The sequence below is a fragment of the Corynebacterium sp. KPL3927 genome (assembly GCF_040225835.1).
Classification (GTDB): domain Bacteria; phylum Actinomycetota; class Actinomycetes; order Mycobacteriales; family Mycobacteriaceae; genus Corynebacterium.
Genome location: NZ_JBEHGD010000005.1, coordinates 1 through 57,258 on the forward strand (window position 1 = coordinate 1; position 57,258 = coordinate 57,258).

The window sequence follows — 57,258 nt, forward strand, 5'->3', positions numbered from 1 at the left end:
TCGAAGCCGCCGGATCAGCTACACTTACTATCGCATCTTGATTAAATCCCCGTGTCCACTTTCCGGGGTTCGGGCCCAAATGGCCGTGGCTTATCCCAATAGCTTTGACTGATACCTATAATCCCGATCTCCCTAATAAACTACTTGACACGCTCGTAGCGCATTCGTCATGGGCACCTGTTTTAGAAGGGTGGCCTAATCAATTTAAGGCAAACATAACCATCGTCACGCTGCGTGCTACTGTGATATATGCCTCACATTTTAGAGGTGGGATAGCTAAATGATATGTCACTATAGGTATACTCACTAACCGTGTCGAGCTGGAGTTCTCAGAGGCTAGACACCGCCTCCCCAGCAATCGTTGGGAAAACTCACAAGACTCATAAGAAGGGTTGAAGACATGAAATCGAATAATTTCCGCCGCGTTTCCATCGCAGCTGCAACCGCCGCTCTGGGCCTGACCCTGGCAGCCTGCAGCGATGATGGCAGCTCCGCTCCGGTGACCGTCACTGAGACTGCTGCACCAGCGGATCAGAGCAACCAGAACAATAAGGATGGTGGCAAGGAAACCGTCACCGTCACCTCTGGTGCTGACGCTAACGCGAATGGTGGCAACGCCGGTCAGGGCGGTGGCAACGCTGCCACCAACGACCTGCCCACCGAAATCATCGGTTACTCCGGTGAAGCAGAGCGTGACCTGAATGAAGAAGGTCTGACTAAGGATGAAGTGACTCAGGTTTTGCAGCGTGCCCACAATGGCGAAGGCAAGGTCAAGTGGGACAATGATGGCTACTGGGAAGTTGAAGTTGGTGGCGTTGACGTCGACATCGACAAGAACGGCCTAGTCCTTGACGTCGACCGCTAAATAGGTCATCCCGCTTCTGTATTGGCTTTGTGGCTATACAGGGCACTCAATAATTGGTTCTTTTGGGAACCCAGCGAGACCGTCCAATGCGCACGCGGCGCACTGGACGGTTTTCTTATGACCGGTTTCCCCTTAATCCTGGAGGGGATCTGCCCTTAAGGAGGGGGTAGCTCGGTGAATTTGAGAAAAGAGAAATGCTCTGGGTGTTTGGAATACACCCAGAGCATTGGTGGAATTGTGGAGATCGTTTGAGTTAGGCGAGCTTAGCGGAGATTTCGATGATCTTTTCAATGACCTTCAGCGCGTCTTGAATTTTGCTGAAGTCAATGTTCTTGATGAACTTTTCGGCCTTTTCGTTGAAGTCATCAGTTTTGCTGGAGAGCTCGTCGAGCTTGGCGTGGAAGTTTTCCTTGTGCTCTTCGTGCTTGCCGTCGAGATCCTGCTTGTTATCTTGGTGCTTGCTGGAGAGCTCGTCCAGCTTGTCGTGGATGTTCTCCTTGTTGAGCTTGGCGGAACCGTTGTCATCCTGCTCTGGGGTGGTCTCGGTGGTGGTTTCTACCGCTGCGGTGGTCTCGGCTGCAGTGGTTTCGGGAGTGGTGTCTTCAGCGAGTGCCGGTGCCACTGCGGTGGTGGTGGCAATGGCCAGGGTGGTAAGTCCGACGGATGCTTTGCGCAGCATGATTCCTCCTTGGTGGAATTTTGTTTTCAAAAGGTGGGTGTTTACACCGGAAACATACTAATGCTTATTTATAAAATATTCAGCTTTTGTGTCGGAACACACAGGAATGAGTCAGGTGTGTTTTAACTTTTCCTCTAAAACTTAGGGAGGTCAATCTCTGCGTATCTTGAGGATCTACAGGGGGGATAAATACGTGGAGGGATTGCATCGATGAGCCTGTGCAGGGCCTCTTTCCGCGGGTTGATCTATTGGTCCTGGGGAGAGGGAAGAATAAGCATTAATTTGCCACCGGTGAATGTGATCGCTAAAGACAGCGAGCCCTGAGATTAGTAGATTTTCGCGGTTGGGCGATTCTCTTGGTGACAGTTTTCTTTCTGAGACCGCGGCCTAAACGACAGGATGTGTTGGTGAAGTTATATGTTTAGCCCGTCTGGCCTGCTGGTATTAGGATTATTTCACTTATCCGGAGACATAACGCAGCCTCGGACCTGAAATACCGCCGGGGGCGTGCTGATGTGCTAAGCGCTGAGGTTCACGATGAATGGATGAGTAAGAATCATCCTCGATGCCCCGTCTGTAGCGAGGTGTGCACCAAAATACGGGACTACAAGCACCTATGCACCAGCGATGGCGATGGAACGCCTGTAAAGCCACTGTCACTCGCGCTAGAGGCCGACCCAGGAAAGTGGGCGAATCAGGGCGCAGACCCACGAGCCAAAGCACACACCCTAGCCAACCAAGAAACACAAGCCACCATCGGCCGTGAATACGGCCGACCAGCAACTTTCGACAGTTGCCTACAACCACTCTATGGGAATACGCAAAGGCCACATGCCCTAAACCACGCAGTCCACCAACACAAAATGTCGTTTACCCCGACACGCCAGAAAACAACACATTTTGTCGTTTAACCCGAGACCGCAGGAACGGGAAAACTAAAAAATCCCTCTCGCCGGCGTTTATGCCTTTAGAGAGGGCTGCGAAAATGTTTCCCCACCAGGACTCGAACCTAGAATGGCGGTACCAAAAACCGCAGTGTTGCCGATTACACCATGGGGAACCACAGCGATTGCTGTAGCTATAGCGTACCTGACGCCCCCGGGTAAATAACAAATTACTAGGTAGGGGTGGGCCAAAGGATATGGTAGAAGGCATGGTTCGACAGAGAATGACCGGACGCGAGCGCCGCGAGCAATTGATTTCCATTGGGCGCGCCGCCTTTGCGGAATTGGGGTTTGAAGGCACTAGCGTCGAAGAGATTGCGTCCCGCGCCGGCGTATCGAAGCCGGTGGTCTATGAGCATTTTGGGGGCAAAGAAGGCCTGTATGCGGTGGTCGTAGATCGGGAGATGCTGGCGCTAGAAAGAGTCATCAGGGATTCTTTAGAAGAAGGCAGCTGGCGCGAGCGCATTGAGCAGGCCGTGATGGCGCTGCTGAATTACGTCGAGGAAGAAACCGATGGTTTCATCATTCTGGTACGCGATTCGAAGCCGGGCGAGGAGCGCAGTTTTTCTACGCTGCTCAATGCCGCGGTGGGGCAGGTGGCCTATATCTTGGGCGAAGCTTTTGAGCACCGCGGTATTAATCCGGAGTTAGCCAATATTTATGGGCAGGCCCTCGTTGGCATGGTCTCTACCACGGCGCAGTGGTGGTTGGATGAGCGCAGCCCGGATAAACCGGATAAGGAAGTCGTCGCTACGCATATAGTCAATCTATGCTGGAATGGTTTGTCCGGTATGGAAATTAAGCCCAAGCTAGGAGGCAGGAAGTAAATGGCGACGCCAATGCTGGCAGGTCTGCTTAAGGTCGCGGCCACGGACCCGAAGCTCAAGGGGCTTGTGGCCAATGTGGGCCAGGACCTGCACATTACGGGTATTGATCAGGCGCGCCCTTGGGCTCTTGGCACCTTGGCCCACCACGCGCCGGTGCTGGCGGTCACGGCCACCAGCCGCGAGGCTGAGGATCTCACCGCGGAGCTTACCGCCATGATGGGCGACAAGGTCGCAATGTTTCCTTCTTGGGAGACGCTGCCGCACGAGCGGCTGAGCCCGGGCGTGGATATCATCGGCAAGCGCGCGCAGGTGCTGCACAACATTGATGACCTGCGCATTATCGTTACGGCCGCGCGCGGGCTCTCCCAGCCCATCCTGCAAGAAATCGAGGGCCGCGCCCCGGTGCACCTGGAAGAAGAACACGAGTACAACTTCGACGATGTGGTGCGCAGCCTGGAATTTAGGGCCTATAAGCACGTGGACATGGTGGCCAAGCGCGGTGAGTTTGCCACCCGCGGTGGCATTATCGATGTCTTTCCCACCACATTGGATTACCCGGTGCGCGTGGAATTTTGGGGCGATGAGGTCACCGATATTCGTCAGTTCTCTGTTGCTGACCAGCGCACCATCCCAGAAATCGAGGTCGGCCGCGTCGATATCTTCACCGCCCGCGAACTGCCGATTACGGATGCGGTAGCGCAGCGCGCGGCCACATTGGCGGCGACGCATACCGGAAACCCGGCGCTGGTAGAGCTTTTGACCAAGGTCAGCGAACACATTCCGGCCGAGGGCATGGAGGCGGTTTTGCCCGTGCTTTCCGATGCCCCACTGATCACCCTCTCCGAGTTCCTCCCCGCCACCACGCACGTGGTGATGGTGGCGCCGGAAAAGATCAGGCGCCGCGTGGAGGACCTGGAAAAGACCGACGCGGAATTCCTTGCCGCAGGCTGGGAGGCCGCCGCCATGGGCGCGGAAGGCCCCTTGTCCACGGAAGGGCTCGATACCGAAGGATCGAGCTACCGCTCCTTTGAGTCTTTGGAGGTCTCTATTCGCGAGGCCGGCCAGCCGCTGTGGACATTTTCCCCACCGGGCATGTTGGCCGGACCAGAGGAGGAAACCCTGCCGCTCGAGTTTGAGCCTGGGCCCACCCCGCGCGGCGATATCAAGGAAATCGACGCCATGATGGCCCAGCTGCTGGCACATACCAACGCTGGCGGGCGCGCGGCGTTTATCGCGCCTGCCCAGGGTGCCATCAAGCGCATGGTGGAGCGTTTTGCCGAGCAGGGCATTCGCACCAAGGTGGCCACCCCCGGCTGGGAACCCAGCGCGGGCGAGGTCACCTTGTATCAGGCACTCAGCCATGCGGGCTTGGTCTTTCCTAAGGTGCGCAAGCTCAAAGACGCCGAGGCGCTGCCGCTCGTCGTGGTCACGGAAACGGACCTGACTGGTAACCGCGTTGGCGATATTGCAGACGCCAAGCGGCGTCCGGCCAAGCGCCGCAATAAGGTGGACCCGCTGGCGCTCAAGCAGGGCGATTTTGTGGTGCATGAAACGCACGGCATCGGCAAGTTTTTGAAGATGGCCGAGCGCACCATCCAATCAGGCGATGAGACCAGCCGGCGCGAATACATCGTGCTGGAGTATGCGCCCTCCAAGCGCGGGCAGCCGGCGGACCAGCTGTGGGTGCCGATGGATTCGCTGGACCTGCTTAGCAAGTACACCGGCGGCGAATCGCCCCACCTATCCAAGATGGGCGGCTCGGACTGGAAGAACACCAAGAAGAAGGCGCGTGCCGCCGTACGCGAGATTGCCGGCGAATTGGTGGATCTCTACGCCAAGCGCCAGGCCGCACCGGGCCACCAGTTCGCGCCCGATAACCCCTGGCAGGCGGAGATGGAGGACAATTTCCCCTTCGTCGAAACCGAGGACCAGATGCTCGCCATCGACGCGGTGAAAGAGGATATGGAATCCACGGTGCCGATGGACCGTGTGGTCGTCGGCGATGTGGGCTATGGCAAGACCGAGGTCGCCATTCGCGCCGCCTTCAAGGCCGTCCAAGATGGCACCCAGGTCGCCGTACTGGTACCCACCACGCTGCTGGCGCAGCAGCACTACGATACCTTTAGCGAGCGCATGGCCGGTTTCCCCGTCAAGATGGCGGTCCTATCGCGCTTTACCTCAAAGAAGGAAGCCACGGAGATCTTTAAGGGGCTTGCCGATGGTTCGATTGACATCGTCGTCGGCACACACCGCCTGCTACAAACCGGCGTGCATTGGAAGAATCTGGGCCTTATCGTGGTAGATGAGGAGCAGCGCTTCGGCGTGGAACACAAGGAACACATCAAGGCGCTCAAAGCCAGCGTTGACGTGCTTACCATGTCCGCGACGCCGATTCCCCGCACGCTGGAGATGTCCATGGCGGGTATCCGCGAAATGTCGACCATCCTCACCCCGCCGGAGGACCGTCACCCGGTTCTGACTTACGTTGGTGCCTACGAGGACAAGCAGGTAGCGGCCGCCATTCGGCGCGAGCTTTTGCGCGATGGTCAGACCTTCTTTATCCACAATAAGGTCTCCGATATTGAAAAGAAGGCGCGCGAACTGCGCGACTTGGTGCCAGAAGCCCGCATCGTGGTTGCCCACGGTCAGATGAATGAGGACCTGCTGGAAAAGACCGTCCAAGGATTCTGGGACCGCGAGTATGACGTTTTGGTGTGTACCACCATCGTGGAAACCGGTCTGGATATCGCCAATGCCAATACGCTCATCGTGGAAAATGCCCACCACATGGGATTGTCGCAGCTACACCAGCTGCGCGGGCGCGTGGGCCGCTCCCGCGAGCGCGGTTACGCCTACTTCCTGTACCCCAAGGGCGCCACGCTGACTGAGACCTCTTATGACCGCCTGGCCACCATCGCCCAGAACAATGATCTGGGTGCCGGCATGGCCGTGGCCATGAAGGACTTGGAGATGCGCGGTGCCGGCAACGTGCTGGGCGCCCAGCAATCCGGCCATATCGCAGGCGTGGGTTTCGACCTCTACGTGCGCTTGGTCGGCGAGGCCGTGGAGGCCTTCAAGTCCCTGGCCCGCGGCGAGGCCCCCGCGGTGACGGACGAGGGCCCGAAGGAAATCCGCATCGATCTCCCCGTGGATGCCCACATTCCAGAGTCCTATATCGATTCCGAGCGCCTGCGCTTGGAGGTCTACCGCAAGCTCGCGGCCTCGCAGGATAATAAGGATCTCGCGGCGGCGCGGGAGGAAATGGAAGACCGCTTCGGCACCTTACCCAAGGAAGTCGAGCGCTTGCTCGCCGTGGCGCGCCTGCGCCACCAAGCCCGCCGCGCCGGGGTGGCAGACATTACGGTGCAGGGCACCCGCGTGAAATTCCACCCGGTCGAGCTGCCGGATTCCAAGCAGGTACGCTTGAAGCGCCTCTACCCGGGCTCGAGCTTCCGGGCCGCGGCCAAGGCCATCAACGTGCCCTTCCCCAAGGCTGGGCGCAATGTCACCTCGCCCAAGCTGCGCGATGAGGAGCTTATCCAGTGGGCGGCGGACTTTTTGAGCGCGCTTTTTGATGTCCAACCCATCAACGTCTCCGGCGAGGAAGCCGGCGCCGGGTCGGTCATCAGCGTAGGCGAGTAGCCGATGGGCGAGAAGCCGAAGGGCGCGTAGCCCCTCGGCGCTTAGGAGAAGTCCAAGCCGATATCCAGCACGCGCACCGAGTGGGTGAGGGCGCCGACGGCGATATAGTCCACGCCTGAGATGCCGTACTCGCCGGCGTTTTCAAGCTGCAACCCGCCGGAGGCTTCTAGCGCCGTGGTTGGGCTGAGCGCTTGGCGGCGGTGGACGGCGGTGTGGACATCGGCAAGCGCGAAGTTATCCAGCAGCACCATATCCGGGTGCAGCGGGAGGACCTCCTCGAGCTGGTCCAAGGTATCGACCTCGACCTCGCAGGGGATATCCGGGGCATGCTTGCGCACGCGGCGCAGGGCCGTGGACACGCTGCCGCCCACGGCGAGCACGTGATTGTCCTTAATCATGGCGGCATCGCCCAAGCCCATGCGGTGGTTTGCCCCGCCGCCGGCGCGCACGGCGTATTTCTGCAGCGCGCGCAGGCCAGGCAGGGTCTTGCGGGTATCGCGTACCTTTGCCTGCTTAATGCTATCCGGAGTCCCCGTTTCCTCCGCCGTTGCCGCGATGGCATCGACCCAACGCCGGGTCTGCGTCGCGATGGCGCTTGCGTGCGAGACCATATTGAGCATGGTGCGCTCAGCGGCGAGCACCAAGAGGGTAGGGGCCTGCACCGTGGCGATGACCTGGCCTGGGGCAACGCGGTCGCCGTCGGTGGAGCGGAGTGTGATGGTGGGGGTCGGGGCATCGGCAAGCGCGGCGCCTGTATCCACGCCCCACTGGCTTAAACGCTGGGCGGTCGCGTCAAAGACCTGCTCGATAAGGCCCAAGCCTGCGATGGTGCCGGCCTCGCGCGCGGTGAACTCCGCCGTGCAGCGGGCCTTACCCGGCACCGTGGCAAGCGAGGTGTAATCCGGCCCGTAAGCGAAATCCTCATCCAAGGCCGTGGCGATGAGCGCGGAGCAATCCGGCAGGCGCAGGTTTCCCATTTACTCGCCCCCGCCGGGGTTGCCAATGGAAATCATGGCCTCAAGGGACTTGCGCGCCGCATTCGCGATGTCCTCTGGCACCGTAACTTCATCGGTCTCTTCCATCAGGCAGCGCTCCAGGGCCTCTGGGGTGATCATCTTCATGTACTTGCACTCGGCGTGGTCATTGACGGCCTGGAAATCGACGTCTGGGGCGGCCTGGCGCAGCTGGTGCAGCATGCCGGTCTCGGTGGCAACGAGCACCTTGTTTTGGGGCTGCTTCTGGGACTGGGTGATCATCTGCCCGGTAGAGAGCATGTGCACGCGCTCTTGTGGCACCAAGCCCTCGTTGGCCAGGTACAACGCGGAATTGGAGCAGCCGCACTCCGGGTGGATATACAGGTCCGCGTCCGGGTTATCTTGGGTCTGTTGGGTCAGCTGCTGGGCACTGATGCCCGCGTGCACGTGGCACTCACCGGCCCAAATGCGGATATTTTCCCGGCCGGTCTCGCGCTTGACGTAGGCGCCCAAGAACTGGTCTGGGCAAAAGAGGATCTCTTTATCCGCCGGCAGCGAGTTGACCACGTCGACGGCATTGGAGGACGTGCAGCAGACATCGGTCAGCGCCTTGACCTCGGCGGTGGTATTGACGTAGCTGACCACGAGGGCAGCGGGGTGCTCGGCCTTCCATGCGCGCAGCTCATCGGCGGTGATGGAATCCGCCAGGGAACACCCAGCGCGCTCATCGGGGATGAGGACCTTCTTATTCGGCGAAAGAATCTTCGCGGATTCCGCCATGAAGTGCACGCCGCAAAAGACGATGATATCTGCATCGGTTTCCGCCGCCTTGCGGGACAGCGCCAGAGAATCGCCGGTGTGGTGGGCAACGTCTTGGATCTCCGGGATCTGGTAATTATGCGCCAGGATCACCGCATTGCGCTGCTCCGCCAACTCTTTAATCCGCTCCGCCCAAGCCTTGCCTGCCGCGGGGTCCGAACCAGCGGGAGTGGCAGAGGGCATGACGCTAACATTGCTTTGAGTCACAAGTGCTCCAAAAGTGATAGTCACAGGAATTAGTGGGGTGTTATAACCGTATTAAACTGTCTGTGGTCAAGACCACTTGCGATGGCGGGGTGAGGGTACCGACCTGGCCCGGCTGGCGGGGCAGGTGATTAGAGCTCCAGCGATCCTTGGGCGAGGCCGACCGCGGCGATGGTGGCGGCCACCAGCACCACGATGACGATTGACCACTCAAATCCATTAAAAAGCTTCTCGCGGCGCGATAGGCGGGTGAGCACGTACGGGATAATTCCCGGCACGACGGCGAGGGCGCCAAAGAGAATATAAACCGGGTCGGCGGCATAAATGAGCCACAGCGAGTACACAAAGGCCACCAGCGCGATGCCAAAGTGGCGCCGGTTTTCGCGTCTGGGAATATCCGGCCCAGAGAGATCGAACCGCGTTCCGGCGTGCGGGTGGGTCACGCCCTTGCCGCGTATCGCTAGCAGCAACAGATACAGCGAAGAGAAGATATAGGGTAGGAGGTACATGATGGTGGCCAGTTGCACCATTGCGGCATAGGACGCCTCGTTGACGTAGAAGACGACGATGAAGATCTGGATCGCGGAGGTGGAAATCAGCTGTGCTACCCACGGGGCGCCGGCCACATTGATGGTGCCGATGCGGCGGGGGATAAGGCCATCGATGGCCATCATGACGATGGGCTCAGCGCACAACATTTGCCAGGAAACGTAGGCACCGAGGACCGAGAGGCACAGGCCGATGGAAATCAGCGCGCCGCCCCAGGGACCGACTACCTCTGTGAGCACCGAGGCCATGGAATTATCCGGCAGTGCGGCCAGCTCCTCCTTCGTCATCACACCAAAGCTCAACGTGGAAACGGAGACCAAGAGCGCCAGCACGGAGAAGAAGCCAATGACGGTGGCGCGGCCAACATCGGTGCGCTTAGCGGCCTGCTTGGAATAGACGGAGGCGCCCTCTACACCGATAAAGACCCAGACCGTAAAGAGCATGATGCCCTGGACCTGCTCAAAGACGCTGGCATTGGAGTTTCGGCCCCAGAAGTCCAAGGTGACTTTATCCCAGCTGAAGCCGATGAACGCGACTAAGACGATGAAGGCCAAGATAGGGACGATCTTGGCAATCGTGGTCACCAGGTTCATGAATGCGGCTTGCTGCACCCCGCGGGCCAAAACGGCGAAGATGCCCCATGACAGCAGGGAGACGGCGATGGCAGACGGCCACTGGTGGTCGGCATCGAAAAGCGGCAGGTAATGCCCAATCGTATTGAAAAACAGCGTGGCATAACCCACCTGCGCCATCACCGAGCCCAACCAGTAGCCCCAGCCGGAGGTAAAGCCGATGAAATCACCCAAGCCAGCGCGCACGTAGGAATAGACGCCGGAATCCAGGTGGGGCTTGCGGTACGCCAAAATCTGGAAGACAAAGGCAACGGACAGCATGCCGATTCCCGCCACCAACCAACCGATGAGCATGGCACCGGGGCCCGCCACGGAGGAAATATTTTGGGGTAGCGAAAATATGCCCGCGCCGACGGTGGATCCGATGATCAGCGCGACAAGCGTCCACAATGACACCGAGTGGGACTTATTTTGGCTGGAGGTCATTGGCCTAAAGTACCGCGCCCGCCCCGTTAAAGGGAACTTGAGAAAACACACGGGATAGACTTTGTAGCTATGACAGTCCTGTTGCTCGATGAACGCTGGCCCACCATGATCCCCATGCGCGCCTATGGCAGGTTATATGGACCCGTTCAGTTCACCGGGGAAGTACCGGTACCAGTGCGGTGGAATTTTTCGGATCTCTTAAGCGGCGATGATGCCACCGGCACCTTGGTCACCACCGATGAACACGATCCAGAAACCCAGGCGCGCATTGCCACCGGGGAGCAGGTCATTAGGGCCGAGTCGCTCGAGGATCCCGTGATGCAGGCGCGCAGCGCTATGGCGACGGCCCGCCGCATCGGTGAATGGGAACGCGAGCAGACCCATGAATCCCTCCTGCCGTACTTAGAAGAGGAGGCAGGGGAATTTGCGGCGGCCGTGCGCCAGCGCGCGCCCGAGGAGGATTTGCTCAAAGAGCTAGGGGATATCTTCCTGCAGGTGCTTTTTCACGCCGAGATTTCCACTTTCTCGCTAGACGATGTCGCCGCCAGCTTCGTGCGCAAGATGCGCTCCCGCGCGCCGTACCTCTTTGACGGCACGGCGGAATTAGTAGGTGTAGAAGAACAAAACCGCCTCTGGGCGGAGGGGAAATCGCGAGAGTAAAAGCGGGACGAAAGGCTCAGCGACTTTTACGCGCGGCGGGCGCGTGTAGTTATCCGGCGGGGTGAAATTCACTTAGTAGGATGGCTACTCATGAACAGGCTGCTGCGAACAATCGGGGGCTGCGGGCTAGCCGTAGTGATCATCATTGCGCTGGTGATGGGGCTAATTGTATCCAATTCCACCGATGATTCTTCGGTCCCAGATGCCACCCCGCCCGTAGGTGGAAAAGAGGTGGCCAATATCGATGTCAACGCGCCGGGCCGCACGGCCGATAAGCTCACCCACTGGGCATCGGATCTGGCAGAAGCTACCGATATCCCTCCGCAGGCGCTGCGCGCCTATGGCAACGCCGAACTTATCGCCCGGCAGCAGCACCCAGGCTGCAATTTGCGGTGGAATACCCTGGCAGGCTTGGGCTTTGTAGAGACCCGGCACGGTACCTATAACGGCAATTGGTTTAAGTCCTCCAAGTTGGATGACAACGGCTACCCGCAGCCGCCGATCGTCGGCATCACCCTGGATGGTTCGAATAACACCGCGCACACCCCGGATACCGATAACGGCGAAATCGACGGCGATACGGAATTTGACCGCGCGGTAGGTCCATTGCAGTTCATCCCCACCTCGTGGGAGTCCGCCGGCGGCGATGCCAATGGCGATGGCAAGGCCGACCCGAACCAGATTGACGATGCCGCCCTGGGCGCGGCGAACCTCTTGTGCTTTGGTGATAGGGATCTCAATGACCCGGATCAGTGGGAAGAGGCCATCCTAAATTACAACCAGTCCAGGGAATATCTGGACAAGGTAGCCCATGCGGCCAATGCCTACTCGGTCCCGCAACCGGCTCGCTAGCCTCACGCGTGGCGGTTTTCTGGAACAATTGGGCATGTAACTGAACTAACTGGCTCAGCGACGAACATCATCTATAAGGAGTGAGTTACAGCATGGCTGGTATCATCCACGCATTTGGACGCGAAATCTTGGATTCCCGCGGTAACCCGACCGTAGAGGCCGAGGTCTTCTTGGAGGACGGCGCCCACGGCGTTGCCGGCGTTCCCTCCGGCGCATCTACCGGTGTGCACGAGGCACACGAGCTGCGCGACGGCGGTGACCGTTACCTAGGCAAGGGCGTGCAGAAGGCCGTAGAGAACATCAACGAGGAAATCGGCGATGAAATCGCTGGCCTCGAGGCTGATGACCAGCGCCTCATTGACCGGGCGCTCATCAAGCTGGACGGCACGGATAACAAGTCCCGCCTTGGCGCCAATGCCATTCTCGGTGTGTCCATCGCTACCGCTAAGGCTGCCGCCGAGTCCGCCGCGCTGCCGCTCTACCGCTACATTGGCGGCCCGAACGCTCACGTTCTTCCCGTTCCCATGATGAACATCCTGAACGGCGGTTCCCACGCTGACTCCGGCGTGGATGTGCAGGAGTTCATGATTGCCCCCATCGGCGCAGAGACCTTCACCGAGGCCCTCAGTATTGGCGCTGGCGTGTACCACTCCCTGAAGGCCGTCCTGAAGGACAAGGGCCTGTCCACCGGCCTGGGCGATGAGGGCGGCTTTGCTCCTTCCGTCGATTCCACCCGCGCTGCGCTCGACGTCATCGTTGAGGCCATCAAGAAGGCCGGCTTCGAGCCGGGCAAGGACGTCGCCTTGGCCCTCGACGTCGCTTCCTCCGAGTTCTACGAAGACGGCAAGTACCACTTCGAAGGCGGCGAGCACACCGCCGAGGAGATGTCCAAGGTCTACGAGGAACTCATCAACGAGTACCCCATCGTGTCCATCGAGGACCCACTGCAGGAAGACGACTGGGAAGGTTACACCACCCTGACCGCCGCCATTGGCGATAAGGTCCAGATCGTCGGCGATGACTTCTTCGTCACCAACCCGGCTCGCCTGCAGGAGGGCATCGACAAGAAGGCAGCCAACGCGCTGCTGGTGAAGGTCAACCAGATTGGTACCTTGACTGAGACCTTCGATGCCGTAGAGCTCGCGCACCGCAATGGCTACCGCACCATGATGTCCCACCGCTCCGGCGAGACCGAGGACACCACCATTGCGGACTTGGCCGTCGCCCTTAACTGCGGCCAGATCAAGACCGGTGCCCCGGCCCGCTCCGAGCGCGTGGCTAAGTACAACCAGCTGCTGCGCATTGAGCAGGAGCTTGGCGATGCCGCCGTCTACGCCGGCCGCTCCGCCTTCCCACGCTTCAATGCTTAAGGCCTAGCGGTCTAGTCTAGAAGCTAGACGCCGCTAGGAAATTCGGTCCCCGTTGCACCCCACAAAGGTGCGGCGGGGACTTCCTCTTTGTGTCCCTAGTTCTGCGCAGGGAGTCCGCGGAGGGCCCATTGGGCAGCACATGTTCTCGGGCGATGAGATCGCCCGAGAAAGTTGGTGAATTTCCGCGCGTGCCACGCCCTTGTTACTGGTGTGGCGGCGCTAGGATAGTAATCCTATGGCACGTGAGAAGAAGACGGAGCGCCGCCGGAGCCGCACTAGGGTTCCGGTGGCCTCGCGTGCTGCGGATATCCGCAAATCCCAGCGGGCGCAGGAAAAGAAGAACCGCAAGCCCGATCGCATGAGCATCGTTGGCATGACCGTCATCGTTGTTTTTGTGCTGGTGGTGCTCGTCATCATCGCGGTGCCGCTGCGCAATTATTACCACGGCCGCTCCGAAATCGCCCGGCTGAATGAATCGATTGCGGCGAAGCAGGATGAAAAAGATGCCCTGTTAGAAGAGATCGATAAATATAAATCAGAGGACTTTATCAAGCAGGAAGCCCGGCGGCGCTTCGGCGTGGTAGAGCAGGGCGAGACCGCGTACCGCATCCTCGATCCTAATATTCAGCCCGATAACCAGGTCACTACCGATAGTCAGGCACAGGAAGATTCGCGTCCATGGTTTGAGGTGCTGTGGGATTCGGTGGCGCAGCCGCCAGAAGAAGAGGCCCCAGCGCGCGAGTCGCAGCACCTGCCGATTGAGCCAGCGCCTGAGGAAAGCGGCGATGTGCGATAATTGTTCGCATGACCGTCACTGATGCAGATTCAGCCATCGTCTCCGAGCAATTGGGCCGCACCCCACGCGGCGTGCTGGAGGTATCTTTTCGCACGCCGGACGGCCAACCGGCCGTGATTAAAACTTCTCCTAAGTTGCCGGATGGCACCCCATTTCCCACGCTGTATTACCTCACCGATCCTCGCCTGACCGCGGAAGCCTCCCGGTTGGAGGTCGCCCATGTGATGAAGTGGATGGAGTCCCGCCTGGCCGAGGACAAGGAGCTTGCTGCGGACTATCACCAGGCCCACGAGCATTTCTTGGCCAAGCGCAACGAGATTGAAGACTTGGGCACGGACTTTTCCGGCGGCGGCATGCCGGAGCGAGTGAAGTGCCTGCACGTGCTCATTGCCTATGCGCTTGCCGAAGGCCCCCAGCACTTCCGCCTCGGCACCGAGGCTGTGGCCATGGCGGCCGACCACGGTAAGCTACGCGGTACGGCGATTCCGCAGGACTGGCCCACGGTGGAAGAGCTGGGCATTGACCTAGCAGAGTTCGATTTTTCCAACGCTGAATAGGAGTACGACATGACTCGCGTGGCAGCCATCGACTGCGGTACCAATTCCATTCGACTGTTAATTTCTGAAATCGATGAAGACGGCAAGGTGCGCGATATCACCCGCACCATGGAAATCATTCGCCTAGGCCAAGGCGTGGATGCAACGGGTGAAATCGCGCCCGATGCTTTAGAGCGCGCCCGCGTGGCCTTGGAGGGCTATGTGCGCCAGATGAAGTTCGAAAAGGTTACCCGCGTGCGCATGGTGGCAACCAGTGCCACCCGCGATGCGAAGAACCAGCAGGAATTTTTCGATATGACCGCCGAGCTTTTGGGCCAGATTGAATCCGGCGCAAAGGCGGAGGTTATCTCGGGTGAAGAAGAGGCGCTCTTGTCCTTCAACGGCGCGGTAGCCGATATGGAGCCCGATCGCGGCCCCTTCTGCGTCATTGACTTAGGCGGCGGTTCCACCGAATTCGTCGTGGGCACCGCCGATGAAGAGATTCTAGGTTCGCACTCTGCGTACATGGGCTGTGTGCGCCTGACAGAACGCATCATGCGCACTGACCCGCCCACGGAATCAGAAATAGAGATCGCTTCCGAATACGTGGCAGAGCGTATGGGCGAGGTGGAAAAGATCGTCCCCATGTCCAAGGCGCGCACCATTGTGGGTTGTGCAGGCACATTTACCACGCTATCCGCCTTGGCCCAGGGGCTAGAGCGCTATGACCCCGATGCGATCCACGGCTCGGAGCTGCGTTTTGATGCCCTGCGGGTGCTGCTCAAGCAACTCGTCAGCATTCCCTCGGAGGAACGCGCCCTGAATCCCGTCATTCACCCGGGTCGCGCCGATGTCATCGGCGGTGGGGCAGTAGCAGTTGAAGGAATCATGCAGCTCATCGAGCGCACTAGCGATGCACGCAGCTTCTTCATCAGTGAAAAAGACATCCTGGACGGCATCATTGCTGGTCTGGTTAGTGAATCGACCCCTCATTAACTCTTTTTAGGAATAGTGTCCTACACTATTCCTTGCGCCCGCCCCCATAGCCCAATCGGCAGAGGCAGTCGACTTAAAATCGATTCAGTGTGGGTTCGAGTCCCACTGGGGGCACGCTGTGAAGTCTCGAGACATCGTTCCTATGGTGTCTCGAGACTTTTAGTATGGCTGGGCCTAGCGTTTTAACTGGCTGGGAGGGCCCGGCCTAGTCGCGTGCCATTCGCCCACCACATCCGCGAGCCAAAGACGCGTGCGGCCCAATCCTCGCCGGTTCACGGCCCTTTGCCTGTATCTACGTCAGTGATTTTAGGCTGCACTGTTTTTCCGGTTGTTGCTGTCGATGGCAATTCCGACTGCAATGAATGCAGGGATGAAAAATGCGCTAGCTCCCGCCAGCGTCATGATGATTGCTGTGGCAGTGGAAATGAGTGTAAATCGCAAGATGTTCCTTAACTCTTGGCCGAATTATGACTGTCTAGGCACTTGAGGATCAGCTCATGAAGAAGGTACCTCTTCTAAGATTATATCGAAGCTACGGATAGCAAATCCTCGGCTCACCCGACAGGAGAGCAAGTTCCTAGCAGCATAGCTCGGGATACGTCAGCGGAGGCAACGGTCCAGTAATAAATTTCTTGGGATCTTGAGCAAATTATTCTAAATGAGGAACTTTATGGGGCGTGGTGACGTTGATCTACATGAGAAAGCTGATTTGTACATCACTGAGAAAGGACAACCGTGCGTTCAAGCAATCCGGTTATGACCTCGCTAACTGAAAGTAGCCAGCAGCAGAACCCCGGCTACGCGGGCGAAGCCCCTCGCCCTATGACCGTGGATGACGTCGTCACCAAGACGGGAATTACCCTCGGCATTATTATCGTGGTCGCTGCCATCAACTTCTACTTGGGCACCATGAACCCAGGCACAGCCATGATGCTTATGCTCGTCGGTGGCATTGGCGGATTCATCACCGTACTCGTGGCCTCCTTTGGCCGTAAGTGGGGCTCGCCGGCCGCGACCCTCACCTACGCAGTATTCGAGGGCCTTTTCGTTGGTGGCTTCTCCTTCGTATTCGCGAACAGTACCATCGGTGGTTCTAATGGCATGGCGCTGATTGGCCAGGCAATCGTCGGTACCATCGGCGTGTTCATCGGCATGCTTATTGTCTACAAGACCGGTGCAGTAAAGGTCACCCCAAAGTTCACCAAGATTTTGGTCGGCCTCATCGCAGGTGTTGCGGTCATGGCTCTCGCTAACTTCTTGGGTGCCATCTTCTTCGACTTCAACCCACTGCGGGATGGTGGCCCCCTCGCCATCATCTTCTCCTTGGTCTGCATTGTCTTGGCTGCTCTGTCCTTCCTGACTGACTTTGACCAAGCAGACCGCCTTATCCGCGCCGGTGCTCCTGCTAAGCAGGCATGGGGCGTAGCTCTCGGCTTGGCCGTAACCTTGGTCTGGCTCTACACCGAAATTCTTCGCCTGTTGAGCTACGTTCAGCGCAACTAAGCCTTTTCGCGCTTTCGGCCCGCACTACGGTGCGGGCCATTTTTGTGTCCGCGTTTGGATTACGGGCGTGTAATTATTGGGGTAATTGAGGGGGTGTTAAGTCGTTCTTTAGCCTTTAAGCGGGTAGGAGAGCGCATTCAGGTTTAAGACAGCTAATGAGCAGCAAATTTCACCATGTGGAAAGTTATAAATGTGGCGTATGGGATAACTGAAATAGTTAAATAGTGACTAATTTGCGGGCTCGACAAGAAATTTTTGCACGATTCATGCATGCTATGTGGCGGGAACGGGAAACCGGAAGGTAGAGAGTTCTCTCCTCTATTTTCTTCTCGTTCCAGCTCGTCTAAAAGGGGTAACCGAAGGATTGTTGTGAAACGTCAGGCAACCGTAGCAGCGCTGGTAGTCAGTTCGGTCGCGCTGAGTGGCTGCGCTGCGGAAGTCGGCTCGAGGAGCGCATCAGAAGACGCCGCGATGTCGGCAGAAGCTGATGGCACTAGTTCGGCCGATGGCGCGGGTGATGCCAACGGGAACCAGGGGGATGACGTGGAAGATAATCTGGGGGATTCGGGACACTCCAAAGACGAGAATTCGGGGGCTGGCGCCGGTTTTCGGGGGGAGACCGGCGCCAGGGCAGATGGGGATTCCGGAGTACTACCGCCACCGGGAGAATTTGATCCTGCAGATCCAGATTTCGAGCTATTCGATCCATGTACGGAGATTCCACAGGACAGGCTGGAGGCTGCTGGGATCGGTTTACCTGTAGGTGATCAAGAACGGAAATCTGGTTATGCCTTTTGTACATTCAAGGCTGGATCCAATCAACGCAATAGTGGGGTGATTGGCTTTACTAGCACCCTTATTTCTGCAAGTAATAATGAAGCAAAGAATAGCGAAGGTGATTCCTCATTAGGAATAGTTATTGAAAATAGTGATTTCAAGGGTATATTTTGCACGGTAGAATTGCTGACAAATCGGGGTTATTTGCAGGTCAGTCATTCGGTAACTGATTTGAGCGATTCGTACCAGAAGAAATGTTCACAGGCTAGAGAAATTTTGACAAAACTTCAATAAAATCAATCGGGGGGAATTATGGAAATCAACTTTGATAGCGTTGCTTCAGTTGCGATGAAAACTGAATCATTGCGTGAAAACTTGAAACAATCAGTCCTAGAAACGCACTCGCCGCTGAATGCTAGTTTTTCGCCGGTTAGAGGGATCGATCATGTCGGATCAATCCATCAGAGGGTTTTGGAAACAGATCCTAGTTCAGCAAGTAATTCGTTGACCTCTTTTGCAGGGCAATTGGATTGGCTCTACGACAGTCTTGCTCGTGAAGCCCGAGGCTTTGAAGCCCAAGAAGCTGCAAATAGTAGGGCGATGGATATCGCGGACGCTGGCGGCGAGATTGGCGTTGAATCGATGCCGGTTATGGACCAGCCGGAGCCGGGGTATAGCCCGTTTATGTTTACGCCGCCTGTAGTTAACGTCGGCACATCGATTACCAAGCTGGCTACGGACTTGATGTCCACGCAGATTTGGAGCGTCTCCGAGGCCAATGCGCGGTGGAGCTCTTTAGGTTCCGAGGTTCGGGAGATCGTGAGTGGGCTTGAACAAGCCGCTGGCTCCTTGGAAAGTGAGAATGACAGCGAAACGACGTCGCGGGCGGCAACGAAGATCCGTGAGGTAGCGGCCTCGGGGAAGCACTTTGTGGCCAATGCTGAAGCAATGGGAGAAAAGCTCACTGGTTTCCACTCGCGGTTGATGATGATTCAGCCGTCGGCAATGGCAATGGCGATGGAGATTATGAAGATCCCTGACCCGACGGAGCGAAAAGCTGCAGAGACTGCGGCGTTGGCAAAGCTCCAGCCGGATCTTCAAAGGTTGGCCATTGACGCAATGCCAAATCAGCATGCGTTGATGGAACAGTCGCCGGCCTCCGGAGGAGGCGGCGTTGACGCCGGTTTGTCTGGTGTGAATGGCGATGGCCAGAAATACAATACCGACAATGTCGTGTGGCCGCGCGCGATCCAAGACGCTATTGCCCGCGGCGATGTAGGGCCGGGAAACTTCGACGTTGCAAATGGTACAGTCCACGATTTGGAATCCGTCGGAATGGCTCCAGAGGAGACCGCCGCATTCCAGGAGCAATTGCATGCAGACGGTAGAAAGGCTCTTTCCCAACTAGGGGTGGGCGATGGAATAGATATCAGCGGTCGCGATGTCGCAACCAGTGGAGCCTCACTCCCTGGGACGACGCCGCATAGTCAGTTAGGTTCTATGTCAATGTCTGGCGGTGGGCCCGGTGCTATGGGGATAGGCACTGGGTCTGGGTTAGGTACCGGAACTGGAATCGCAAACGCCGCGGGTGCTCCTAACTTAGGCGGGAGAGCCGGAAGCGGGAATCCTGGCGCTCTCCGCGGTGGCGGATTCAATCCACTGGCCGGGATCGGCAGCGGGGCCTTGGGTACGGGTGGAAGGCTTGGTTCTGGAATAGGCGGACATATGGGCGCAGTCGTAAATTCCGCTCCTGGATTGGGTGCTGGCGGAACCGGTGCGCGTGGCGGAGCAGCTCTGCGTGGTGGTTCCGGTGAGAGCGTCGGAGCTCGCGGCGTGGGAGGTGCGCTTCCTCGCGCGGCAGGTGAAGCTGCTGGCAATAGCAGCGGTGGTAACGGTAGCCGAGGACCCCTGGAAAGGGGCGCTGCACGTGAAGCCGTGGTGCGCGGGGGAGGCGCCACCACTGGCGCCGGTACCAAATCTGTTGCCGCGAGGCCGGCCGCAGGCATGCGAGCCTTTGCACCAATGATGGGAGCCCGGGGTCAGGGAAATGACAAGAATCGGGTGAAGGCGGTAACGACTCAAGTTGAGCGCGATCCGAATAAACGGGATCTGTTGGGCGAGCCACCGGCGGTCGTGCCTGGGGTCATCGGCAATTGGGCGCGAGAATCCTAGAAAGTAAATTGGGGGGAAAGAAAAAGGGCTGAAGGAAATAATCCTTCAGCCCACTTCTTTTATTGCGGCAGTTGCGTCGCGGTGGCGTTTGGCTGCTGCTCAGGTTCCTCGACCCCGTTGTGCAGGCCCTCCGGATCCACTCCGGGTTCGGTAGTAGCAGCAGATGAAGACGTCTCGGCATTCTTCTGCGCCGGTGCCTCGCCGGTGAAGGTCGATGCGTTTTCGATCTTGCCGGATTCAGAATCCTGCTGGTTCGGCGGGTGGCATGCGGCCAAGGAAAGACCGGCGGTAAAAACTAATCCAGCGGTAGCGAAACGGGAGAATTTCTTCATGGGGATGTGCTCTTTCTCCAGAGTAGTGAAGGCGGTAGTGGGGCGGAAGGAGGAAATTAGGACTCGCGCGGGGTGGCGGCCTTGGCGGAATCGTATGGGGCAGCCGATTCGATGGTTACCGAAATGGTCTTACCATTTGGTGCGGAGTACTCGCGGGTTTCACCCTCCTGCGCACCGATGATGGCGGCGCCCAGCGGGGACTGCTCGGAGTAGGTCTCTAGGTCCTTGTTATCGGTCGCAGCGGCGCGGGTACCGATGAGGAAGGTTTCCTTATCGTTCTTGTCGCCGTTGTAGTACACGTGGACAACGCTGCCGGTGTAGGCAACGCCTTCCTGCATGGTGCCACGCTCGGTGGTGGAGTTAGCCAGCAGCTCAGAAATCTGCTTGATGCGGGCTTCTTCCTGGTCCTGCATCTCGCGGGCGGCGTCGTAGCCGGCGTTTTCTTTCAGGTCGCCCTCTTCGCGGCGTTCATTGATTTCCGCCGCAACCTCTGGGCGGTGATCGATAAGCTCCTGCAGCTCGGTCTCGAGCTTTGCCTTGGTTTCTGGGGTGATGTACTGCTTTTGCTGCTCAGCCATTCTAAAACCTTCCGTGCTGTGGAATAGTGGTCAAAGCCCCGCGATGGTGGCGGGACCGAAGTTAAGTATGCAACCAGGCAAATGCCCAGTTCTAGGCTGTACAAATCCTAGCACATGGAGCTAGCGACTTTCCGCGTAGTCGGGGTTGTTCATATCCAGGTAATCCGGGATATTGCCGGAGCAGCCGTAGGCGCCACCGGCGACGGCGCGGGCATTGGTGGGGACATCGACGGCAATGCGATGTGTTTCATTTCCGCCGGCGGGAACGGCAAATTCGCGGCGGCCCACCTCGGATTTGGAGTAATCGTAGGCCTGCACGATGCAATAGGCATCCTCATCGGTGTGATTGCGGCTCACATCGACCCAGACGCGCGTGGTGTCATCGCTCAGAACCTCCTGGGTGACCATAGAGATCTGCGCATTGACTGATTCTTTTTCCCGAAAATACTGGAAGCCGTAGTAGAGAAGGGTGACGAGCATGGCGGTGAAAATCAACACCAGTGCCTTATTGGTCCAGCTACCAGAGTTCTTTTGTGATTTATCGCGCGAGCCGTAGCGCGCGGAGGAGCGAGAATTTCCGGCGGAAGTCATAGCACTACTTTAACCGAGGAGTACCATTTTCCCATTATCTACTAAGATAGTGATCTGTTCTAAAAGCTAGTTTTAAAGGGGATGGATTTTCAGTGAGCGACTTTCGCCTCCTAGCAATCCACGCACACCCGGACGATGAATCCTCCAAGGGTGCCGCGACTACGGCCCGTTACGCTGCAGAAGGTGCGGATGTAATGGTGCTGACCTGCACCGGTGGTGAACGCGGTGACATTATTAACCCGGCGATGGACCGTCCTGGCGTTAAGGAAAACATGGCTGAGGTACGCCGCGAGGAAATGGCTAAGGCAGCCCGCGCGCTTGGGGTCCAACACCAGTGGTTAGGCCACGTAGATTCCGGCCTGCCGGATCCTGAGGAAGGCAAGAGCATGGAAGACCTCTTGCCGGAAGGCTGCTTTGCCCTGATGGGCGATGATGCAGCGGCCCAGGAAATGGTGCGCGTTATTCGCTCATTCCGCCCGCAGGTCATCATTACCTATGACGAAAATGGCGGCTATCCGCACCCAGACCACCTCATGGTCCACCGCGCCTCCATGATCGCGTGGGAAAAGGCTGGTGACCCTGACTACCACCCAGAGTTGGGCGAGCCTTGGGAGCCGCTGAAGCTGTACTACTCGCATGGCTTTGTGTACCAACGCATGAAGATGTTTCACGATCTCCTCCTTGAGGAGGGAAAGCCCAGCCCGTATGGTCCTATGCTGGCGCGCTGGGACACGGCTTTTGGCGATATTATGGCTCGCGTTACCACGCAGGTGGAGTGCGCCGATTACTTCCAAAACCGCGATGATGCGCTGCGGGCGCACGCCACGCAGATCGATCCCGCGGGCGCCTTCTTGGCCACCTCCGTGGAGGTTCAACAGCGTCTGTGGCCTACAGAAGAGTTTGAATTAGCTAAGACCCGAGTATCGACGTCGCTGCCGGAAAATGATTTATTTGCGGGCATTGAAAAGAACGAGGAGACTTAAAGCATGAGCGTCTATGACTCCCTTTTCTTGGCTGCGCACGATGTCACTGTCCTTGCGCAAGGCACAGAAGGTGCTGAGGGTGGGCCAATGGGGCCCGAGTTTGGCAAAGCCTCGCCCATCGGACTGCTCATCTTGGCCATCTTGGGCGTTGCCGTGCTGGTAGCGGGCTGGAACTTCCATCGCCGCTATTCGCGCTTCCGTCGGCGCACCATGTTCGCTGAAGACCACGGAATCGATCCATTCGACGAAGAAGCAGTGGATGCGGCGCTCAAGGAAGCTGGCCTTTACGATAACCGCAAGAAGTCGATTTTCTAAGCGGCTGGAGTAATCAACGTGACATTTCTCAAGCGGCTGATGTACCCCCTGTATGAAGCACGCCTCGTGCGGCTTATCAAGGGCAGACCGCAGCCGAAGCACGTGGCGATCATGGCTGACGGCAACCGCCGCTGGGCGCGGGAAGCCGGGTTTACGGATATCAGCCACGGCCACCGCCAGGGGGCGAAGAAAATTGGAGAGATGATCGCGTGGTGCCGCGATACCGATATTGAGGTAGTCACCATCTACCTCTTATCCACGGAGAACTTGAAGCGCAGCCAGCAGGAAGTGCAGCTGCTTTTTGACATCATCTCTGATGTGGTCACGCATCTGTCTCAGGGAGATCTGGATTGCCAGGTGCGTCTTGTGGGTAACTTAGGGTTGTTGCCCGCGCCGGTAACACAGCGCATGGTTGACGCCGCTGAGGAAACCAAGGATAACCAAGGGGTTATCGTCAATGTGGCCGTGGGCTACGGTGGGCGCCAAGAAATCGTCGATGCCGTTCAGAAGCTGGTGCGCAGCGAGGCCGAAAAGGGCACCAGCGCGGCCGAGATGGCGGACCGAGTCACCGCAGACTCAATCACGGAACACCTATATACCAAGGGCCTGCCGGACCCGGACTTGGTGATTCGCACCTCCGGCGAGCAGCGGCTTTCCGGATTCCTGCTGTGGCAAGCAGCCTATTCAGAAATCTGGTTCACCGATACCTATTGGCCGGCGTTCCGGAAGGTAGATTTCCTGCGCGCGCTGCGTGATTATTCGCAGCGTTCGCGCCGCTTTGGTAAGTAGCGGCTAGATTTTTCGCATGCGGACCTGTTCAACCAGGTGATGCGATCCCTTCTTCAACACCAGCGATGCGCGCACGCGGGTGGGTAGGATATTTTCCACTAAGTTTGGCAGGTTAATGGATTGCCAAATCTCGCGGGCCTGGGCGCGCGCCTGCTCATCGTTCATATCGGCATAAGCAGCGAAGTGGGCATTGGGCCGGCGGAATTCGGTGTGGCGCAGCGTGAGGAAGCGGTCGATGTACCACTGTTCAATATCGTCCGTGCGGGCGTCGACGTAGACGGAGAAATCAAATAGATCCGCGATGGTTAAGGTGGGGCTGGTCTGGAGGACGTTGAGGCCTTCCAAAATCAAGATATCCGGCTGATTGACCTCTTGATAGCGATCTTTGACGATGTCATAGGTGATATGCGAATACAGCGGCGCTTTGACCAAGGGTTTTCCGGATTTGACGTCGGTAACAAAGCGCATAAGTGCACGGCGGTCATAGGATTCGGGGAAACCCTTGCGCTTCATCAGTCCGCGGTCTTTAAGCGTTTGGGTGGGAAAGAGAAACCCGTCCGTGGTCACTAGGTCCACCTTCGGGTGTGAGTCCCATCGCTGTAGGAGCACTTGGAGGAGGCGGGCGGTGGTGGATTTACCCACGGCCACGGAACCGCCCACGCCGATGACGAAGGGCACGTGCGTGGGTGGGTTGCCCAAGAAGGCCTCGGTGGCGGCGGTGAGTTGTTGCCGAGCGGTAACCTGCATGTGGATAAGACGGGAGAGGGGGAGATAGACGTCTGCCACCTCGTCCAAATCAATGCGGTCGCCGATGCCGCGTAGCTCTTCTAGCTCGTTTTCTGTCAACACCTGCGGCATGGATTTACGGAGTTCACGCCAGGTTTCACGGTCAAAGTCGAGGTAGGGGCTTGAATCCAGGTTGCGCGCCATAACTTAATTGTCGCACGCGGCGATAAGGGAATGAAAAATTTGCCCCCTGTAAGGTAGCCGAAAGGTTATGATATGTAATAGTTCATACTGCTTCCTACCGAGAAGAGGACTAGTCTTATATGGCTTCTTTTAATACTGACCTGCGCGATCTTGACCCAGATGTTTTCGGCGCTATCCAGGGAGAAATTTCCCGCCAGCGCGAAACCCTGGAAATGATCGCGTCTGAAAACTTCGTGCCGCGCGCCGTCCTGCAGGCACAGGGTTCTGTCCTGACCAATAAGTACGCCGAGGGCTACCCGGGGCGTCGTTACTACGGCGGCTGTGAGCACGTCGATGTTGTTGAAGATCTCGCCCGCGACCGCGCGAAGGCGCTCTTCAACGCGGAATTTGCTAACGTGCAGCCACACTCCGGCGCGCAGGCTAATGCCGCAGTCCTGTCCAGCATCGCGGAGCCGGGCGATAAGATCCTCGGCCTGTCCTTGGCCCACGGTGGGCACCTGACCCACGGCATGAAGCTGAACTTCTCCGGCAAGCTTTACGATGTTGCAGCTTATGGCGTAGATCCAGAGACCATGCGCGTGGACATGGATAAGCTGCGCGAGCAGGCACTTAAGGAGAAGCCAAAGGTTATCATCGGCGGTTGGTCCGCTTACCCGCGCACCCTGGATTTCGCGGCCTTCCGCGAAATCGCTGATGAGGTGGGCGCTTACCTGTGGGTTGATATGGCCCACTTCGCGGGTCTGGTTGCCGCGGGCCTACACCCGAACCCTGTCGAGCACGCCGATATCGTCTCCACCACCGTGCACAAGACCTTGGGCGGTCCGCGCTCTGGCATGATCTTGGCCAAGCAGGAATACGCAAAGAAGCTGAACTCCAATGTCTTCCCAGGCCAGCAGGGTGGACCGCTGATGCACGCGGTGGCGGCAAAGGCTATTTCCATGAAGATTGCGGCCAGCGAGGAATTCAAGGAGCGTCAGGAGCGCACCCTTGAGGGCGCCCGCATTTTAGCCGATCGCCTCTTGGCGGAAGATACGCAGGCAGCTGGCGTGGACGTTGTGTCCGGCGGCACCGACGTCCACCTCGTCTTGGTCGATCTGCGCAATTCGCAGCTCGATGGTCAGCAGGCAGAAGACCTCTTGCACCAGGTAGGAATCACCGTTAACCGCAATGCGGTCCCGAACGACCCTCGCCCGCCGATGGTCACCTCGGGCCTGCGCATCGGCACCTCCGCCCTGGCCACCCGTGGCCTCGATGCGGATGCCTTCACCGAGGTTGCAGATGTTATCGGTACCGCCTTGGCACAGGGCAAAAACGCCGATGTCGAGGCACTTCGTCGGCGCGTCGATAAGATCGCCGAGCACTACCCGCTGTATGAAGGCCTCGAGGACTGGAAGCTGGTTTAGTCCTTATCTTCTAAGGAATCCTCTGCGGCGTCCTTGTGGACGTCGTGGCCGCGAGCCTGCGCCAGCGTGGCGCGGGCTTGCTGCAGCCACTCAGGCTGCTTTTCCAATAGCTCGCTGATTTCCGCGGTGGTCAGCGGCTTATCCATGTCATTCTTCTTTAGTGCGGTGACGGAAATGCCCAGCTTGTGGGCAACTTCCTGCCGGGGGTGGGGGCCTTCGCGGCGCAGCGTTTGCAGCCACTGCGGGGGATTGTGCTGCAGCTCGCGCAGTTCCTCGTGGCTTACCGCGCTATTTTGAAATTCTTCAGGCGCGGCGGGCAGATAGATATTCAGCTTCTTAGCGGCGGTCTGCGCGCGCATTGCGGTACCGGACGGTTGCTGTTGGTTATGTTGTTCACTCACGGTTTAACCGTAGCACTTTCAGTAGACTGTGCTCCATGCTGCGCTTAGCCTTTGTGACCGGTACGGAACCTGGAAAATGGTTTCAGAGATTTCAGGACAATACTGCGCATGGCGGTTTATTCACCGTCGATGCGGATGACAGCTTGGCGGAATTGCTCGCAGGTCACGTGGATCTGGCGCTAACGCGCCTGCCGGACCCTCGGGTGGATGACTCCTTTCACGTGGTGCGCCTCTATGAGGAGGCCCCCGGCATCGCGGTTCCAAAAGACTCAGTCTATGCGGAGGTGGGTGAGGCACTGGCGCTTGCCGATGTCTCCGATGAGCACCTCAACTACCGCCTCACCGATGCCGGCGAGGTCGATATCGCCGCCGTGCGCGAGGCCTTGCAGGTGGTCGCGGCCAACGTGGGCATCGCCATCGCACCGCTGCCGCTTATAAAAATCCTCAGCAAGAAACAAGTGGTCCCGCTCGCGCTCAAGGATAGCGGCGTGCCGGTGACGGAAATTGCCTTGGTCTGGCGGAAGGCGGAGGATGGCGAGGCCATCCAGGACTTTGTGGGCATCGCAAAGGGCCGCACCGCTCGCTCCTCCAGGCAAGTAAAACCGAAGCGCACAGCCCGTGAAAAAGCTAAAGCCAAACAGTCCCGAAGGATTGTTAACAATCCGTTACAAAAGCAAAAGAAGCGCCCTAAGCAGCGCAAACGGCGATGATGTGAAGGAGAATCCGTGCTAGTTTCGTTGCACACAGTGGCAGGACCGTGCAGATCGCGTATACCGTTGGCTTCGCTCGCCACAATGGCGGCTTAAACCTACAACGAACTAATTTTTCAGCTGAAAATCGAAAGGTAGATCTAGAAATGCGCAAGATGACTCGTCGTATTGCAGGTGGCTTCGCGGCCGCAACCCTTTCCGTTGCACTCGTTGCATGCTCGGACGCAGAGGATGCCGCCGATGACGCCAAGGATACCGCTGGCTCTGTAGCCGCAGACGCCTCGGATTCTGCCGGCTCTGCCGCATCCGATGCCACCGACGCCGCAGGTTCCGCCGCTGCAGAGGCAACCGGCTCCAAGGACGAAAATGGAGAGGGCGGTACCCAGACCATCACCACCGCTGGCGGCGAGGAAGAAGTTCCCGCTGACCTTGCAACCGCCATCGAGGAAAAGCGGGCAGAGTGGGGCGACGTGCAGAACGTAGAGTCCTCCGATAAGGGCACCCTGGCTACCTTCGAGGGCGGCAAGTACTTGGCCTACTCTGAGGAGACTGGTGCACAGCCGGTCATCGGCAAGATTGCTGAAACCTGGGTAAACGAGGGCGGCCTCGACTCCTCCGTTGGTCTGCCTACCAACCCAGAGGCTGACGCAACCGACGCAAAAGGCTGGACCCAGGAGTTTAGCAACGGCAGCATCTCCTGGACGCAGGGTGAAGACGGCCAATTCAAGGCTGATGTCGAGGCCTAAAGGCTGAACTCGGCGCTTGCCCACGCGGTACGCCGATCACCTCTCATCACTTTCCCTGCGGGTTTTCCCGCAGGGATTTGTCGTTTTCTTAAAGTTCATCTTCCACCCATGTGATTTCAACCTTGGGAGTTTAGGTTGGGTGGCAGCCCCCAAGAGATCGCAGCATCAGCGGTCCGGGGGATAGACAAGGAAGAACAGCTTTCTACCGTTTCACAAAGGAAGATTCCTGCCACCATGACTCGCCCCTCTGTACTTTCTACTCCACTAGGCACCACCGATAATGACGTCGCCACCAAGACCTATGTTCTCGATACTTCGGTCTTATTATCTGACCCGTGGGCGTTGCGAAAATTCGCTGAACACGAGGTCGTCCTTCCCGTCGTGGTTATCTCTGAATTAGAAGGAAAACGTCATCATCCGGAGCTTGGCTGGTTCGCCCGCCAAGCTCTTCGCTTTTTGGAAGAGCTGCGCGCTACCTATGAGGCGCTCGACCAACCCGTTCCGGTCAACGTGGCTGGCGGTACCTTGCGGGTAGAACTCAACCACCAAGATCAGTCGCTCTTGCCGGCCGCATTCCGCGGGCCGGAAGGGGATCACCGCATCTTGGCCTGCGCCTTGAACCTGGCGCACGAAGGCAAGGACACGGTCCTTGTTACCAAGGACGTGCCGCTACGCGTTAAGGCCGGCGCCGTGGGCGTGCAGGCCGATGAATATCACGCCCAGGACGTCATTTTGACCGGGTACTCCGGCATGGCCACCGCCTATACCACCACGGATGTCATCGATGCTCTCTACAGCGATGGGGAAGTGCTGCTAGACGGGGCTGTCACGGACGATGACACCCCGGTTGAAGAGTTGCCGGTGCACTGCGGTATCACCTTGGTTGCCGGCGCGCAATCTGCCCTGGGGCGCATCATGCCGGACGGGGCGGTGCGTTTGGTGCGCGGCGACCGAAACGCCTTCGGCGTGCAGGGGCGTTCGGCGGAACAGCGCATCGCCCTGGACCTGCTCCTGGATCCGGAGGTTGGCATCGTGTCCATCGGCGGTAGGGCTGGTACCGGTAAATCAGCGCTGGCATTGTGCGCCGGCTTGGAGGCCGTCTTAGAGCGCGGGGAACACCGCCGCATTGTGGTATTTCGGCCGATGTACGCCGTAGGCGGGCAATCGCTGGGGTACTTGCCGGGCTCTGAATCAGAGAAGATGAACCCGTGGGCCCAAGCGGTCTATGACACCTTGGAAGGGTTGGTCTCTGACAACGTCCTGGAAGAGATCCACGAACGCGGGCTTATAGAGGTCTTGCCGCTGACCCATATCCGTGGCCGCTCCTTGCACGATGCCTTCGTCATCGTGGACGAGGCGCAGTCGCTGGAGCGCAATGTTTTGCTCACCGTGCTCTCGCGCTTGGGAGAAGGCTCGCGAGTCGTGCTTACCCACGACGTCGCACAGCGCGATAATCTGCGGGTGGGCCGCCACGATGGGGTGCAGGCGGTCATCGAAAAGCTCAAGGGCCACGAGCTCTTCTCGCACATTACCCTTAAGCGTTCGGAGCGCTCCGCCATTGCGGAACTCGTAACTGATCTATTAGAAGGCAACGACTAAGCGAGGGCTGGATGAATGCGTTTCGCAGACAGCGAATTTAATGAAATCTTTATAGCAAGAATCAGCCAAGACCAGTAATAATGGTGCCTATGAGCGAGAACGCCAAGCAGACGTCCGCGGACGATAAGAAAAAGGATTTCCGTATTCGGCCTTTCACGTCGGCCGATTACCCGCAGATGCGGGACATCTACGAGCAGGGCCTACAAACCGGCCATGCCACCTATGAAACCCGATCCTTGACCTACGAGGAGTTTACGAGCTCCAAGATCATGGCCTCGGTGCACGTAGCCGTTGAGGCAGACGACGATTCTAAGGTATTGGGGTGGGTTTCGGCCGCCCCGATTTCCTCGCGTACCGTCTTCCACGGGGTGGTAGAGGATTCCATTTACTTGGGATCTGATGCCCAAGGCCGTGGCATTGCAGGGGCCTTGCTCGATTGCCTCATTGAAGTGTGCAAGGACCTGCACAAGTGGGCCATCCACTCCTGGATCTTCCCAGAAAATGAAGGTTCTGCGGGCCTGCACAAGTCTCGCGGGTTTGAAAAGGTCGGCACCTACTCACACATGGCCAAGATGACCTATGGCGAGTTGGCCGGTCAGTGGCGCGATACCGATGTCTACGAGCTCCTGCTTCCCAAGCCGGAGGAAAAGCACCTCTAAAGGCGCTGTGCCATTTAACCACGAAGGCCGTAGCGATGCCGGGGAGAATTAATCATCCCGGTCGCTACGGCCTTTCGTTGTTTTCTACCACGCAGTGTGCGTAGGTAAAGCTTGGTGAGATACGCGGCCTTAGACTGCGGGTACCTCCCAGCGCCCAAACCACATCTGTGCCTGTGGGCGCATGGAATCGCGCAAGTGGCTAAAGGGTGGCACGTCAATGCCTTCGCGCTCGGCTAAGGCCACGAGGTAATCGCGGGTGCGCCATACCTCGATGGGGCTTGCCTCGAAATCGAGCACCTCCGCGAGGCCGCCGGGTGGGTAGCCGAGCGCGGACTCGATGGGGGCATCGGCAAGCGGCAGGCTATCGCGCAGAGCATGCAGCTCCCTACTTGTGGCGGCGGTTTCTGCAGGATTGAGCGACATTAATTGATCGTTTCCTTCAGGCGCTCTTCGCGCAGGGGAAGCAGGACCAAGAGGGCGACGATGACGAGCGGGACCATCAGTGCGATGACCGGGGTGAGGCCGTCATTATAGGAATTTAATACTGCCTGCTCGAGCGGCTCTGGCAGGGAAGACACCAAATCCGGGGTCAGGCTATTGGCATTGCCGTCGCTATTGCCAAACTTCTCGGCATAGGCTGCGCCCTCAGGTCCCAGCTGTTGGATGGCCTGCGGCAGGCGGTTGGCCATCTCATCCTGCATGTTATTGATGAACATGGAACCGACCAGGGAAGCGCCCAGGGCAGAGCCGATCTGGCGGAAAAAGTTATTCGCCGCGGTAGCGGTGCCCACCTGGGAGAGCGGGAAGGAGTTCTGGACGATGAGGACCAGCACCTGCATGACCATGCCCAGGCCGATGCCGAAAGCGAGGAACTCGAATCCCAGTTGAGTGAGGGATGTGTCTACCGACAGGCGGGACATCCAGAAGAGTGCACCGGCGGTAATGGCGAGGCCGATGAGGGGGTAGATCTTGTAGCGGCCGGTGCGGGCGATGATGAAGCCGACACCGGTGGAGGTGCCGATAAGGCCAACCATCATCGGAATCATCATCAGGCCAGCTTTGGTGGGTGATAGGGTGTGGACCATTTGCAGGTAGGTGGGCATATAGCCCAGCACGCCGAACATGGCTAGGCCCAAAATGACGCCGGACAGGGTGGTCAGGGCCATGTTGCGGTTCTTGAAGAGGCGAACCGGGATAAGCGGTTCGGCAGCGCGCAATTCCACGATGGTGGTAATAATGGCGCCGACGAGGGTGATGGCGCCGAGGGTGAGGATCATGGAGGAATCCCAGTCGTACTCGGTGCCGCCCCAGGTGGTCATGAGGATAAGGGAAGCGGTGGTAATGGCGATGAAGGTGGCGCCAAGCCAGTCAAAGCGCTTCATATCGGCCTGGCCCACGCGCAGGTTGAGCACCAAGATGCAGACCACCATGGCCAGCAGGCCGAGCGGGATGTTCATCCACATGCCCCAACGCCAGCCGGGGCCATCAGTAAACCAGCCGCCCAAGACGGGCCCGAGGACAGAGGACAGGCCGAAGACGCCGCCCATGATGCCCATGAACTTGCCGCGCTCGCGCGAGGAGGTGACCTCGGCGATGATGGACTGTGAGGAAATCATCATGAACCCAGCGCCAAAGCCTTGCACGGCGCGGGCGACGATGAGGACCGTCATGGAATCGGCAAAACCACCGACGGCGGATCCGACGACGAAGACGGCGATGCCGCCAATGTAGAGCCACTTGCGGCCCAGCATGTCACCCAGCTTGCCGGAAATCGGCATGGCAATGGTCATGGTGACAAGGAATGCGGAGATGACCCAGCTCATGTGGTCAACGCCGCCAAGCTCACCAACAATCGTTGGCAAAGCGGAAGAGAAAATCATCTGGCCCAGCGAGCTCATCAACATGGTGAGCACGAGCGCAGAGAAAATGAGCCCCAGGTTATCCGCCCGCGACTGGCCCTGCGCAGGAGCCTTTTCGGCTGTATCTACCATCGGATTCCTTTCATAAAATCATTAATCAACATCAGTGAATCATTCAGACGCGACCTCAGGGCGTCGCTGCAATCGCTATCGGGGGCGGCAATGGAAAGCCAGAGGGCCTCGCGGACCACACCGGCGATGACCATGGCCTCCGTTGCCGTGGACTGGCCCTCGAGAATGCGCAGTTCCGGTTCCCGGTCAAGGCGCTCTTCGATGAGCCCAATAAGCTCGATGGATTTCGCCCGCTTGCGGCTAATGGAGGCGGCGGCCGCCTCTGGGTCATTAGCAATGCGCTTGCGTCGCTCCCGAATGGTGGGATTAACGTGATGGCCCTCCATATGCTGTTCCACCAGGTTAAGGACTAGTTCCATGATGTTGGTGGTGGGTTCGTGGAGGAAATACTCGCGCATTTCCTCGGTGAAGTCAGCACTTGGCGCCCCAAGCACGGCGGATTCCTTCGAATCGAAATAGTTAAAAAACGTGCGCCGAGAAATACCGGCTAGTTCGCAGATCTCTTCAATAGTGACCTCGCCAAAGGAATGCTTGTCCACCAATTCGGTGGCGGCATCCTCAATGCGTAGCCGCGTTTCTAGGCGTTTCTGCTCGCGTAGTGATAGTTCTTCTTGCACAGAATGCAACTTTACACTCGGTGCAAACTTGCACCAAGTGCAAAATGGGTGATTTTGTAGATGTATACGCCGAATTTATGTTGTAGTTCACAGCCTGCGCTTGCCGATGCCCCCTTCCTCCCCTTACTTACCTGCGCTTCCTGTGCTCGGGAAGCGCCTTCAGGCATGTGAAAACCCCCGCTCAGGAGTGATTTCCGAGCGGGGGTGTTAGCGCTAAAAGTGGCTTAGATTAGATATTGTCGCGCTCGCGGTTGGTCATGCTCAATACGTTCAAGCGCTTGTCCAGCTCTTCCTCGGTGAGGTTCTCGCCGTCAACAAAGCCTAGGTCAATGACGGCCTGGCGGACGGTGATCTTCTCATTGAGGGCGTGTTTTGCGGCCTTTGCGGCGTTCTCGTAGCCGATGGCGGAGTTCAGCGGGGTCACGATGGACGTGGAGGACTCCGCGAAGTGCTTCATGCGCTCCTCGTTGGCCTCGATGTGGTCGACGCACTTCTCAGCAAAGACGCGGGCGGAGTTGGCCAGCAGGCGAGCGGACTCGAGCACGTTGCGCGCCATCATCGGGATGAAGACGTTGAGCTCGAACTGGCCTTGCGCACCGCCAAAGGCAACGGCTGCGTCATTGCCCACAACCTGGCCGGCCACCATGGTGACCGCCTCAGGGATAACCGGGTTGACCTTGCCCGGCATGATGGAAGAACCAGGCTGCAGGTCCTTCAGGTGGATTTCTGCCAGGCCGGTCAGTGGGCCTGAGCCCAGCATGCGCAGGTCGTTGGCAATCTTGTTGAAGGATACGGCCACCGAGCGCATGGCGCCGGAGAACTCTACGAGGCCATCGCGATTAGCCTGTGCCTCGAAGTGGTTTTCTGCTTCCTTCAGGTTTTCCACGCCGGTGAGCTTCTTGAGCTCCTCAGTCACCTTGCCGCCGAACTCAGCGGAGGTATTCAGGCCGGTGCCGGTGGCGGTACCACCGATGGCGAGCTCGCCCAAGCGCGGGAGGGTAGCCTCGATGCGCTCGATGCCGAGCTCCACCTGGCGGGCGTAGCCGCTGAATTCCTGGCCCAAGGTGATTGGGGTGGCGTCCATGAGGTGGGTGCGCCCGGCCTTGACGACGTCCGCGAATTCCTTCGCCTTCTTAGTCAAGGACTCGTGCAGGACCTTCAGGCCCGGAATAAGGTCATTGACAGCCGCTTCCGTGGCCGCCACGTGGGTAGCGGTGGGGAAGGTGTCGTTGGAGGACTGGCCCATGTTGACGTCATCGTTCGGGTGAACCTCTACGCCCTGCTTATGCACCAAGGAGGCGATGACCTCGTTGGTGTTCATATTGGAAGAGGTGCCGGAGCCGGTCTGGAATACATCGATGGGGAAGGCGTCGTTGTGCTTGCCGTCCGCGATTTCCTGTGCGGCGGCGATAATGGCGTCTGCCTTTTCTGCATCCAGGCTGCCGGAATCCTTGTTGACCTGTGCGCATCCAGCCTTGAGCAGGCCAAGCGCACGAATCTGCGCATCTTCCAAGCCGCGGCCGGAAATAGGGAAATTGTTTACCGCGCGCTGAGTCTGTGCGCGCCACAGGGCATCAGCGGGAACTTTAACCTCGCCCATAGTGTCATGTTCGGTACGGTATTCGGTCATGAGAATCACCTCGGTTGATTGATTGTGTGCACCTACCCCCAGTATGGCGAAAAGCTAAAAGTCAGTGGGTGAAAAGCCCGAGCCTGCCCCGCCATTTGGGGGTGAGGTTTAGTTCTTGGTGGGGTCCGAGTAATCCACCACTGAGTATTCCTGCAGCTTAGCCAGCTTGTGGAAGGAATCGACGTAGCGAATGGTGCCGGACTTGGAACGCATGACCAGCGAACGGGTGGAGGCGCCATTATTGCGGTAGGAAACACCGCGCAGCATGTCACCGTTGGTCACGCCGGTAGCGGCAAAGTAGCAGTTCTTCGACGAAACCAAATCATTGGTGCCCAAGACCTTATCCAAGTCGTGTCCGGCAGCGCGGGCCTTTTCTGCTTCTTCTTCATCCTTCGGCCACAGCTTGCCCTGGATCTCGCCACCCATGCACCGCATGGCGCAGGCGGTGATGATGCCCTCAGGGGTACCTCCAATGCCCATCATTATGTCGATGGAGTTGGAATCCTGGCAGGCGGCGATGGCACCTGCCACATCGCCATCCATAATGAGGCGTACCTTGGCTCCTGCCTCGCGGATCTCCTGGATGAGCTTTTCGTGGCGCGGGCGGTCCAATACCACCACGGTGATATCGGCGGTGCGCAGGCCCTTTGCCTTGGCCACGGACTCGATATTCCATTGCACGGACTGGTTGATATCGATGGATCCGACGGCTTCTGGGCCCACGGCGATCTTTTCCATGTAGAAAACCGCAGATGGGTCATACATGGTGCCGCGCTCTGCGGCGGCGATCACCGAAATGGCATTGGGGCGGCCTTCAGCCATCAATCGCGTGCCATCTACCGGGTCCACGGCAATGTCCATCGCCGCACCTTCGCCCGTGCCGACCTCTTCACCGTTGAAGAGCATCGGGGCCTCATCCTTTTCGCCCTCACCAATGACGACAACGCCCTTCATCGCCACGGAGTTAATCAGTTTGCGCATGGCATCGACTGCCGCGCCATCGCCCTCATTCTTCATGCCACGACCAACCCAGCGGCCAGAGGCCAAGGCGGCGGCTTCGGTCACGCGCACCAGCTCCATGGCCAAGTTACGGTCGGGCAAATAAGAAGTATTTTCGGACATGTGTAGTGGTTGCCTTCCATGTTTTCTCACCGTGGGGGTAATTCCCACGCGATTAGTGTTCTACTTGTCCTATTCTGGCACTTTTTGGCGTCAATAGGTCCGATTTGGGGCCCCTTTTGCGGGGTTTTCCTTTCTCTAGGCAGCATTATCGGCGCGAATGTGCGCACGCGGGAGGCATGTGGCACTTTCACGGTGGCTCATGCGATACTAAGGCGCGTGGCTGCAGAACAAAGACCGAAGATTTTCGAAGGCGCTCGCGACATCATTTTGTCCCTTTCCGTAGTGGTGGTCATGATGTTGCTCGTGGTGGGCGCGACGGGGCTTTGCTCGGTGAATCCGGAAACAGAGCAAGGCCCAGTTCAAGAGGTAGACGAGGAGACCTTCCTGGATACGCAGGCTCGCGCCGGTATTGGTGCTATCCGAGATCCCCAGATGCCCGAAGGCTGGCAGGCCAATGCGGCCCGCCGTTCGCAGTTAGGCGGCGACACAGCCACCGTCGTCAGCTGGCTCACCGCAGATGGAAATTACGTGGAATCCACCCAAACCCAGGTTTCTGCAGAAGACGCGGGCGAAAAATACGACGCGAACTACCGCGGGCTGAACTCTACTCGCGAGGTAGCCGGCCACCAGGTGCGCGTGCTGGCAAGCGATGACGATTCGGTGCGCCGCTTGTGGATTGTTGACCTGGGCGATGCCCGCCTCATCATCTCCGGCGCGGCCCCCGATGAAGAATTCGCCGCCGCCACCGAGGCCTTTATCAAGACCAAGCCTATAAGCGGAAAGTAACCTCGCTGAGCCCCTCGGAGTCCGCTTCCACCGTGATTCCTTCAGTATTACCGGTGGCTTCTTCTAAGCCAGCGGCATCCAGGCCGCTCAGCCGCGTCTTTTCTAGGTAGACATCCACGCGCTCGCGCTGAGAACGCTGCGGGTAGATGGAGACTTGGACCACCTGGGCATCGGCAAGCAGCAGCACGATGGACTGGGAAAAGTAACTCAGTTCCTCCTCGGTGCCCGAAACCTGGGTGCTGGTATGCGCCGGCCCGAAGAACTCCTCTACCAGCGCGCGGGAATCGCCGCCCATGATGGAGCCTGCCGATGCCGATTTGGATACGAAATCAATCCGCTTTCCCGGGTAACCATAAATCTGCACTACTCTTCACCCTCCTCGGCCTGCTGCTCGTTGTTTTCCGCCCTTTCGAGGGCATCTTCCACGCGCTTCGAGGCTCCATCCAGGTGGGATTCGCACGTGCGAGCAAGCGCCTCGCCGCGCTCCCAGTACTTCAGGGACTCGTCCAGGCCCATCTGGCCGAGCTCTAAAATCTTGACGGTCTCAATGAGCTCATCGCGCGCCTGCTCGTAGCTCAATTCCTCTACGGGAGTAAAAGCATCCTGGCCCGGCTGGCCGGAACCAATGGTTTCATCTGACATCAGCAATTCTCCTACTATTTCTGGCTAATCGGCGGCCTGGGAGGCCATGGACACGGCGGTGATGGAACCATCGCCCACGCGAATGCGCAATTGCGCGCCGGGCGGTGATTGCTCATAAGAGCTAACGACCTCCGGATCGCTGCCATCTTTGGGCAAGACCTGGACAATAGAATACCCACGGGCAAGCGTCGCCGAAGGACCTAAAGCAGAAACCCGCGCGCGAAGGGACTCCACGTGCCGGGTCTCGCGGTCTAAGAGCACCCGCAGTTCGCGGCGCATGCTCGTGCGCATGCGCTCGACCTCTTCGCGCCGATCGCGGATGGGCGTCATCGGATCTGCCAACACTGGGCGCGAGCGGATATTATCCAATCCACGGCGCTCGCGTTCTACCCAGCCGCGCAAGGCCGCCGCCATGCGGGATTGCGCCTCAGCGATGACCGCGCGTTCCTCTGCCACCGACGGGACCACGCGCTTGGCGGCGTCCGTCGGGGTAGCCGCGCGCAGATCTGCCACGTTATCGAGCACCGGACTATCCGGCTCGTGGCCAATCGCGGAGACCACCGGGGTGCTGGCGGCCACGACGGCGCGTTGCAGGGCTTCTTCAGAAAAGGGAAGGAGATCTTCGACGGAACCGCCTCCGCGGGCGATGATGATGACATCGATCTCCGCATCGGCGTCGAGCTCCTGCAAGGCGGAAATCACCTCGGGGACGGTATTCGCCCCCTGAACAGCGGTATTAATGACGCGGAATTGCACGGCCGGCCACCTGTCGCGGGCGACCGCCATGACATCGCGCTCGGCGGCAGAACCGCGGCCGGTAATCAGGCCGATTTTCTGCGGGAGGTAGGGAAGCGGGCGCTTGCGCGCGGGATCAAAGAGGCCTTCTGCGGCAAGCTGCGCGCGCAGCTTTTCAATGCGCGCCAATAAATCGCCGATGCCCACGTGCCGGATCTCCGTGGTCCACAGGGAAAAGGATCCGCGGCCAGCATAAAAGGCGGGTTTGCCGTGTACGATGACGCGGTCGCCATCTTTTAGCGGCGTGGGCAAGTTGTGCAGCATTGAGGAAGAGCAGGTCAATTGCACCGACTTTTCCTGCTGCACATCGCGCAGGGTGAGGTAGGACAGCTTCCAGGTGGGCTTGTAATTGATCTGCGTTAATTGGCCTTCCACCCACAGGTATCCAAGGCGCTCGATCCATCCCTTCACCTGGTCATTGACCTGGCCCACGGGCCACGGGGTCTCTGGAGTATTTGCCGGTTGATTCACGCAGCCACCCTTTCCATCTACAGCGCCATACGGTGCCCTTTAGTGTAGGTGCTCAAGGCACGTGGCGCCCCGCTTGGGTGGCCTAGATGGGCGCTTTCCCTGCTGGATAGCCCTTACTATTGTTTTGCTTTACCTTTCGATACTCTGGGAGGCATGACTGATGGTAAAAATGTTCTCCTCGCGGCACCGCGCGGTTACTGCGCTGGAGTGGACCGCGCCGTCGAGACCGTAGAAAAGGCGCTAGAAAAATACGGCGCACCCATTTATGTGCGCAAGCAAATCGTCCACAACCGTTATGTCGTTGAATCTTTGGCCAAGCGCGGAGTCATCTTCGTTGAAGAGGCCGCCGAGGCCCCGGAGGGTGCTCACCTCGTCTTTTCCGCCCACGGAATCTCCCCGGCGGTGCGCAATCAGGCGCAGGAGCGCAAGCAATTGACCTTGGACGCTACCTGCCCCTTGGTGACTAAGGTGCACAAGGAAGCCCAGCGTTTCGAGCGCGATGGTTACCACATCCTCCTCGTGGGCCACGAAGGCCACGAGGAGGTAGAAGGCACCGCGGGCGAGGCCCCCGATGTTACGCATCTGGTCGATGGCGTCGACGGCGTGGACAAGCTGCCAGACTACCTGCAGGATGAGAAACTCATCTGGCTTTCGCAGACCACGCTCTCGGTGGATGAGACCGTTGTCATCGTCAATAAGCTGCGTGAGCGTTTTCCGCACCTAGAAAACCCGCCGTCAGATGATATCTGCTACGCCACTCAAAACCGGCAAGAGTCCGTCAAAGCCATTGCACCGAAGTGCGACCTTATGATCGTGGTGGGGTCTAAGAACTCGTCCAACTCCGTGCGCCTCGTAGAAGTCGCGCTCGAGGCGGGTTCACGCGACTCCCACTTGGTGGATTTTGCCGACGAGATCGATGAATCGTGGCTAGACGGCGTAGAGACCGTTGGCGTGACCTGTGGCGCCTCCGTGCCAGAACTTCTTGTGCGCGAGGTGCTCGAATACTTGGATGAGCGCGGCTTTAATGACGTGGAGCAAGTAACCACCTCCACCGAATCCATTACTTTCGCGCTGCCGCGCGATCTGCGTCCTGCCCGCACCTAGCGCTGCAACGCCTAAAACGACAACAACCGTGAGCCTGGTGGCCTCTTAAAGAGTGCCGGGGCTCACGGTTTAGTTTATTCGTAGAGGTTATCGTCCCAACGCTGCTTCTTGGCAGTGTCTTTTGTCGAGGAAGCGGGATCTGGTTCGGGGGTCGGTGGTATCACGTCCCCTGCGCGCCGGTGCGGATCCGGTTGCAAGCGATTTTCGCGTTCCGCCTGTTGCTCGCGGCGGCGCTCTTCTCGGTCGCGACCGCGGATGCGGTCCTGCGGCTTCCGCGGAGGTTGCACCTGTGCGTGCGACCTGCGGCGGGAGGCGCGTGGGGAGGGGGCCTGCGGGTTTTCGGATCTATTGCGCGCCATGAGTTCCGCCACGGAAAGCCGTTCAGCGCGGTTCTGGCGATCCCGCTTCATGTCCGCGCGCCGCGCGACCTTTTGCTGATTCACAGCACGTTGGGCGGCCTTGCGGAAGCGCATCCAGCGCAAGACGCCGATTGCGGTCGCGCCGAGAACCGCGATAAGCAACCACAGGAAGTTCTGGACCAGCGGATACACGGAGGTCAGCAGGGACGTTTTAGAAAAACTGGTGCCTTCCGGAGCATTGGACTTGGTGATGAAGATTCCCGCCGTCACCACGGTTACCGCGTACAAAATGGGGATGGACGCGATGGACAGGAATAATCCCCGCTCCTCAACGATGAGCGCTATGAGCAGGGAGCTGATGATGAGAAAGGCAAAGTACATCCAGCCTATGGAGCCGGCAAGAATGGAAATCAATGCGCCGGTGAGCAAAAGTGCCGCCAATAGCCCAAGGCCCTTCAGCAGCGAGATGCTCGGCATGCTCAGGCTTTGCGCGGCGGTAGGCTTTCGTTGTTTGGCTAGTGACACGTCGCAAAATCCTACCGTCTGGCGCGGGCCAATGGCTATATCCACGCAGTAAAACTGCCTAGATTTTAAGAAGAATTTGTCCCGCGCGGCCACGTATCAATGGGGGAGGGCTCGCGCGGCGCTCTGTTCGTGCGGCCGGGAATCTCCATTTCGTGCAGCTTGCGGGCGGTCACGCCCACGCGCGAATCAAGCGAGGAGAGCGTGGAATTATAGGCTTCTACTGCCTTTTCGAGTCCTTGGCCCACCTTGCCATAGTGCTCCGAAAGGGTATTGAGCCGCGAATAGAGCTCACGTCCCAAGCGTTGGACTTCTTTTGCCTTGGCGGAAATATCTTCCTGGTGCCACCCCATAGCTACCGTGCGCAAGAGCGCGAAGAGTGAGCTCGGGGTCGCGATGACGACGTTGCGTTCAAAACCGAATTCGATGAGCTCAGGATCGACCGATAACGCAGCATCGAGGAAAGGATCCGCGGGTACGAAGAGCACCACGAATTCCGGGGTGGGTTGGAAGGCCTCAATATAGTCTTTGTGGGATAGCGCCTGGATGTGACTGCGCAGCTGATGCGCGTGGCGGCGCAGGTAGCCGGTGTGTTCTTCTGGATCGTCGGTTTCTAGCGCATCGAGGTATGAAGAGAACGGAACCTTGGCATCGACGATGATATGCCTGCCACCGGCCAAGTTGATGAGCATATCTGGGCGCACGATGCGGCCGTTTAAGGGGGCAGAGACTTGGGAATCGAAGTCCACGTGCCGTCTCATGCCGCCGAGTTCGACGACGCGCTCTAGCTGGATCTCGCCCCATCGCCCGCGCACATTGGGCGAGCGGAGGGCCGTAACGAGCTGATCCGTGCGCTCCGTGAGTTGGGACGAGGTGCGGGTCACCGCCTGCACTTGGCTGGACAGGGAGGCTAAGTGGGCGGTGCGGTCTTCTTCCAGTTCTTGTAGCTGGAATCCGAGCCTATCCATGGCCTTTTCTAGCGGTTGCAGCTCGGCCTGGCGGCGTTGGGATTCTTGCAGCGCCCGGTGCTCCTCGCTCGGCGCGGAGCGGGAAGCGGAATGAGAGTGGGCCAGCCATCCCAGAACGGCACCCAGTAGGAGACCGATAAACAGCAGCAGCATGGGCAAAGTGGATGTCATGGAATCCACTATGACACGTGCTGCCGACACGGCACACTATTTATTCGAATCTCCGTTCAAAAGATTTTCGAAGGCATCCCGCGCGCGGCGCAGGTTGGAGCGCATGCTTGGCTCGTCATAGTCCTCCGGGGTGGAATCGACATCGACGGAGTCATCGAGCGTGGTGGAGTCGCCATCGGAAGCCGCATCGGCGCCGGCGATATCGGGGCTGGCGTGTTCTGGAACATTGCGCCATTGCTCGCGCTTGTATTGCGCTTGCTCTTCGGTATAGCGGCCGATGAGATAGCCCGCGACGGTGGAGTAGTTGAGCTCGGAGGAGTGTTTTTCCCCGGACTGCAGCTTCATCATGTCCTGCACGTAGCGATAGGCAACCGCGATCATGGCGGCGGTCGGCACGGCCAGGAATCCACCGATGAGTCCAAAGAGCGCGGAGCCGACGATGACGGAGACCAAAACGATAACTGGGTGCAGGTTCATGGCCTTTGCCTGCAGCCACGGCGAGAGTACATTGCCTTCAAGCTGCTGGACCAAAATAACGAGGCCCAAGACCAACAGTGCTTGGGTAAAGCCCAAAGATACCAAGGCGATAACCACTGCGAGCGCGCCAGAGACAATGGCGCCGACGAACGGGATGAAGCCGGCGATGAAGGTAATGATCGCCAGGGCCATCGCCAAGGGCACGCCGATAAGCACGAGGCCGAGGCCGATAAAGATGGCATCGATAAGCGAGACCACTGCCTGCGCCCGAATGAATCCGCCCAGGGTATTCCAGGCGCGCGTGAGCAATTCCGTGAGGTGCCAGCCGGCGCGCCGGCCGGTGGCATCGCGCAGCCACGGCAGGAATTTGGTGCCGTCTTTCAGGAAGAAGAAGGTGAGCACCAAGACGATGAACACCGTGACGAAAAATGAGGTGGCATTGCCGATGCCCGTAAATACGGACCCGGCGATAACGCCCGCACGCTCCTGCAACCAGCCTGCGGCCTCGTCGATATAGGTGCTCATATCGTCGCTATCGAGGTTCAAGGGTGGGCCCTGGGCCCACACCTGGAGCTGCTGGATGCCGGAGACCGTTTGCAGGTAGAGCGACTGGGATTGCCGCATGAAATCCGGCGCCACCGAGGCGATGAGCCCACCGACGGCGGCCGAGGAGATAAGGATCGTCACAATCGCCGCCAGGCCTGCAGGCAGTCCTTTTGTTCGCATCCAACGCGCCATGGGGTGAAGCACGGTACAGATAATAAGGGCCAAGAGCACCGGCAGGATGCCCTGCCAGAAGCTACCCAAGACGTGATAGATCGCAAAAAGGAAAACGCCGATGATTAGCAGGCGCACGGCCCACAGGGAGGTCGACTTCACCATTTCGCCCGCGATGACGGAGCGATCGACCTGATTGCCCGGGGGATGCGGCGATACATCGTCCAATTGGCTGGTGTCGAAGTCACCGTCCATTTTATCGCCCGGGCTTGCCTGCGGCTTTTCGGGTGTTGGTTGCTTATCAGAACTCACCCCACCATCTTGCCTTATAACGCGGTAGGTGCGTTAGGATTAGCCCCGTGAGTCTTACACTAGGAATCGTCGGCTTGCCCAATGTGGGCAAGTCCACTTTGTTTAATGCCCTGACCCGTTCCGAAATCTTGGCGGCCAACTACCCATTCGCCACCATCGAGCCCAACGTCGGCTTGGTGGAGCTGCCGGATCCCCGTTTGGACACCCTCGCTAAGATGTTCAACTCCGAGCGCATCTTGCCGGCGACCGTGTCCTTCGTGGATATTGCCGGCATCGTCGCAGGTGCCTCGCAGGGCGAGGGTATGGGTAACGCCTTCCTAGCTAATATCCGCGAGGCCGACGCTATCTGCCAGGTGGTCCGCGCCTTTTCTGATGACAATGTCATCCACGTCGATGGCCGGGTAGATCCCGGCAACGACATTTCCGTTATTAATACAGAGCTGATTCTGGCGGATCTGCAGACCATCGAGAAGGCCCTGCCGCGCCTAGAAAAAGATGCCCGGAAGAATAAGGACCTGGCACCTGTGGTGGAGGCAACCAAGAAGGCGCAGGAAATCCTGGAGGATGACCGCACCCTCTTCGCCGCCGCCAAGTCCGGCGAGATTGATCTTTCCCTCGTGCGCGAGCTGCACCTGATGACGGCTAAGCCCTTCCTCTACGTCTTTAACTCGGATGAGGCTGTGCTTACCGATGCCGCCAAGAAGGACGAACTGCGCCAGCTCGTCGCCCCAGCAGATTGCGTCTTCCTCGATGCACAAACCGAGTCCGAGCTCTTGGAGCTGGATGAGGACGAGGCAAGCGAGTTGCTCGAGGCAGTAGGCCAAGAAGAGCCCGGCTTGGCTACCTTGGCCAAGGCCGGATTCTCCACCTTGGGACTGCAGACCTACCTCACCGCTGGTGAAAAGGAAGCCCGCGCGTGGACCATTAAACAAGGCGCTGCCGCCCCTCAAGCCGCCGGTGTTATTCATACCGACTTTGAAAAGAAGTTCATCAAGGCGGAAATCGTCTCCTTTGACGATCTCGTTGCCGCCGGCTCCATGGCCGAGGCGCGCGCCAACGGCAAGGTCCGCCAAGAAGGCAAAGACTACATCATGCACGATGGCGACGTGTGTGACTTCAAGATCGGTGGCTAAATCCTAGCTTGTTGCAGGTCGCGAAAGTAAACGTGGCGAGTGCGCGAATGTAGAGTTATCCTATTTGCGTACCCAACAACAATAAGGAGGTCATAATAATGGATGAGCTAGAAAACAAGACGATTGCAATCATTGCTACCAATGACTTTGAAGACTCCGAACTGACCTCTCCGCTAGAGGCCGTGCAGAAGGCTGGCGCTACCGTGAAGGTTCTGGCGCCTAAGGCTGGCACCATTACGGGCAAGAACGGTACCGAGATTAACGTTGATGCTACGACCAAGGACTCCGAGGGTGAGACCTTCGACGGCATCATCTTGCCTGGCGGCACCAATAACGCTGACCTCATCCGCTTGGACGAGGCAGCCGTTAGCATCGTGCGTAAGCACATGGGCGAGGACCGCCCCTTGGGCGCCATCTGCCATGGCGGTTGGATCCTAGCCGATGCAGATGCACTCAAGGGCCGTACCTTGACGTCCTTCCCGTCCCTGCAAACCGATCTCCGCAACGCAGGTGCTACCTGGGTTGACGAGGAGGTCCACTGCGACCAGGGCTTGGTCTCCTCCCGTACCCCGGACGACCTGCCTGCATTCAACGCTAAGTTGGTCGAAGAGTTCGCAGAGGGTCAGCACTAAATTAGGCTAGAGCCTTAATTACTCCCTACGAGCCAGATGGTGAGAAACCTTCTGGTTCGTAGGGAGATTTTTCGTCTATAGCGGCATCTTTAAACTCGCTAGGGCGGATCAAGGATTTGGTTGAATGTTTAAGGATTCTCGCCGTCTGCTAACCTATGAACCCAGAAGGGGAGTAGTTCCTACGGTGCCCACCCGCGCCGCGATGACTGGTCGACACACTGGCTTAATAGCCCGGCCACTCAGCATCGATGCATCGATGCGAACGAGACCTTCGGACTGATTCTGGTTGCCGAAGGGAGAGTAGTGGACCTTGTCTTCTTTAAGTACTGAGCAGCGTATTTTAGAGCGCTTTATGATGTTGTCCATCGCCGCGGCGGTGGCGACAATTGTCCTGAAATCCCTGGCGGCGTGGCTGACGGGCTCGGTTGGTTTCTTCTCTGATGCCCTCGAATCCCTCGTGAACCTCGTGGCAGCCATCGCTGGCTATTGCGCTTTGCGCATTGCCGCTAAGCCTGCCGATGATAATCACCACTTTGGCCACGGCAAGGCGGAGTATATTTCTGCGTTGGTAGAAGGGGCGATGATCTTCCTCGCAGCGGGGGCCATCATCTACACCGCAGTCCAACGCCTTTTTACTCCCCAGCCCGTTGAAGAAGGCGGTTGGGGCTTAGCGCTGTCGCTCTTGTCCTCGTTGCTCAATCTGGGCGTCGGTTTGGCCCTGATTAAGGCGGGCAAGCGTTACCGGTCTGCGACGCTAAATGCGGATGGGCACCACCTGATTACGGATGTGTGGACCTCCGCCGGCGTCCTCGCGGGCATGGCTGCGGTGTATCTCACGGGCTGGTTGTGGCTCGATGCGCTTGTGGCCTTGGCCGTTGGCATCAATATCTTGTGGACTGGATTTAAGATTTTGCGCGATTCTGTCAGCAGCCTGCTTTCTGAGGCCCTTCCGCAAGAAGAACAAGATCAAATTTGGGATCTTTTAGCTGAACTGGAAAAAGATAAGTCCGTGACTTTTACGGATCGGCGCACGGTAGCCTCTGGCAGGCAAAGAATGGTCTATCTGACCATGGAGGTGCCGGCGGACTGGAGCGTGCTCTACTCGCACGAGATTGCCGATGACGTAGAAGTCGCCCTCGACGAGCTTTTCGCCGGATGCAGCGTATTTATCCACGTGGAGCCAGCCGGCGTTGCGCATCGCCGCCCACTTCCATTCCGGCAATAAATAAAGGCCCAAGGCGTACTGCCCTGAGCCTTCATTCGCGTTTTATTAAGCCTTAACGCTTACTTCCTCGTCGGAGTCTTCCTCCATGATGTGCTTGACGCCATTTTCGGCTTCATCCCACACTTCTTGGTTCTGGATGCCTGCACGCTTGGCGACGACCGTCGCGCACAATGCCTGACCCGTGACGTTCAGCGCCGTACGCCCCATATCAATGATGGGCTCAATGGCCAGCAGTAAACCGACGCCGGCCAATGGCAGGCCCAGAGTGGACAGGGTCAGCGTGAGCATAACCGTTGCGCCGGTAGTACCTGCGGTAGCCGCAGAACCAATGACGGAGACGAAGATGATGAGCAGGTACTGCGTGAGGTCTAGGTCCACGCCATAGAATTGCGCAACGAAGATCGCGGCAACAGCAGGGTAGACGGAGGCGCAGCCATCCATCTTCGTAGTAGCGCCGAGCGGCACTGCAAAGGACGCATACTCGGTGGGAACGCCCAAGGCGCGTTCGCTGAAGCGTTGCGTTGCGGGCATAACACCCATGGAAGAACGGGTGACAAAGCCCAAGGACGTTACCGGCCAGATGCGCTTGTAGAATCCCTTGACCGGAATATTGTTAAACTTCAGCACTGCGGGGTAGACCACGGCGAAGACGAGGGCCAGACCCACATACATTGCCAGAACGAACTTGCCGAGAGAGCCAAGTGCATCCCAACCGTAGGTAGCAACGGCCTTACCGATAAGCGCTGCGGTACCAATCGGAGCCAGGCGGATGATCCACCACAGGACTTTCTGGATGACCTTGAGGAAGGACTCCGTAAAGTGCAGGAAGGGATCGGCTGCCTTACCAGTCTGTACGGCGGCGATGCCAATGGCCAAGGAAATAACCAGCAACTGGAGTGCACCGAAGTTCAGGGACACCTCGCCATCGCTGGCAGAGGCCGTAAGTCCAATGAAGTTTTGTGGCAGCAGCTGCTCAAAAAAGGCAGTCCATGAACCAACGCTAGACGGATCCCCCGCAGTGGATGCATCGACGCTCGTGCCAGCACCGGGCTTCAAGACTAATGCCACGACGATGCCCACGAGGACGGAGAAGAACGCCGTAATGGCGAACCACACCAAAGTAGAAATGGCCAGTGACGCTGCATTGGCAACCTTGCGCAGGTTGGCCACCGAGGTGACCACTGCGGCGAAGATGAGCGGCGGAACCATGACCTTCAATAGTTGGACATAGGCGCCACCAACACCGCTGAGCAGGCTGGTCAGCCACCCTGGATTATCTGGATCGGTATCCATTCCAGATGCAATCAGTCCCAGGATGAGGCCGATGATAAGGCCCGCAATGACTTGCGCGCCAAACCCCGTTGCCCAGCTAGGCAGCTTGGGGCGAGAGGAAACTTTTTGTGTCATAGAACGTCCTTTAAAAATAAAATGAACAGGTCTGACTATTTGTTGAGTACGGTTCTGTTCAACTTCAACTAGTTTCACTTTATTCCACACGTCAAACCGCAAAGAAAAAGGGTCTCGTTTGCAGCAGGGGAATCGCTAAGACTGCTCTGCAGACAAAGCAGTTCAGTACCTACTCTCGCTTTCGCCTTCAGCCGCGACCTCTATCCTCGCCCGTTATCCCCTCATCCTGCAGACCCGCCCTTCGCGCTCACCGCGAAAGTCGGATGGCCCGATTGAGAGCTTCCCGGTGAGCGCGAAGGGCGGCGGGGCGATTCATAAGGTGTTCGATCGAACACGCTGTTCGCCCGCTCGAATTCGTTCACTTCACCTTCGCGCTCACCGCGAGCACGGTGCCCCGCTAAAGACCGCCGCCCGTGAGCGCGAAGGTCGGTTGTGCACCACGAGGAAACTAAGAGAACAGCGCTGAATCAATGCAGCGGGGCACCGTCAGCTGTCATACTGGAATGATGAAGATTCTGGTAACTGCTTTTGATGCCTTTGGTGGCGAAGAAATTAACCCTACGGAACGCGCGCTGGATAAGCTGCCGGACGAAATTGGCGGAGCGCAGATTATTAAGCACCCTGTGCCAACAGTGTTCGGTGAAGCACTGAAGCAAGCGATTGCTGTGGCCGAGGAAGAAGACGTGGACGCGGTGGTCTGCCTGGGGCAAGCCGCTGGGCGCGGCCATATCACTCCGGAACGAGTAGGTATCAACTTGGCGGATGCCTCCATTCCGGATAATGCAGGAAATCAGCCAAGCGATGAGTCAGTGGTTGAAGGTGGCCCTGCCGCGTACTTTTCTACCCTGCCGGTTAAGGCAATGGTCACAGCGATTCAGGAGGCGGAGATTCCGGCACGGGTCTCGACTACCGCGGGAACATTCGTCTGCAACCATCTGCTCTACGGCCTGTTGCACCATTTCAAAGATACGCAGGTAAAGGCAGGCTTTATCCATGTTCCGTTTATTAAGGAGCAGGCTAAAGAAAACAGCCCGATGCTGGAGCTCGCGGACGTCGTGCGGGGAGTGGAATGCGCGATTAGCGCAGTGGCGAAAAATGCTTAGGGTCGCCTTGCTAGAGAATTTTTCCGCCCAAATATAGATTTAAAGTCATGTCTCGCTTAAGTCCTCTCAACTGGCCGGTCGTGCGCCAGCTGCGTAGCGGCGATCCCTTTGGCAGGGATATCAATACGCAATCAACCAAGAGTAAGGAAAAGCACGGGCGCACGGTAGAAGCTGACCGCGTGGTGCAATCCGTGTGCCCATATTGCGCGGTTGGTTGCGCCCAGCGCGTATACGTCAAAGATAACCGAGTCATCCAGATTGAGGGCGATCCGGATTCGCCGATTTCGCGCGGGCGTTTGTGCCCCAAGGGCTCGGCATCGGAGCAGTTGGTCAATTCCGCAACGCGATTGACCAAGATTAAGTACCGCGCACCGCACTCCACCGAGTGGCAGGAGCTGGATGAAGACACCGCGATGGACATGATCGCGGATCGTTTCTTGGAAGCACGCCGGAAGGGCTGGCAAGACACCGATGACTCGGGGCGGACTCTAAACCGCACGATGGGTGTCGCTGGACTTGGTGGCGCGACCTTGGATAATGAAGAAAACTACCTCATTAAGAAGCTTTTTACCGCTGCCGGTGCGGTGCAGCTCGAAAACCAGGCGCGCATATGACACTCCGCCACAGTTCCTAGTTTAGGAACTTCGTTTGGCCGCGGCGGCGCAACCCAACCGCTGCAGGATATGGCGAATGCTGATTGCATCGTCATCGAGGGTTCGAATATGGCCGAGTGCCACCCAGTGGGATTCCAGTGGGTCGTAGAAGCCAAAAAGCGTGGTGCCCGCATTATCCACGTGGATCCGCGGTATACGCGTACCTCTGCGTTCTCCAACCGCCACATTGGCATTCGCGGCGGTACCGACGTGGTGCTGCTAGGCGCGGTTATCAACCATATGCTCCAAAATGAGCTGTACTTCCGCGACTATGTCGTTGCATATACCAATGCGCCGATGATTATCTCGGAGGACTACCAGGACACCGAGGAACTGGACGGACTGTTTTCTGGCTATGATCCGGAAACCGGCACTTACGTGACCGATTCGTGGCAGTACGTGCAAAAGCCGGAAGGTTCCTCCTGGAATGTCGAGCGCGATGACACCCTGGAGCACCCGAATTCGGTCTTCCAGATTCTCAAGCGCCACTATGCGCGCTATACCCCTGAGCTGGTAGAAGAAACCTGCGGCATCGCGCAGGAAGACTTCTACTACCTAGCAGATTCCATTGCGCAGAACTCCGATCCGGAACACACCACGTGTTTCGCCTATGCCTTGGGCTTTACCCAACACACCTTGGGTGCGCAGTTCATCCGTACCGCTGCCATTTTGCAGCTTTTGATGGGCAATGTGGGCCGCCCGGGCTCGGGAATCATGGCCTTGCGCGGGCACGCCTCCATTCAGGGCTCTACCGATATCCCGACTCTCTTCCACTCCCTACCCGGCTACCTGCCCATGCCGAGCGTGGAAAAACAGACGTGGCCGGAATTTGTGGACGAGATCCGGGATGAGTCCCAAAAGGGCTTCTGGCAGATTGGCGAGAATTACGCCGTGTCCTTGATGAAGTCCTACTGGGGAGATGCGGCGACCAAGGAAAATAACTGGGGCTATGACCTCATGCCGCGCATTTCCGGCGCGCATTCTACCTACGAAACCCTGCAGGCCATGCTCAATGGTCAGGTGGAAGGCTACTTCGTCTTCGGCCAAAACCCGGCGGTGGCGCAGTCCAATGGTGGCATGCAGCGCCGTGGTTTGGCATCGCTGAAGTGGCTGGTTGTGCGCGATTTCCAGGAAATCGAAACCGCATCGTTCTGGAAGGACGCGCCGGAGATTAAAAACGGCGAGCTGAAGACGGAAGACATCGAAACCGAGGTCTTCTTGATGCCCGCTGCCACCCACGTGGAAAAGGCTGGTACCTTTACCCAGACGCAGCGCATGCTGCAGTGGCGCTTCCAAGCGGCACCGCCGCCAGGCGATGCCAAGAGCGAGCTGTGGTTCTTCTACCAGCTGGGTAAGAAGCTCAAGGAACGCCTGCGCGATTCCACTGATCCGCGCGATCTCCCGCTCCAGAAGGTGACGTGGGATTACGTGGAAAATGAGGAAGGCGAGCCGAACTCTGAGGACGTCCTCAAGGAGATCAACGGCTACTACCTGGATGGTCCACAGAAGGGCGAGCTTTTGCCCTCCTTCGTGGAGATGAAGAATGACGGCACGACTTCCGGCGGCTGCTGGATCTACACCGGCGTGTACAAGGATGGCGTCAACCAGTCCGCGCGCAAGGTCCCGGGTTCGGAGCAGAACGAGGTTGCGCCCGAGTGGGGCTGGGTCTGGCCTGCTAATCGCCGCATTTTGTATAACCGCGCTTCGGCCAAGCCGGATGGCACCCCGTGGTCCGAGCGCAAGAAGTACGTGTGGTGGGACGAGGCCCAGGGCAAGTGGGTAGGCGATGACGTCCCTGACTTCCCAGTGACGAAGTCGCCGGAGTACAAGGCTCCTGCCGATGCCGTCGGTCCAGACGCCCTCGATGGCACGGACGCCTTCATCATGCAGGCGGACGGTCGCGGCTGGCTCTTTGCGTCTTCCGGGCTTTCCGATGGCCCCCTGCCCACCCACTATGAGCCGCAGGAGTCCCCGGTTACGAACGTGCTGTATAAGCAGCAGCAATCGCCGACGCGCTTGACCATCAAACGCCCGGATAACCTGCAGCGCCCAGAACCGGGGATGCCCGGTGCGGAGGTGTTCCCGTTTGTATTTTCTACCTACCGCCTCACGGAGATGTACACCTCGGGCGCGATGTCGCGCCGCCTGCCCTATCTGGCGGAGCTGCAGCCGGGCCTATTCTGCGAGGTGGATAAAGACTTGGCCGCAAAGTGCGGCCTGGAAAATGGCGAGTGGGCGACGATTATCTCGCCGCGCGGTGTGATTGAGGCGCAGGTTTTGGTCACCGATCGCATGCAGATGCTGAAAATCAATGGGGAAGAATTCCACCAGATTGGCCTGCCCTTCCACTACGGCGAGTCCGAGACCACCGCTGTGGCAGGCGACGGCGCCAACGATCTCTTGGGCCTTACCCTCGAGCCGAATGTGTTCATTCAGAACTCGAAGATTGGTGCCTGCGATATCCAGCCGGGCCGCAGGCCGAGGGGAGAAGGCCGCTTGAAGCTGCTCAAGCAGTACCAAGAGCGGGCGCAGTTAAGTGTGGATTCCGGCAATGATTTGTTGTCGGTTCCGGACTCGTTTACCTATAACCCCGAGCCCGAAAAGCATAGCCAGTCTGGGGTAGAGAGTAGTGACGGCCAGACGGCAAGTAATGGCGAAGAAGGTAAGTAAATGACTAATCTACTGACCGAGGACGCGGGCCGGCACGGCTATGATTCCTACCGCCGCATGGCCTTTTTCACCGATACGTCCGTGTGCATCGGCTGCAAGGCCTGCGAGGTGGCGTGCAAGGAATGGAATCGCAACCCAGTAGAGGGATATGACGTCACCGGTGATTCCTATGACAACACCGGTGCCTTGGGTGCTAATACGTGGCGGCACGTAGCCTTTGTGGAACAAAACAATGACCGCATTGAGAAGGCGCGCGAAGAGGGAAAACAGCTTATTTCCCTGGGCATGCCCACCATCGGTGGAAAGCCGGACGAGGTCGATACCACTCCGCCGGATACGGATACGTTCCGGTGGTTGATGTCCTCGGATGTCTGCAAGCACTGCACGCATGCAGGGTGTTTGGACGTGTGCCCCACGGGCGCGCTCTTCCGCACCGAGTTTGGCACCGTGGTCGTCCAAGATGATGTGTGCAATGGCTGCGGAACCTGCGTGGCGGGGTGCCCCTTTGGCGTCATCGAACGCCGTGATGATGGTGGGGTGTCGCTGAAATACGATAAGACCGCGACCGTGGATTATCAGGATAATTCACACGCCGGCATCAATGTGCTGAAAAAGCTCAAGCAGCGCAAGCCCCAAGGCGCGGATCACACGCCGGGCGAGGCGATGCCGATTAAGAATGTGGGCGTCGCTCAGAAGTGCACCATGTGCTATGACCGCCTGAAACAGGGCGAGCAGCCGGCGTGCTCCAAGACGTGCCCCACCGATTCCATCCAATTCGGTACCTATGAGGACATGCTGGCCGCGGCGAGGGATCGTGTGCGCGCCCTGCACGAACAGGGCATAACGGAGGCGCGGCTCTATGGCGCCAATGATAACGATGGCGTGGGCGGAACCGGCTCTATCTTCTTATTGCTGGATTCGCCAGAGGTCTATGGCCTGCCGCCGGACCCGCGCGTGCCCACCGCGGATTTGCCGAGTATGTATAAGACCGCGGCCAAGGCCATCGGCGGGATGGCGCTGGCCGTGGCGGGTTCCTTTTTGATTGGAGGGCGCAAATGAGCGGTTTTGATGAGTACCGGCCACCGCAGCCGGAGCGGCCGAATCGCTACCGCAACTTCGATGGGCCGAAGCGCAAGAAGAAGCGCAAGCGCCCGGGTGCGGGTGCGCAGGATGGCTCCAAAGAGGAGCGGATGGCCGAAGACTTCGAGTTTTCTTCCTATTACGGCAGGCCGGTAGTCAAGGCCCCGCCGTGGGAGTGGCCCATCGGTGGGTATTTCTTCTTGGGCGGCATTGCCGGCGGTTCGGGCCTTCTCGCCACCGGTGCACAGGCCGCAGGCAACGCACCTTTGCGCCGGACCACGCGGGTAGCGGCCTTTGGCGCGGCGGCCGCCGGTTCGGTCTTTTTGATTTTGGATCTGGGCCGGCCGGAGCGCGCGTTGAATATGTTCCGCGTCTTCAAAGTGACCTCGCCGATGTCGCTCGGATCCTGGCTGCTTGCGGGCTTTTCCACCGCGGCGGCGATTCCGGCTGTGGTAGAGGTTGATAACGCGACCAAGCGGAAGCTGCCGCTGCCGAAGTGGCTACGCGCGAGCCTGGGCAAGGCCGCAACTCCGGCCGGGGTGATAACCGGCCTGCTCGGTGGCCCGCTAGCCGGATATACGGCGGTATTGCTGTCCAATACGTCCAACCCGGTGTGGAATGACATGAAGCGGCACCTGCCCTATGTCTTTGTATCCTCTGCCTCGGCAGCGGCCTCTGGCTTGGCCATGGTCACCACCCCGGTGAAATACGCCGGTCCCGCCCGCGCCTTGGGCATGGCGGCCGCGGCCAGCGATATCGCGGCGACGAAGGTGTTAGAACACAATATGGAGCAGGAGCCGCGCGAGGAATTGCATCGCGGCACGCCGGGAAAGCTCATGCGCGCCTCGGAGTACTTGATTGCCGCTGGCGGTGTGGGCAGCGCGGTGGCAGCAGCGACGAAGTCCCGCGCCGTATCCGTGGCTTCGGGCCTGGCCTTGATGGCCGGATCCGCGTGCACGCGCTTTGGCGTGCTCAACGCGGGCTTGGCGGCGGTCAAGAACCCGGCCACCACGATGGGTCCGCAGAAGCGCCGCGCGGAGCGGCGCCGGCGCGAGCAGGGGCTTGCCACCGACGTACTCAGCGCAGGCTAGCGAGGACTGGCCAGGCTTAGTCGAGGTTGGCGAAGGAATCGGCGAGTTCTTCACCGATCTCCTGCATGCGCGATTGCTCGGCCTCTAAGGACTCGGAATCGCGGTGGAGGTAATAATTGACGGCCGCGTCATGGACCGTGGTCACGCAGGTGGTCGAGATGGCATCCTCAACCTCCCAGGCCGAGCAATAAAAATGCCGGTCCGCGGCGGTGAAATCGAATGGCTTGTACTCATTTCCCGCACGGCCTTGGGCGGCATTTTGCTTATCGATGTCCTCATTGACCAGCTGCAAGTAGCGCTCCGCCGCCGCATCAGGGTCATCGGGGCATACGGCCTCATTATCGGACTCGTATTTCGTGCCCAGCACGCTAACCTTCTCCGGCGAATCGCCGCCGTAGAGCACGGAGAAGGAGTCATCCTCATCGCTGGTGGAATCGGGATCCTGGTTAGCGCCTATGAGGGTGTCTGGCAGGGAAGTGCGCAGTTCCGATAATTCGATGGGCGAGCAGCTGCGGTTGGTGGTCTCGTCGGCGCAGGCGACAAGGCCCGCGCCGAGGGCGAGGGTGGCAAGGGGAAGGCTAAAAATGCGGTGATTCATCTTAGGAAATGGTGATGTAGGCATCGTTAGAAAGCGGCTTAGTGCGACCAATGACCGGGTAGCCCGGGACCTCGCCGATGATGAGGAGGCCGCCGGAGGTTTGGGCATCGGCAAGCAGCACTAGCTCTTCCTCCGAGAGGGAGGAGGGCTGCAGGTGTGGACGCACCCAATCCAGGTTGCGGCGCGAGCCGCCCGGGATGAAGCCCTCCGCGAGGGCGTCGGTGGCACCGTCCACAGTGGGCACGGCGGAAAAGTCCAGCTCGGCCGACGCCCCGGAGGCGCGGCACATCTTGTACAGGTGGCCGAGTAGCCCGAAGCCGGTGACATCGGTGGCCGCGCGCGCACCGGCGGCGACTGCATCCTGGGCGGCCTGGCGGTTGAGCGCGGTCATGGAATCGATGGCGGCCTGGGATACCTCGCCGGTGGCCTTGTGCTTATTATTCAAAATGCCCACGCCGATGGGCTTGGTCAGCGTAATGGGCAACCCGGCCTCAGCGGCATCGTTGCGCATGAGCTTAGCGGGATCGACGATGCCCGTCGCGGCCATGCCGTATAAGGGCTCCGGGGCGGTAATGGAGTGGCCGCCGGTAATGGAAATGCCTGCCTCAGTGGCCTTATCCATGCCGCCGCGCAGCACCTCGCGTAGGACGTCTAGGCCGAGCTTCTCATTGGGCCAGCCCACGAGGTTGATGGCGGTAATGGGGGTGCCACCCATGGCGTAGACATCAGATAGCGCATTGGCCGCGGCGATCTGGCCCCAGGTATAGGGATCATTGACCATGGGGGTGAAAAAGTCCGCGGTAGAAATCACGGCGACGCCGTTGTCGATCTTGACCGCTGCGGCATCATCGCCATCGTCGAGGCCGACCAAGACATTAGGATCGGCCTTGCCGATGAGCCCTTCTACCGCCGATTCCAATTCCCCGGCGGGAATCTTGCAGGCGCAGCCGCCACCGGCGGCGAAAGAGGTTAGATTAATCTGCTCCGTCATGGTGGTCATTTTACCCGCCGGAAAGTGGTGGGGCGGCGGCGGTGGGCCGCGCGCGGGATCTGTAAAGTAGCCAGGCGGAGGCGTACGTGTCCTGGTGGGCGCCCCGGTCTTCAAAACCGGTGAGGCCGAGCATCTCGGTCTGGCAGGTTCGATTCCTGTCCGTCTCCGCCAAAAGCGTGCAAGGAGGAAAACGAGTGCCGAGCCATAACGCTGGTCGCCCCGCGAATAATGCCCGTGATCCCCGCCGGAATTTACCCCGCATGGATGAGCTCTTGCGGCTCCCCGTGGTAGAAAGCGCGCGGCAGACACTCGCCGAACACGCCATCCGCGCCACGATTCAAGGCGTGCTCTCCGCCGCCCGCCGCGGGGAGGTACCCGTTACCGAGGTACAGGAAGAAATAGCGCGGCGCTTGGCTGACCACGGCACCCATTCCTTGCAGCCGGTCATCAACGCAACCGGCGTGATTATCCATACGAACTTGGGCCGCGCCCCGTTGCCTGATGCCGCACTCGACGCGCTGCAGGACGCAGCCGGATATACCGACGTGGAAATGGACCTAGACACCGGGCGGCGCTCGTCCCGGCGCGGTGCCGGTGCCACCCAGGCGCTTTTGGCGGCATGCCCCGGCGCGGAGGACGCGCTGGTGGTCAATAACGGTGCGGCGGCCTTATTGCTGGCCACGGCCGCGCTGGCCCCGGACAAAGAGGTCATCATCTCGCGCGGCGAGCTCATTGAAATCGGCGCGGGGTTCCGCCTGCCGGAGCTTATTGAATCCACCGCGACGCGCCTGCGCGAGGTGGGCGCGACCAACCGGACGCACCTGCACGATTATGAAGGCGCGCTGGGGGAGGAGACCGGCGCGATTTTGAAGGTGCACCCGTCCAATTTTCGGATAGAGGGGTTTAGCTCGTCGGTGGGCGTGGGCGAGCTGGCGCAGCTGGCGAAGAAGCAGGGTACACACCTCATCGTGGATCTCGGCTCGGGCTTGCTCACCCACGATCCGGTGCTGCCAGACGAGCCCGATATTCACGCGCAGCTGAAGGCCGGGGCGGATATCGTCATCGCTTCTGGCGATAAGCTTTTGGGCGGGCCGCAGGCCGGCATCTTATTGGGCACTAAGGACGCGATTGCGGCGGTGAAAAAGCACCCGTTGGCGCGGGCGGTGCGCATTGATAAGCTGCGGCTTAATGCCCTGGAGGCGGCTATCACGACGCCCGCCAATGCGGTGCAGCAGGCCCTCCACCTTGACCCGGCGCGCCACCGCGCGCGCACCGAGGCCATCGCCGCGGCGGTGGGTGGCGAGGTTGTTGACCACGCTGGCCGCGTGGGCGGGGGAGGAGCCCCCGAGTACCCGTTGCCCGGCGTCGCGGTATCCCTGCCGGAGGAACTTGCGCCAAAGCTGCGACGGCACACCCCGCCGGTGGTGGCGCGCCAGCACCAAGGCCGCTGCCTCATTGACGTGCGCTGCGTGCCTGAAGCTCAGGACGAGGTGCTCATCGCGGCTATCCGGGCGGTGATGTAGGTGTACGTCATCGCGACCGCCGGCCACGTCGACCACGGCAAATCCAGCCTGGTGCGCGCCTTAACGGACATGGATCCGGATAGGTGGGCCGAGGAAAAGCGCCGCGGGCTGACCATTGACTTAGGCTTTGTGTGGACGTCGCTGCCTTCCGGTGCGGACGTGGCCTTTGTCGATGTCCCCGGCCACGAAAAGTTCTTTGGCAATATGCT

The 57,258-nt window shown here is 58.8% G+C and carries 54 protein-coding genes, 2 tRNA genes and 2 pseudogenes (1 of these 58 only partly in view); 35 read left to right on the plus strand and 23 right to left on the minus strand.

What is annotated here, in order from left to right; genetic code table 11:
- Window positions 1-400: 400 nt before the first annotated feature.
- Window positions 401-865 (plus strand): hypothetical protein, encoded by a 465-nt coding sequence (locus ABRP86_RS03825; protein ID WP_349862568.1) that lies wholly within the window; start codon window positions 401-403, stop codon window positions 863-865.
- Window positions 866-1,118: 253 nt separating this feature from the next.
- Here ABRP86_RS03825 and ABRP86_RS03830 read toward each other — a convergent pair whose 3' ends face one another.
- Window positions 1,119-1,544 (minus strand): hypothetical protein, encoded by a 426-nt coding sequence (locus ABRP86_RS03830; RefSeq protein ID WP_349862570.1) that lies wholly within the window; start codon window positions 1,542-1,544, stop codon window positions 1,119-1,121.
- 545 nt (window positions 1,545-2,089) lie between these two features.
- Between ABRP86_RS03830 and ABRP86_RS11630 the strand changes: the two are divergent.
- From ABRP86_RS11630 to mfd, 4 genes and pseudogenes are all read left to right on the plus strand, one after another.
- Window positions 2,090-2,211 (plus strand): annotated as a pseudogene (locus ABRP86_RS11630) (transposase-like zinc-binding domain-containing protein); the annotation flags it as partial.
- Window positions 2,212-2,248: 37 nt separating this feature from the next.
- Window positions 2,249-2,384, plus strand: a pseudogene (locus ABRP86_RS11635) (IS1249 family transposase); the annotation flags it as partial.
- A gap of 313 nt (window positions 2,385-2,697) precedes the next feature.
- Window positions 2,698-3,315 carry a TetR family transcriptional regulator gene (locus tag ABRP86_RS03835; RefSeq protein ID WP_349852515.1) on the plus strand — a complete coding sequence of 206 codons (618 nt, stop codon included), beginning with the start codon at window positions 2,698-2,700 and terminating at the stop codon, window positions 3,313-3,315.
- Window positions 3,316-6,957 (plus strand): transcription-repair coupling factor, encoded by a 3,642-nt coding sequence (gene mfd, locus ABRP86_RS03840; protein ID WP_349862572.1) that lies wholly within the window; start codon window positions 3,316-3,318, stop codon window positions 6,955-6,957.
- A 41-nt stretch (window positions 6,958-6,998) separates the two neighbouring features.
- On the opposite strand, the gene nadC is transcribed toward mfd, so the two are convergent.
- The 3 genes from nadC to ABRP86_RS03855 form a co-directional block, all read right to left on the minus strand.
- Window positions 6,999-7,934, minus strand: coding sequence for a carboxylating nicotinate-nucleotide diphosphorylase (gene nadC, locus ABRP86_RS03845; protein WP_349862573.1), 936 nt, complete (start codon window positions 7,932-7,934; stop codon window positions 6,999-7,001).
- Entirely contained in the window at window positions 7,935-8,957 is a 1,023-nt protein-coding gene (gene nadA / locus ABRP86_RS03850; protein ID WP_502880300.1) for a quinolinate synthase NadA, read from the minus strand. It abuts the gene before it with no gap.
- Between the two features lie 128 nt (window positions 8,958-9,085).
- Window positions 9,086-10,561: an amino acid permease gene (locus tag ABRP86_RS03855; protein ID WP_349862575.1), complete on the minus strand. Its 1,476-nt coding sequence runs from the start codon at window positions 10,559-10,561 to the stop codon at window positions 9,086-9,088.
- A 69-nt stretch (window positions 10,562-10,630) separates the two neighbouring features.
- On the opposite strand from ABRP86_RS03855, the gene ABRP86_RS03860 reads away from it, so the two are divergent.
- The 10 genes from ABRP86_RS03860 to ABRP86_RS03905 all read left to right on the plus strand — a co-directional run bounded on the left by ABRP86_RS03860 (window position 10,631) and on the right by ABRP86_RS03905 (window position 20,223).
- Window positions 10,631-11,221, plus strand: a complete 591-nt coding sequence (locus tag ABRP86_RS03860; RefSeq protein ID WP_349862577.1) for a MazG nucleotide pyrophosphohydrolase domain-containing protein — start codon at window positions 10,631-10,633, stop codon at window positions 11,219-11,221.
- Window positions 11,222-11,311: 90 nt separating this feature from the next.
- Window positions 11,312-12,073, plus strand: a complete 762-nt coding sequence (locus ABRP86_RS03865; protein ID WP_239270115.1) for a lytic transglycosylase domain-containing protein — start codon at window positions 11,312-11,314, stop codon at window positions 12,071-12,073.
- A gap of 92 nt (window positions 12,074-12,165) precedes the next feature.
- Window positions 12,166-13,443: a phosphopyruvate hydratase gene (gene eno, locus ABRP86_RS03870; RefSeq protein ID WP_349862578.1), complete on the plus strand. Its 1,278-nt coding sequence runs from the start codon at window positions 12,166-12,168 to the stop codon at window positions 13,441-13,443.
- A gap of 235 nt (window positions 13,444-13,678) precedes the next feature.
- Complete coding sequence (locus tag ABRP86_RS03875; protein ID WP_349862579.1) at window positions 13,679-14,239, plus strand: septum formation initiator family protein; 561 nt, start codon at window positions 13,679-13,681, stop codon at window positions 14,237-14,239.
- A gap of 8 nt (window positions 14,240-14,247) precedes the next feature.
- Window positions 14,248-14,796 (plus strand): DUF501 domain-containing protein, encoded by a 549-nt coding sequence (locus ABRP86_RS03880; RefSeq protein ID WP_349862581.1) that lies wholly within the window; start codon window positions 14,248-14,250, stop codon window positions 14,794-14,796.
- Window positions 14,797-14,805: 9 nt separating this feature from the next.
- A complete protein-coding gene (locus ABRP86_RS03885; protein WP_023026138.1) occupies window positions 14,806-15,771 on the plus strand; it encodes a Ppx/GppA phosphatase family protein in 966 nt (321 codons plus the stop codon).
- A 40-nt stretch (window positions 15,772-15,811) separates the two neighbouring features.
- A tRNA-Leu gene (locus ABRP86_RS03890) sits at window positions 15,812-15,885 on the plus strand.
- 621 nt (window positions 15,886-16,506) lie between these two features.
- Window positions 16,507-17,274, plus strand: coding sequence for a Bax inhibitor-1/YccA family protein (locus tag ABRP86_RS03895; protein ID WP_349862582.1), 768 nt, complete (start codon window positions 16,507-16,509; stop codon window positions 17,272-17,274).
- Window positions 17,275-17,643: 369 nt separating this feature from the next.
- Entirely contained in the window at window positions 17,644-18,345 is a 702-nt protein-coding gene (locus ABRP86_RS03900; RefSeq protein WP_349862584.1) for a DUF3558 family protein, read from the plus strand.
- 210 nt (window positions 18,346-18,555) lie between these two features.
- Window positions 18,556-20,223, plus strand: coding sequence for a hypothetical protein (locus tag ABRP86_RS03905; RefSeq protein WP_349862586.1), 1,668 nt, complete (start codon window positions 18,556-18,558; stop codon window positions 20,221-20,223).
- 59 nt (window positions 20,224-20,282) lie between these two features.
- Here the strand turns inward: ABRP86_RS03905 and ABRP86_RS03910 are convergent, their stop codons facing one another.
- The 3 genes from ABRP86_RS03910 to ABRP86_RS03920 all read right to left on the minus strand — a co-directional run bounded on the left by ABRP86_RS03910 (window position 20,283) and on the right by ABRP86_RS03920 (window position 21,724).
- Entirely contained in the window at window positions 20,283-20,555 is a 273-nt protein-coding gene (locus tag ABRP86_RS03910) for a thiamine biosynthesis protein X (protein ID WP_349862588.1), read from the minus strand.
- 56 nt (window positions 20,556-20,611) lie between these two features.
- Window positions 20,612-21,133, minus strand: coding sequence for a transcription elongation factor GreA (gene greA / locus ABRP86_RS03915; RefSeq protein WP_284769952.1), 522 nt, complete (start codon window positions 21,131-21,133; stop codon window positions 20,612-20,614).
- 120 nt (window positions 21,134-21,253) lie between these two features.
- Complete coding sequence (locus tag ABRP86_RS03920; protein ID WP_349862589.1) at window positions 21,254-21,724, minus strand: DUF4307 domain-containing protein; 471 nt, start codon at window positions 21,722-21,724, stop codon at window positions 21,254-21,256.
- Between the two features lie 92 nt (window positions 21,725-21,816).
- On the opposite strand from ABRP86_RS03920, the gene mca reads away from it, so the two are divergent.
- From mca to ABRP86_RS03935, 3 genes are read left to right on the plus strand one after another with little or no spacing between them, the layout of a single operon-like run.
- Window positions 21,817-22,707: a mycothiol conjugate amidase Mca gene (mca, locus tag ABRP86_RS03925; RefSeq protein WP_239267966.1), complete on the plus strand. Its 891-nt coding sequence runs from the start codon at window positions 21,817-21,819 to the stop codon at window positions 22,705-22,707.
- 3 nt (window positions 22,708-22,710) lie between these two features.
- Window positions 22,711-23,022 (plus strand): hypothetical protein, encoded by a 312-nt coding sequence (locus tag ABRP86_RS03930; RefSeq protein WP_239267964.1) that lies wholly within the window; start codon window positions 22,711-22,713, stop codon window positions 23,020-23,022.
- A gap of 18 nt (window positions 23,023-23,040) precedes the next feature.
- Window positions 23,041-23,811, plus strand: coding sequence for an isoprenyl transferase (locus ABRP86_RS03935; protein ID WP_284771501.1), 771 nt, complete (start codon window positions 23,041-23,043; stop codon window positions 23,809-23,811).
- A gap of 3 nt (window positions 23,812-23,814) precedes the next feature.
- On the opposite strand, the gene coaA is transcribed toward ABRP86_RS03935, so the two are convergent.
- A complete protein-coding gene (gene coaA, locus ABRP86_RS03940; RefSeq protein ID WP_349852542.1) occupies window positions 23,815-24,741 on the minus strand; it encodes a type I pantothenate kinase in 927 nt (308 codons plus the stop codon).
- 119 nt (window positions 24,742-24,860) lie between these two features.
- Here coaA and glyA point away from each other — a divergent pair, with 119 nt between their 5' ends.
- Window positions 24,861-26,144 carry a serine hydroxymethyltransferase gene (gene glyA, locus ABRP86_RS03945; protein WP_349852544.1) on the plus strand — a complete coding sequence of 428 codons (1,284 nt, stop codon included), beginning with the start codon at window positions 24,861-24,863 and terminating at the stop codon, window positions 26,142-26,144.
- On the opposite strand, the gene ABRP86_RS03950 is transcribed toward glyA, so the two are convergent.
- Window positions 26,141-26,545 carry a DUF5997 family protein gene (locus ABRP86_RS03950; RefSeq protein ID WP_034658360.1) on the minus strand — a complete coding sequence of 135 codons (405 nt, stop codon included), beginning with the start codon at window positions 26,543-26,545 and terminating at the stop codon, window positions 26,141-26,143. The genes glyA and ABRP86_RS03950 overlap by 4 nt on opposite strands.
- A gap of 35 nt (window positions 26,546-26,580) precedes the next feature.
- On the opposite strand from ABRP86_RS03950, the gene ABRP86_RS03955 reads away from it, so the two are divergent.
- From ABRP86_RS03955 to ABRP86_RS03970, 4 genes are all read left to right on the plus strand, one after another.
- The gene (locus tag ABRP86_RS03955) at window positions 26,581-27,255 is read left to right on the plus strand and encodes a LysR family transcriptional regulator substrate-binding protein (RefSeq protein WP_349862591.1); all 675 of its coding nucleotides are present in this window, start codon (window positions 26,581-26,583) and stop codon (window positions 27,253-27,255) included.
- 155 nt (window positions 27,256-27,410) lie between these two features.
- Window positions 27,411-28,001, plus strand: coding sequence for an LGFP repeat-containing protein (locus ABRP86_RS03960; RefSeq protein ID WP_349862593.1), 591 nt, complete (start codon window positions 27,411-27,413; stop codon window positions 27,999-28,001).
- Window positions 28,002-28,235: 234 nt separating this feature from the next.
- The gene (gene phoH2, locus ABRP86_RS03965; protein WP_349862595.1) at window positions 28,236-29,600 is read left to right on the plus strand and encodes an RNA 5'-3' helicase PhoH2; all 1,365 of its coding nucleotides are present in this window, start codon (window positions 28,236-28,238) and stop codon (window positions 29,598-29,600) included.
- A gap of 80 nt (window positions 29,601-29,680) precedes the next feature.
- On the plus strand, window positions 29,681-30,259 hold the full coding sequence (locus ABRP86_RS03970; RefSeq protein WP_023026173.1) for a GNAT family N-acetyltransferase: 579 nt from the start codon (window positions 29,681-29,683) through the stop codon (window positions 30,257-30,259).
- A gap of 129 nt (window positions 30,260-30,388) precedes the next feature.
- On the opposite strand, the gene ABRP86_RS03975 is transcribed toward ABRP86_RS03970, so the two are convergent.
- From ABRP86_RS03975 to glpX, 5 genes are all read right to left on the minus strand, one after another.
- Window positions 30,389-30,682: a DUF2316 family protein gene (locus tag ABRP86_RS03975; protein WP_349852552.1), complete on the minus strand. Its 294-nt coding sequence runs from the start codon at window positions 30,680-30,682 to the stop codon at window positions 30,389-30,391.
- Window positions 30,682-32,250, minus strand: coding sequence for an MDR family MFS transporter (locus tag ABRP86_RS03980; protein ID WP_349862597.1), 1,569 nt, complete (start codon window positions 32,248-32,250; stop codon window positions 30,682-30,684). Before ABRP86_RS03980 ends, ABRP86_RS03975 begins: the two co-directional genes overlap by 1 nt.
- Window positions 32,244-32,867 carry a TetR/AcrR family transcriptional regulator gene (locus ABRP86_RS03985; RefSeq protein ID WP_023026180.1) on the minus strand — a complete coding sequence of 208 codons (624 nt, stop codon included), beginning with the start codon at window positions 32,865-32,867 and terminating at the stop codon, window positions 32,244-32,246. The genes ABRP86_RS03980 and ABRP86_RS03985 overlap by 7 nt, the downstream gene beginning before the upstream one ends.
- Before the next feature lie 229 nt (window positions 32,868-33,096).
- Window positions 33,097-34,497 carry a class II fumarate hydratase gene (locus ABRP86_RS03990; RefSeq protein ID WP_349862599.1) on the minus strand — a complete coding sequence of 467 codons (1,401 nt, stop codon included), beginning with the start codon at window positions 34,495-34,497 and terminating at the stop codon, window positions 33,097-33,099.
- Between the two features lie 108 nt (window positions 34,498-34,605).
- Window positions 34,606-35,619 (minus strand): class II fructose-bisphosphatase, encoded by a 1,014-nt coding sequence (glpX, locus tag ABRP86_RS03995; protein ID WP_239267947.1) that lies wholly within the window; start codon window positions 35,617-35,619, stop codon window positions 34,606-34,608.
- A gap of 216 nt (window positions 35,620-35,835) precedes the next feature.
- Here glpX and ABRP86_RS04000 point away from each other — a divergent pair, with 216 nt between their 5' ends.
- Window positions 35,836-36,405, plus strand: a complete 570-nt coding sequence (locus tag ABRP86_RS04000) for a DUF4245 domain-containing protein (RefSeq protein ID WP_349862601.1) — start codon at window positions 35,836-35,838, stop codon at window positions 36,403-36,405.
- Here the strand turns inward: ABRP86_RS04000 and ABRP86_RS04005 are convergent.
- From ABRP86_RS04005 to xseA, 3 genes are read right to left on the minus strand one after another with little or no spacing between them, the layout of a single operon-like run.
- Window positions 36,389-36,769: a hypothetical protein gene (locus ABRP86_RS04005; protein WP_349862603.1), complete on the minus strand. Its 381-nt coding sequence runs from the start codon at window positions 36,767-36,769 to the stop codon at window positions 36,389-36,391. The two genes, ABRP86_RS04000 and ABRP86_RS04005, sit on opposite strands and share 17 nt — an antisense overlap.
- The gene (locus tag ABRP86_RS04010; RefSeq protein ID WP_349862605.1) at window positions 36,769-37,047 is read right to left on the minus strand and encodes an exodeoxyribonuclease VII small subunit; all 279 of its coding nucleotides are present in this window, start codon (window positions 37,045-37,047) and stop codon (window positions 36,769-36,771) included. Before ABRP86_RS04010 ends, ABRP86_RS04005 begins: the two co-directional genes overlap by 1 nt.
- Window positions 37,048-37,071: 24 nt before the next feature.
- A complete protein-coding gene (gene xseA / locus ABRP86_RS04015; protein ID WP_349862607.1) occupies window positions 37,072-38,313 on the minus strand; it encodes an exodeoxyribonuclease VII large subunit in 1,242 nt (413 codons plus the stop codon).
- 153 nt (window positions 38,314-38,466) lie between these two features.
- Between xseA and ABRP86_RS04020 the strand changes: the two genes are divergently transcribed.
- Window positions 38,467-39,417, plus strand: a complete 951-nt coding sequence (locus tag ABRP86_RS04020) for a 4-hydroxy-3-methylbut-2-enyl diphosphate reductase (protein WP_239267941.1) — start codon at window positions 38,467-38,469, stop codon at window positions 39,415-39,417.
- 74 nt (window positions 39,418-39,491) lie between these two features.
- On the opposite strand, the gene ABRP86_RS04025 is transcribed toward ABRP86_RS04020, so the two are convergent.
- From ABRP86_RS04025 to ABRP86_RS04035, 3 genes are all read right to left on the minus strand, one after another.
- Window positions 39,492-40,301 carry a DUF6542 domain-containing protein gene (locus ABRP86_RS04025; RefSeq protein WP_349862609.1) on the minus strand — a complete coding sequence of 270 codons (810 nt, stop codon included), beginning with the start codon at window positions 40,299-40,301 and terminating at the stop codon, window positions 39,492-39,494.
- A 65-nt stretch (window positions 40,302-40,366) separates the two neighbouring features.
- Entirely contained in the window at window positions 40,367-41,437 is a 1,071-nt protein-coding gene (locus tag ABRP86_RS04030; protein ID WP_239267938.1) for a DNA recombination protein RmuC, read from the minus strand.
- A gap of 36 nt (window positions 41,438-41,473) precedes the next feature.
- Complete coding sequence (locus ABRP86_RS04035; protein ID WP_239267992.1) at window positions 41,474-42,961, minus strand: AI-2E family transporter; 1,488 nt, start codon at window positions 42,959-42,961, stop codon at window positions 41,474-41,476.
- 29 nt (window positions 42,962-42,990) lie between these two features.
- Here ABRP86_RS04035 and ychF point away from each other — a divergent pair, with 29 nt between their 5' ends.
- The 3 genes from ychF (at window position 42,991) to ABRP86_RS04050 (ending at window position 45,933) form a co-directional block, all read left to right on the plus strand.
- Window positions 42,991-44,076 carry a redox-regulated ATPase YchF gene (ychF, locus tag ABRP86_RS04040; protein WP_239267936.1) on the plus strand — a complete coding sequence of 362 codons (1,086 nt, stop codon included), beginning with the start codon at window positions 42,991-42,993 and terminating at the stop codon, window positions 44,074-44,076.
- Between the two features lie 98 nt (window positions 44,077-44,174).
- Entirely contained in the window at window positions 44,175-44,708 is a 534-nt protein-coding gene (locus tag ABRP86_RS04045) for a type 1 glutamine amidotransferase domain-containing protein (protein WP_239267934.1), read from the plus strand.
- Window positions 44,709-45,018: 310 nt separating this feature from the next.
- Complete coding sequence (locus ABRP86_RS04050) at window positions 45,019-45,933, plus strand: cation diffusion facilitator family transporter (RefSeq protein ID WP_502880301.1); 915 nt, start codon at window positions 45,019-45,021, stop codon at window positions 45,931-45,933.
- A 45-nt stretch (window positions 45,934-45,978) separates the two neighbouring features.
- Here the strand turns inward: ABRP86_RS04050 and ABRP86_RS04055 are convergent, their stop codons facing one another.
- On the minus strand, window positions 45,979-47,340 hold the full coding sequence (locus tag ABRP86_RS04055; protein WP_239275744.1) for a dicarboxylate/amino acid:cation symporter: 1,362 nt from the start codon (window positions 47,338-47,340) through the stop codon (window positions 45,979-45,981).
- 506 nt (window positions 47,341-47,846) lie between these two features.
- Between ABRP86_RS04055 and pcp the strand changes: the two genes are divergently transcribed.
- The 4 genes from pcp to nrfD are packed head-to-tail and all read left to right on the plus strand — an operon-like array spanning window position 47,847 to window position 53,937.
- Window positions 47,847-48,443, plus strand: coding sequence for a pyroglutamyl-peptidase I (pcp, locus tag ABRP86_RS04060; protein WP_239267931.1), 597 nt, complete (start codon window positions 47,847-47,849; stop codon window positions 48,441-48,443).
- Window positions 48,444-48,490: 47 nt separating this feature from the next.
- Window positions 48,491-51,766, plus strand: coding sequence for a formate dehydrogenase-N subunit alpha (gene fdnG, locus ABRP86_RS04065; protein ID WP_239267930.1), 3,276 nt, complete (start codon window positions 48,491-48,493; stop codon window positions 51,764-51,766).
- The gene (locus ABRP86_RS04070; RefSeq protein ID WP_239275746.1) at window positions 51,767-52,825 is read left to right on the plus strand and encodes a 4Fe-4S dicluster domain-containing protein; all 1,059 of its coding nucleotides are present in this window, start codon (window positions 51,767-51,769) and stop codon (window positions 52,823-52,825) included.
- Window positions 52,822-53,937: an NrfD/PsrC family molybdoenzyme membrane anchor subunit gene (gene nrfD, locus ABRP86_RS04075; RefSeq protein ID WP_239275748.1), complete on the plus strand. Its 1,116-nt coding sequence runs from the start codon at window positions 52,822-52,824 to the stop codon at window positions 53,935-53,937. The genes ABRP86_RS04070 and nrfD overlap by 4 nt, the downstream gene beginning before the upstream one ends.
- Before the next feature lie 16 nt (window positions 53,938-53,953).
- Here nrfD and ABRP86_RS04080 read toward each other — a convergent pair whose 3' ends face one another.
- Window positions 53,954-54,535 carry a hypothetical protein gene (locus ABRP86_RS04080; RefSeq protein WP_239267925.1) on the minus strand — a complete coding sequence of 194 codons (582 nt, stop codon included), beginning with the start codon at window positions 54,533-54,535 and terminating at the stop codon, window positions 53,954-53,956.
- Between the two features lies 1 nt (window position 54,536).
- Window positions 54,537-55,526 (minus strand): selenide, water dikinase SelD, encoded by a 990-nt coding sequence (selD, locus tag ABRP86_RS04085; protein ID WP_349862614.1) that lies wholly within the window; start codon window positions 55,524-55,526, stop codon window positions 54,537-54,539.
- A 76-nt stretch (window positions 55,527-55,602) separates the two neighbouring features.
- Here selD and ABRP86_RS04090 point away from each other — a divergent pair.
- From ABRP86_RS04090 to selB, 3 genes are all read left to right on the plus strand, one after another.
- Window positions 55,603-55,697, plus strand: a tRNA-Sec gene (locus tag ABRP86_RS04090).
- A 23-nt stretch (window positions 55,698-55,720) separates the two neighbouring features.
- Complete coding sequence (selA, locus tag ABRP86_RS04095) at window positions 55,721-57,049, plus strand: L-seryl-tRNA(Sec) selenium transferase (RefSeq protein ID WP_349862616.1); 1,329 nt, start codon at window positions 55,721-55,723, stop codon at window positions 57,047-57,049.
- Window positions 57,050-57,258, plus strand: the 5' portion of a protein-coding gene (gene selB / locus ABRP86_RS04100) for a selenocysteine-specific translation elongation factor (RefSeq protein WP_349862618.1). 1,576 nt of this gene lie beyond the right edge of the window; the window shows 209 of its 1,785 coding nt (coding positions 1-209); it begins with the start codon at window positions 57,050-57,052; its stop codon lies beyond the right edge, outside the window.

Coding starts and splice junctions, on each gene's coding strand:
- ABRP86_RS04080 (WP_239267925.1), bottom strand. CDS start 54,535: ATGAATCACCGCATTTTTAGCCTTCCCCTTGCCACCCTCGCCCTCGGC.
- ABRP86_RS03865 (WP_239270115.1), top strand. CDS start 11,312: ATGAACAGGCTGCTGCGAACAATCGGGGGCTGCGGGCTAGCCGTAGTG.
- ABRP86_RS03920 (WP_349862589.1), bottom strand. CDS start 21,724: ATGACTTCCGCCGGAAATTCTCGCTCCTCCGCGCGCTACGGCTCGCGC.
- ABRP86_RS04070 (WP_239275746.1), top strand. CDS start 51,767: ATGACTAATCTACTGACCGAGGACGCGGGCCGGCACGGCTATGATTCC.
- ABRP86_RS04010 (WP_349862605.1), bottom strand. CDS start 37,047: ATGTCAGATGAAACCATTGGTTCCGGCCAGCCGGGCCAGGATGCTTTT.
- ABRP86_RS03990 (WP_349862599.1), bottom strand. CDS start 34,497: ATGACCGAATACCGTACCGAACATGACACTATGGGCGAGGTTAAAGTT.
- ABRP86_RS04045 (WP_239267934.1), top strand. CDS start 44,175: ATGGATGAGCTAGAAAACAAGACGATTGCAATCATTGCTACCAATGAC.
- coaA (WP_349852542.1), bottom strand. CDS start 24,741: ATGGCGCGCAACCTGGATTCAAGCCCCTACCTCGACTTTGACCGTGAA.
- ABRP86_RS04055 (WP_239275744.1), bottom strand. CDS start 47,340: ATGACACAAAAAGTTTCCTCTCGCCCCAAGCTGCCTAGCTGGGCAACG.
- ABRP86_RS03830 (WP_349862570.1), bottom strand. CDS start 1,544: ATGCTGCGCAAAGCATCCGTCGGACTTACCACCCTGGCCATTGCCACC.
- nrfD (WP_239275748.1), top strand. CDS start 52,822: ATGAGCGGTTTTGATGAGTACCGGCCACCGCAGCCGGAGCGGCCGAAT.
- ABRP86_RS03885 (WP_023026138.1), top strand. CDS start 14,806: ATGACTCGCGTGGCAGCCATCGACTGCGGTACCAATTCCATTCGACTG.
- ABRP86_RS03860 (WP_349862577.1), top strand. CDS start 10,631: ATGACAGTCCTGTTGCTCGATGAACGCTGGCCCACCATGATCCCCATG.
- mfd (WP_349862572.1), top strand. CDS start 3,316: ATGGCGACGCCAATGCTGGCAGGTCTGCTTAAGGTCGCGGCCACGGAC.
- ABRP86_RS04020 (WP_239267941.1), top strand. CDS start 38,467: ATGACTGATGGTAAAAATGTTCTCCTCGCGGCACCGCGCGGTTACTGC.
- ABRP86_RS03960 (WP_349862593.1), top strand. CDS start 27,411: ATGACTCGTCGTATTGCAGGTGGCTTCGCGGCCGCAACCCTTTCCGTT.
- eno (WP_349862578.1), top strand. CDS start 12,166: ATGGCTGGTATCATCCACGCATTTGGACGCGAAATCTTGGATTCCCGC.
- pcp (WP_239267931.1), top strand. CDS start 47,847: ATGAAGATTCTGGTAACTGCTTTTGATGCCTTTGGTGGCGAAGAAATT.
- ABRP86_RS03875 (WP_349862579.1), top strand. CDS start 13,679: ATGGCACGTGAGAAGAAGACGGAGCGCCGCCGGAGCCGCACTAGGGTT.
- ABRP86_RS03855 (WP_349862575.1), bottom strand. CDS start 10,561: ATGACCTCCAGCCAAAATAAGTCCCACTCGGTGTCATTGTGGACGCTT.
- glpX (WP_239267947.1), bottom strand. CDS start 35,619: ATGTCCGAAAATACTTCTTATTTGCCCGACCGTAACTTGGCCATGGAG.
- greA (WP_284769952.1), bottom strand. CDS start 21,133: ATGGCTGAGCAGCAAAAGCAGTACATCACCCCAGAAACCAAGGCAAAG.
- ABRP86_RS04030 (WP_239267938.1), bottom strand. CDS start 41,437: ATGACATCCACTTTGCCCATGCTGCTGCTGTTTATCGGTCTCCTACTG.
- ABRP86_RS03980 (WP_349862597.1), bottom strand. CDS start 32,250: ATGGTAGATACAGCCGAAAAGGCTCCTGCGCAGGGCCAGTCGCGGGCG.
- ABRP86_RS03975 (WP_349852552.1), bottom strand. CDS start 30,682: ATGTCGCTCAATCCTGCAGAAACCGCCGCCACAAGTAGGGAGCTGCAT.
- glyA (WP_349852544.1), top strand. CDS start 24,861: ATGGCTTCTTTTAATACTGACCTGCGCGATCTTGACCCAGATGTTTTC.
- ABRP86_RS03835 (WP_349852515.1), top strand. CDS start 2,698: ATGGTTCGACAGAGAATGACCGGACGCGAGCGCCGCGAGCAATTGATT.
- ABRP86_RS03955 (WP_349862591.1), top strand. CDS start 26,581: ATGCTGCGCTTAGCCTTTGTGACCGGTACGGAACCTGGAAAATGGTTT.
- nadC (WP_349862573.1), bottom strand. CDS start 7,934: ATGGGAAACCTGCGCCTGCCGGATTGCTCCGCGCTCATCGCCACGGCC.
- ABRP86_RS03825 (WP_349862568.1), top strand. CDS start 401: ATGAAATCGAATAATTTCCGCCGCGTTTCCATCGCAGCTGCAACCGCC.
- ABRP86_RS03970 (WP_023026173.1), top strand. CDS start 29,681: ATGGTGCCTATGAGCGAGAACGCCAAGCAGACGTCCGCGGACGATAAG.
- selD (WP_349862614.1), bottom strand. CDS start 55,526: ATGACGGAGCAGATTAATCTAACCTCTTTCGCCGCCGGTGGCGGCTGC.
- ABRP86_RS03930 (WP_239267964.1), top strand. CDS start 22,711: ATGAGCGTCTATGACTCCCTTTTCTTGGCTGCGCACGATGTCACTGTC.
- ABRP86_RS03880 (WP_349862581.1), top strand. CDS start 14,248: ATGACCGTCACTGATGCAGATTCAGCCATCGTCTCCGAGCAATTGGGC.
- phoH2 (WP_349862595.1), top strand. CDS start 28,236: ATGACTCGCCCCTCTGTACTTTCTACTCCACTAGGCACCACCGATAAT.
- ABRP86_RS03910 (WP_349862588.1), bottom strand. CDS start 20,555: ATGAAGAAATTCTCCCGTTTCGCTACCGCTGGATTAGTTTTTACCGCC.